The following is a 57,671-nucleotide window of genomic DNA, read 5'->3' on the forward strand; positions in this document are numbered from 1 at the left end:
CAGCCTCAACTGGAGAACACACGATGATGAAGTGGATGGGCACCGCGCTGGCCGCGGCACTGCTGGTGAGCGGTTGCGCCAAGGTGGAGGGCGAGAAGTTCGTCGGCCACTGGGTCAACGTGCAGACGCAGGAAGAGACGATGGACATCGAGCGCAATGGCGAGGCCTTCATGGTCCGCAGCACCACGCCGAAGTTCTTCAGCCGCACCCCCAAGACCGAGAGCTACCCGGCGGTCTACAAGGACGGGGCGCTGCAGGTCACCAACGATGGCGAGACGGTGAACTTCGCCATCGACGCGGCCAACGGCCACCTCAACACCGGTGGCGAGCAGTACCAGCGCGTGCCGGCCAAGTAAGCCCGCCGCTGTCGCCAGCGCCCGCGTGCCGACCTTCACCGTCGCGCGCGGGCGTTTTGCGTTTGTAGCCCTGCCGGTTTGTCAATATCTTTGCAAGCACGTCCGCGAACGCTCTCAACGCGTCATCGTTGGCCCAGGCGGAGTGACTGTCTGTTGCGATTGCTCAAGCGCTTGCTGCTGCTCTCGCACCTGCGATTGAGCTTGATTGATCGATTGCACGCGTTCGAACGATTGGTTTTCAGGTGTTTGCACCGCCTGCATCGTGGCCATGTCGGCACGAAGGTGCGCTGGGTCGCTCTGGATACCCTGGACCAGAAATACCTTTTCTCCGGCCGCAAGCTTGTCTGTTGGGCTATTGAGCAGCACATGGTCCACACGCGTCAGGCCTTCTTCCTTTGCGAGCACAAGCAGGCTGGCCGTCATGCGCTGACTTGATGCATCCCACTCCCGGCCATGCTGTGCATCGAGCTTTTCCACGCCACCTTTGATCTGTTGGTATAGCGCGTGATCTTCGTGATCCTGCTGCATTGGCAGAGATGGCCTTGCCGACAATGCCGCTTGTGAATCACGGCTCGGCAAGTCCTGTTTCACATCGTTGACGAGGCTATCGGTACCAGACCCTGGCTCCGGCCTACCGTGTTTGCGCTGCAGTGGTGCGATGTGCTTGTCGTAATAGTCCCCGTAATACTGCTCGTACGTCTTACTCGGCCCAACGGAAGGCTGCTCAGTCTTGAATACCTGGGCAATCTGATTCAATGCTGCATCACGCGTGATTTGGCCTGCCATTTGCTGATCAGCAATTTCTTCGTACTGCTTTGGTCTCGTACCGCTACCAGCGATACCGATATCGGGACCTTGATTATTCGCCGGACCAACGCATTACTCAGCGTTGCGGCAGCCTAGCCGCGCAGCATGTTGGTGACGTACGCATGTTTGGAGGACTGATCGGGCTGTTCGGTGAACCGATGGTGTCCAATTTCATGGGAGAGCGAACGGGCAATGCGCGCACCTTGCCCGATTGCATTTTCGTCAATGACCACTTGCGTGCGGGGAACCAGATAAGTTCCAGCACCAGCGGCTCCCCAAACAACACCGACATTATCCCGATTGAGCTGCGCAAGACCTGCTTGAAGTGTGGGCGACTGTTGCAGGAAAGGTGTCACCGTGGGATCTGATAGGGGCGAGGACGGCTTCCCGGCCGCGGTTGCTGGCGTGGATTGCTGTGGCTGGGGATATTTCGACTCGTCGGTGTTTTCCATCATGCACTCCTTTGCAGGGGTCCAGCTAAGCAACTTACTGCTTGCTGATTGTAATAAAGCTTAGGTTGGCCTGATCTTTAGTCAGCCCAAGGATGACGGTGACCTGTCCCCTCTGAAGTGACCAATAGGCGCTCGAACCCGGTGCGTCTGGCCGCGGCGGGTAGAGCAGCGCATCTGGCCAAGGCACATCCTCGAGCGCCGGGCCAGGCGCAGAAAAGTCGAGCACCAGCGTCGCATGCGAAGGGGCGTCCTGCGTGCTACGGAGCTCGATACGCTGCAAAGCCGCACCGGCCAGCGCACCACCCTGACCAACACGCACCACCATCGCTTCTTGCGATTGACGAGGGCCAAATTGTGTTTGAAGCTGGGCACTGAGTGCTGCGACATCTTGGAAATCGGTGTCGATCAAACGATCCACATCTTGCTTGAGGCGTTCCGTCACGTCTTTGCTCCTGGTTTCACTGGGGGGCTTGGTAGCAGCTACAGCTGAGTGACTGCGTGGAGTGCTAGAAGCACATCCCGAATGGAGGGTGCACGCAAGTAGCCCAAGCGGCAACAAGACTGCTCGCGGGAAGGCGGCATGTCCCAAGCCAAATGGCAGACCATGTGATCCTCGAATGCGAAGGGCCATTTCTCTATCCCGCGCTAGAACTGTCGTGGAAATCTAGCACGGCAATATCCACCTGGAATAACCAAAGCGCTGCCGCCAACGGCGACAGCATGTCGGGAGGTTCGAACTTTTTACGGTCTCCAGACGTTGCACGGTATTGTTTGTATCGGCGGCTCCAACGCCCAACGGCGAAATGATCCTCGCTTGCGCGAATCGCGTTACCGGCCGTCGATGGCGCTTGCACTCAGGCTTTATGGGGTGGAATGCGCCGGATCAGGCTGAGCATTCGTGCCGGATCAGCTCACTTTTGATCTGTCACCGATACGCCTTAACCCTTTCTACAGTCCCCACCCGCCATCCTCGCCGCAGCCTCAACTGGAGAACACACGATGATGAAGTGGATGGGCACCGCGCTGGCCGCGGCACTGCTGGTGAGCGGTTGCGCCAAGGTGGAGGGCGAGAAGTTCGTCGGCCACTGGGTCAACGTGCAGACGCAGGAAGAGACGATGGACATTGAGCGCAATGGCGAAACCTTCATGGTCCGCAGCACCACGCCGAAGTTCTTCAGCCGTAAACCCAAGACCGAGAGCTACCCGGCGGTCTACAAGGACGGGGCGCTGCAGGTCACCAACGATGGCGAGACGGTGAACTTCGCCATCGACACGGCCAACGGCCACCTCAACACCGGTGGCGAGCAGTACCAGCGCGTGCCGACCAAGTAAGGCCGCCGCTGTCGCCAGCGCCCGCGTGCCGACCTTCACTGTCGCACGCGGGCGTTTTGCGTTTGTGGCTCAGCCGGCGGCGCCGATCGGCCGGCGCCTGCCCCCAAAGAACGCCAAGCCTGAGGCACCGCCCGTCGCTCCGCCCGCTCTCCCCTGCCATCCAGCGCGCGCAAGCCTTACAGTGCGCAGGCACGCCAGGGTCATGGCGCTGCCCGACCGATCAATCCAGCAACTACGAGGGTGTCATGAGCAAGGGGATGGACCAGAAAAAGAGCCAGAAGAAAGAGCCAGCCAAGACGCTGAAGGAAAAGCGCGCGGCCAAGCAGGAAAAGAAGGCCAAGTAAGCCGCCCGGCCTGCCAGACGGCGAACGAGGTCAGGCGGATCGCCTGACCTCGCGGTGTGCCGCCGTGCCTGGCCTCAATGACCGCCCAGGCGTAATGGGTGCTCAGGGTTCTCACGGATGAAGCGATCGACCTCCGACAGCTTGGCTGGGAGAGCGGCGCAAGGTTGGCTGCGGTAACTGAAGAACCGAAAGCCAGCGCGATACAGGCGCTCGACCTTGCGCCATTGCGCCTGGTTGCGGGCCGGGGGTGCCTTGAACGAACACCCCATCATGCATAGCGCGTTACCGCAGCCAGGACAGGGGGCCACCTGCTCGCGCGGGGCGATCTTGAAACTTCTCCGGCATCCGAAGCAGGCGTGCGCTAGCCGATAGGCGGCGCCGGTGACGGGCGCCTTGGCGACACGCGGCTGACGGGCACCGACGGCGTAGCGCAATGCGGTGCGATGGGCTTTGTCGGCGGAACTCATTGGCGCGCCTGCGCGTCGACCCCAGCGGGCCGACGCTGCACCACGTGCCAGGTACTGCCGTCGCATGACGCGGTGCCTGCCCGATGCGTGTCGGGCAAGATTGCTGCAACCTCGTCAGGCAGAGCCTGCTGCCAATCCAGGTTGGGAAAGGTGGCCGGGAAGCTCGTGCCGTTCGGATTGGCAGAGTGCGCGTAGATGCCCGTATCCATCGTGTCCTCACTGAGGTCTGCCCACACTTGCACCGCTGCACCACGCTGCGCCAGACGTACTTCCAGGTAGCACGGCACACGCACTGCAACCGCGTTGACCATCTGCCGATGCTCAACACAGGAGCGGCCGCGGCCATTCCAGTCCACATGCGTGTGCCACAGATCGAACCAGCCCTCCGGATCCAAGCGGTCGACCGCTGCACGCGCCTTGGCTTCTGCCCGCGCCCAATAGTGCTCCATCCGTTTGCGGCGACGTCGGTCCATCGGTGCGGTCCTGTTTCGGGAGCGCAGTTTCCGTCAAAACACTGCACGGCGTCACCCGAGCTGGGGTCCCAAAGCTCTGCAATCGGTCAACCAGCCCAGATGCGCTAATGTGGGTTTGTATGGATTTAGGAGCGCGTCATGAGCCGTTTGACCATTGATCTAAGCGATCAGCAGCATCAGAGCCTGAAGGCGCTGGCGGCTCTGCAGGGCAAGACCATCAAGCAATACGCGCTTGAACGCCTGTTCCCTGGCGACCTAAACGCCGATCAGGCATGGCAGGAGTTGAAAACCCTCCTTGGGGGACGTGTCGAGGAAGGCCTTGCCGGCAACGTGTCTACCAGGAGCATCAGCACCATCCTGTATGAAGAATTGGCCGAGGGCCATCGCGGTTGATCACGGCTACGTCCTCACCGACGCAGCCGAAGCCGATCTGCGCGGGATCATCCGCTACACCTCGGCACGCTGGGGCCAGGCGCAGGTTCGCCGGTACATCGCAGACCTATCGAGGCGTGATCTCGATGATGTTGGATGTAGCAGTCTTCAGCGACGTCATATCGGCTGAGGTGGTTTTACTCTTTGATTCCTGCTGCTCCCGATAACGTATAAATGGGTGTACTCCGACCGAGTAATTGCGCCCAGGCATGATCTGGTAACTCAATGACAGATTGATCGTCCTGACGATTGACTGCCCCGGCTTCAAGACAAGAGATGGCGTGGAACCTCGGACGTTATGCACATAGATGCCGCGATAGTCGACAGGGCTGCCGTCCTCTTGCATGACCTTGAACAGATTGGTCTGCAACACCCCGCCTTTGTCTACGTCTGGAACATACGAGGCAGGTAGCTCGATGGGCTGGTCACCTGCGTTGGCCATCGTGACTGAGACGGATGCTCCAGCTGTCGCTGTATGCGCTGCCTGTCTGTTTTGGAGTCTGATCTCCAGCCTCCCAGCCGCAGTCGCGCTGGAGCAGGCTGACAGCGCGAGAATCCCAAGAACCCATATCGCCTTCATCATTCACCTCTTACGCGCAAGCGCTTCTTTGTCGTCAGTTCTCATGCCATCTCTCCGGCTTGGGGTACGAGCCCTGGACGGGCGGAACCACCGTGGCGGGCGACTCCTGGGCAGACGCTAGTCGCGATTCATCCTCGGAGCGATCTTTCAATCCAACGTGCACTATCGCGCGCGGTTGGGGACCTGACGCTTTGGCGCTTCCCACATCACCGTCTAGCGCAAGTCCTCGTCGGCACCGTCCACCCGGTCTACTGCATCAAGCTGCTGCAACACGCGATCGAAATCGCTCACGAACAGCTGGTCCTGCACGATGCGGTACTTTTCGAACTCGCTTTCCGCATGCGCTTTGGCGATCTCGGCGGTGACGCGCCCTGCGTCCTGCAACACCTGCCGGTCGGTTGCTTCGATGAAACGATTCAGACGTGTTTCCCAATCCTGCATGGTCATCGGAATCTGCCGCAGTGCCATGTCCTCGGCCAGGTCCAGATAGGCCGATACGAGGCGTTGCAACTGCGCCATCTCGCCGGTGGTCAGGTAGTTCTTGGCAACCGCCACGTCGAACTTCTGGATCTTCCCGCGCGGTGCATCGGCCCAGGTGGTCAGGCCCATGTGCTGCTTGCCGGCATCGGCTCGGTGGTAGACGACTTCTGCTGCGGTTTGCCCGTGGATGGCCCAGTGCAGCTTGTTCTGCACTGTGGCGAAGAACCGCTGGGTTGCCTGCGCGGTGGCATCGTAGTCCAGGGCGGTGGCGTAGATGTCGGTGATCTTCTGGTAGAACTTGCGCTCGGAGAGACGGATCTCGCGGATGCGCTGCAACTGCTCTTCGAAGTAGCGCTTGCCGAGCACCGTGCCGTCATTCTTCAGGCGCTCATCGTCCATCGCGAAGCCCTTGATCGTGAAGGACGCGATGATGGTGGTGGCCCACTTGCGGAACTGCACCGCGCGCTCGGAATTGACCTTGTAGCCCACGGCAATGATGGCCGCGAGGTTGTAGTGCTTGGTGTCGTAGCTCTTGCCGTCGGCGGCAGTTATTCGAAAATTTCGAATAACTGCATCTGGCTGTAACTCGTTGTCAGCGAACACCTTTTTCAGGTGGTAGTTGATGGTGTGGGTTTCGACATCGTAGAGCTGGGCCAGCATCTTCTGCGTCAGCCAGACGTTTTCGTCGGCATACGCCGCCTGCACGCCGCCCTCGCCTGCGGCGGCCACGAAGGTCAGGTATTCGGCCGCCGACGAGCGGACGAGCGAAATTTCATGCTTTTTCGCCATTGATGCCTCCCATGCTGGCGATACCACACAACCAGTTTTTCTTCGTCCATGATGCTATCCGGGCATGCCCGGTGATGGTGATAGGCGAACGTGCCGTTCTGCCGTAAGTGATGTTGCCATTGCGCCGGCTCGCGTCCATCAGAACAACGAACCCTGCACGGGCAACGCAGTAGCTGGTTCTGTTGCTGGCTTGGCGGGTGCCGCCTGCTGCTCCGCACCCAACCGCCACGCCAAACCCGAGATGCGTGCGGCGTGCCGGGCCAGTGCGCTGCGGATGACCGCTTCGCTGCCGGCCAGGTGCAGGGCGCGGCGGGCGCGGGTGATGCCGGTGTAGAGCAGTTCGCGGCTGAGCACGCGGGCGTCGCGGGTGGGCAGTTGCAGCCAGACGGTGTCGAATTCGCTGCCCTGGGCCTTGTGCACGGTCATGGCGAAGGCGCTTTCGTGCGCAGGCAGTGCGGCGGGGTGGAAGCCGCGCACCTGGCCGTCGCCGTCGCCTTCGAACCAGGCGACCAACGGGCCTTGGGCACGGCTGTCGGTGCCTGGGTCGCGGCGGCTGGCAGTGCCGCCTGGCTGGCCTGGCCCCGAAGAGGCGCCTTCGTCGCTGCGCCCCGAAAAGGGACTCGCGTCGCTTCGCAGGCAGATGCCGACGTCGCCGTTGAACAGGCCGTGGCGGTAGCTGTTTTCGGTGATCAGCAGCAGGCGGCCCTGGAACCAGGGCGAGGCGGCGCCGAGGCGGCGCGCGCCGGAGCCAGTTTCGGCCAGCAGTTGTTCGATACGGGCGTTGAGGCCGCGTGCGCCCTGCGGGCCGGCGCGCACGGCGGTAAGCAGGCGCAGGCGCGCGGCGTCGCGCAGGGCCGCGGCCGGGTCTTGCGCGTCGGCCAGTGCGCGCCAGTGCGCGAGCAGTGCGTCGCGGCCCAGGGTGAGCGGGTCCTCGCCGTCTTCGTGGAAGTGCACGCCGGCCAGCTCGCCGCTGCGCAGCAGGGCCAGGGCGGTGTCGGCGTCGCCGGCGCGCACGGCGTCGGCCAACGGGGCCAGTGCAAAGGCGTCCGCCTGCCGGTAGCCGCGCAGCAGGTGCACGCGGTGGCCGGCCAGGCCGCCGCCGTGGCTGGCGGCGGGCGTGGTGTCGGCGGGTGCGTTGCCGAGTAGCGCTTGCAGCGCCTGTGCGTCCTGCGGCTGCAGGGCATCGCCGGGGCCGGCGGCCTGCAGGATGGCGGCGAGCACGTCGCCGGCTTCCACCGAAGGCAGCTGGTCGGCGTCGCCGAGCAGGATCAGCTGGGTGCCATCGGCCACGGCTTCGACCAGCTTGCACATCAGCGGCAGGTCGACCATGGAGGCTTCGTCGACGACGATCAGGTCCAACGGCAGCGGGTTGTCGGCGTGATGGCGGAAGTGCGGGGAATCCGGGATGACGCCGAGCAGGCGATGCAGGGTGCTGGCGCCGCTGGGCAGGGCATCGGCCAGGGCCGGGTCGATGCCGCCAGCGATGGCGCGCGTGACCGCAAGGCGCAGGCTTTCGGCCATGCGCTCGGCGGCGCGGCCGGTGGGCGCAGCCAGGGCGATGCGCGGTGCCGGGGTGTTGGAGGCGTGTGCCTGGGCGATGCGCAGCAGCAGCAGGCGGGCGATAGTGGTGGTCTTGCCGGTGCCGGGGCCGCCGGTGACCATCAGCAGGGTGCGGCGCAGCGCCAGCGCGGCGGCCTGAGCCTGGCGGTCTGGGTGGTGGGATGGAGCCGGTGGGGCCGCACCTTCCTGGTCGACGGATGGCTCGGGCAGGCCCGTGCCCTCACCCGCCTTTCGGGCACCCTCTCCCGGGGGGAGAGGGGATGGGGCGGTGGCGTTCGGGAATAACTGGGCGAACAGCGGTGCCAGCGTGGCGGCGTCGAAGGGCGGCGGCGACTGGGCGGCGATGCGTTGCAGGCCCAGCGCCAGGCGGCGCTCGTACTCGCGGTAGCGCCGCAGGTAGAGCAGGCCGCGTTCCAGAACCAACGGGCAGTCGGCGGCGGCGGGGTCTTGCGGATTCGGTTGGTCGACCCAGCGCGAGGCGGCCAGGGTGCGTTGCCAGTCGCCTGGGTCCGGGAGTGCGGGCGCTGGGCCCTCGCGCATGTCCAGCAGCATGCCGGCGCGGCTGGGGTCCAGCCCTGCGTGGCCGCTGGTGACGGCCAGCGAGGCAAGTGCGGCGCCGGCCAACACCTGGGGGTCGGTGTCCGGGGCCAGGCGTTGCAGGCTCTGGGCGAAAGCCAGATCCAGCGGGCGCAGGGCGTCGGCCTTGATCAGGGCGTTGAAGAGGGTTGGGTGGTTCATGCGGTGGACGCCTCCCGGGCGCAGGCGCCCTCACCCCAACCTCCGCTGCGCGCGCCGGCCCGCGCGGCGTGGCGCAGACGCTGCCAGGCACGCGCGCCAGTGCGCGTAAGTGGTGTCTGCCCGCCCCGAGGGGAACTGGGCGTGCGCACAGCGCTGATCGGTGCGGTCTGTCGGGTCATGGCTTGGATGCTTCGGCGGCGGACGTACCCTCACCCCACCCCCCGCTCCGCGCCCCAGCCCGCGCCAGCGGCGCGGGCGCTCCAAGGCACGCGCGCCAGTGGCGCGCAACCAGTGCCTTATCGCCCCGGGGGGAGCGGGGCTTTGGTGCGTCGGCGGTAAGGGGCTGTGCGCTAGCGGGCATCGGGCGTGCCTGGGTTGCTGGATGTCGGCTCCGGGGCGCTGCCGGCGAACAGGGCGTCCAGGGCTTGGACCAGCGCCGGGTCGAAGCGCCAGGCGTGGATGCCGGGTGCGGGCGTGGCGCGGTTGACGGCGTCGAAGTCGGAGTCGGAGTCGAAACCCGAATCGGAGATGGAGCTGGCGCCATTGGCGGGGTCGGAACCGGAGACGGAGCTGGCGCCGTTGACGGAGTCGGAGTCGGAGTCGGAGTCGGAGTCGGAACCGGAACCGGAACCGGAACCAAGGATGGAGCTGGAGTCGGCTGCGGGGTTACGGGTGGCATCCAGGCCGCGGCAGAACAGGTAGCGCACACCGCCGAAGTCGCGGGCGTAATCGTAGGTCTCGCCCAGGCGGAAACGCAGCCAGCGGTGCAGGGCCACGGTGTAGATCAGCGCCTGCAGCTCGTACTCGCTGTGCGCCATGGCGCGGGCCAGGGCGTCGGCGTCGTAGCTGGGCAGGCGGTTGGACTTGTAGTCGAGCACGTACCAGCGGCCGTCCACGGTGTAGGTGAGGTCGATCAGGCCGGTCATCAGGCCTTCCAGCCGCTGGCGCACGCCGAAGGCCTGGCGGTCGCTTACCACGCCGAAGCGATGCAGCAATGCGAGCAATGCCTCCACGCGAGTGGGCCGCATGGCGAAGTGGAATTCCATCTCGTTGCGGCGCTGCGGCTCGGGCACGGCGGCCAGGGTGGTGCCTTCGGGCAGGGCGACGGTGAGGGTGTGGCCGATCAGGGCGGTGAGCATGGCCAGGCCGTCGTCCAGTTCGTCCTGGGTGTAGCCGCCGCGCTGCAGCGCCTCGAGGATGGCGGTGGCCTGGCCCTCGGGTGCGGGTTGGCCGGGTTGCCAGGCTTGCCAGGCGGCGAAGTCGCAGCGCTCGAACACGTCGTGCATCACCACGCCGAAGCGGTTGCCGGCAAAGCGCGGGTCGAAGGTGTCGACCTCGGCGGCGACTGCGATCGCCTCGCTGCCGGACGGCTCGTCGCTGCCGCCACTGCCGACCACCGTGGCGCTGGCCATCGGGTCGGTGGCGGCGCCGGCATCGGCGTTGGCCAGCTGGGTGAAGCTGTAGACCCACCACTCGGGTGCGATATGCCGCTGCGGGGTGCGCGCGGGCGGCACCTGCGCTTCGATCGGTGGCGGCAGGCGCGGCAGGTTGGCCGGCGGCGTAGACGTGTCCACCACCACTGCGCCGTCGCCGGCCGCGCCCTGCAACGCATCGAGCGCGCGCAGCATGCCGGACAGCGCGGTGCGCTCGTGCTGATGGAACGGGCCGCTGGCGATCCACAGCGCGTGCTCGGCGCGAGTCAGGCCGACGTACAGCAGGCGTGCGTCTTCGGCGCGTTGCTCCTGCTTCCAGGCCGCTTCGGCGGCGCTCCAGGTTGGATCTTCCTTGTCTGTCTTCCAGTGCAGCTGGCGGCCGAGCTCCGGCGCATGCACCACGCAATGGCGGCCGGCGCCCTTGTCGCTGCGGCCGATGCCGATGTACGGCAGGAACACCAGCGGATATTCCAGGCCCTTGCTCTTGTGCAGGGTGACGATCTGCACGCGGCGCGCGTCCGATTCCAGCCGCAGCTGCTGGGCTTCGTCGTTGTCGTCGGCATTGGCGATGCGGCGCGACAGCCAATCGACCAGGCCATGCGGGCCGAGTGCGCGGGCGTCGGCTTCCTGCAGCAGTTCGGCCAGCTGCAGGTAGTTGGTGAGGCGGCGCTCGCCATCGACCAGGGCGAGCAGGCGTTGCCCGTGCGCGGCACCCAGATCGCCGATCAGGGCGAGCGGGCCGCCGCGTTGCCAGCGCTCGCGCCAGTCCAGCGCCTGCTGCTGCCAGCGGCGGTGACGCTCGCCATCGTGTGCAAGCGCGGCGATGGCGGCGGCGTCCGCGCCGATCAGCACGGTGGCCAGCGCGGCGCGCAGGCGGCTGTCGTCGCCCGGGTCAAGCAAGGCCTGCAACAGGGCCAGCAGCTCCAGCGCCTCGTCGGTGGCGAACAGGCTCTGCTTGCCGGCCGCCACGGCGGGGATGCCCACCGCGCCCAGCGCCTGTTGCATGCGCGTGGCCTCGCCATGGCTGCGCACCAGCACGGCGATATCGCCGGCCTGCACCGGACGTGCGTTGATGGTGGCGGTGCCGTTGCGGCCACCGGCCAGCCAGCCGCGAATGGCGGCCACGCAGGCGGCGGTGGCCAGCTCGCGCGCGCGGCCGGCGCTCCAGGGTTTGGGCTTTCCTTTGGTTGGGGGCGGCGGCTCCGGCGCGCGCCACAGCGTCAACGCCGGGGCGGTGGCGCCATCGCGTTGCAGGTCGGCATCCACCCGCTTGGTACCGGGCTGCACCGGGTGGAAGGCGATGCCGTCGGTGAGGAAGGCCTCGGTGTAGCCGGCCTGCGCGTATAGCGCGTCGATCGCCGCCAGCACGCCGGGGCGCGAGCGGAAATTGTGGCTCAGCGGCGGGGCGAGTTCGGCAGTGATCGCGGCGGCCAGATAGGTGCGCACGTCGCCGCCGCGGAAGCCGTAGATGGCCTGCTTGGGGTCGCCGATCAGAAACAGCGCCGGCTCCAGGCCGGCCGCGCGTGCGAGCGGGCCTTCGCCGAACACGTTGGAGAAGATCGCCCACTGGCGGTCGTCGGTGTCCTGGAATTCGTCCACCAGCGCGATGGCGTATTGCGCGCGCAGCCGCGTGACCAGGGCGTCGGCCTGCGCGCCTTCCAGTGCGTGCGCAACGCCATCGACCAGGTCGTCGTAGGTCTGCACGCGGCGCTGGCGCTTGAGCAATGCTAATCGCGCGATGGCGTCGTCGCGCAATGCGTGCAGTAGACGGATGCGGCGGCGGGTGCGCCATTCTTCCAAGCGGGCCAGCGCAGTGAGATAGCCATCGATGTCGTGGCTCAGCGGCGAGGCCGGCGTGCGATCGACGAACTTCTTGTTGGTGCCGGCGGCCAGTTCCGCGGCGGTGAGTTTGATCATCTTGGGGTGCGGCGCGGTGTGCATCGATGGCGCGGCGGCGAAGCTGTCGAACCAATGCCACAACGCTGTTAGCCACTCGGGCTTGTAACTGACCTTGCTCAGGATGCCGCCGTCGATGGCGGACATGATGGTTTCGAAAAACGCGGTGCCGTGGGACTGGAATGCGGCGGCCAAGGCGGTGCTGGCGTCTTGCACGGCTTGCAGCAGCGCGGCGGAATCGTCGGTCGTCGTGGCTGCCGCCGGCAGCAGCGTTGGATGGCGCACCAGCGCGCGCAGATCGCTGGCCAATGCATCCGGGCCACCCGACCACAGCGCGATCAGGTCTTCGGCCATCGCCGCGTCGGCGGCGCGCTGGCGCCACAGATCGGCGGCGACTTCGCCGAGCAGTTCGCGGTCGTTGGCGAGCAGTTCCGGCGCGGCGAAGGCCTGGCCGCTTTCCAGCGCATGCTCGCGCAGCACGCGCGCGCAGAAACCGTGGATGGTGAAGACGGCGGCCAGGTCGATTTCTTCCACCGCCTGTTGCAGGCGGCGGCGCAGGGCGACAGGTGTTTCGGTGCCGGTGGCCAGGTGGGTGGCGAGGACGGCGCGGGTGAGCAGGACGTCAGGCGCGTCCTGTAGGAGCGGCCTTGGCCGCGACGGGTTGTCGGCGAGGTCGGTCGCGGCCGGGGCCGCTCCTACGAGGGCATCGGGGACCAGCGTTGCGGCCAGCACCAGGCGCTCGCGGATGCGGCGGCGCAGTTCCTGGGTGGCGGCCTCGGTGAAGGTCACCGCGAGGATCTGGCCGATACGCAGCCCGCGCTCGACCACCAGCCGGGTGAACAGCGTGGCCAGGGTGAAGGTCTTGCCGGTGCCGGCGCTGGCCTCGATCAGGCGTACGCCATGCAGCGGCAGGTGCAGATACGGGTCGGTGACCGGGCTGGCGCTCATTCGGCCTCTTCCTGCGCGCCGTGCCAGTGGCGCCAGCTCTCGATCAGACGCTCCGGATCCAGCGTGGCGTCGGCGTTGCCGCGCTCGAGCAGGTCGTACACACGATGGCTGGTGATGGCGAACTCGGCGAAGCGTTGCGCATCGGCGAACGGGTCGCGGCCGCGGTTGACCAGGCGCAGCTCCGGGCTATGCGATTCGCTCCAGCCGAAGCTGGATTGCCACTGCCCGGCGGCGTCCTTGATGGCCTTGTCCAGATCGTCGCTGCGCGCGGCCTGGTGATATTTCCAGCTGCTGTAGGGCGCGAACGCCAGCGGCGTCTGCAAGCCCTGCCGATACACCTGCAGCAGTACGGCCAACGCGCTCTGCGCCTGCGTTTGCGACAGCGGTTCGGCGTCGATGGGATGCGGGCCTAAACCGTCTTCGTCTTCGAAGAAGCGCACATACGGCGCGTGCTCGCCGGCGGCGCGCAGCAGCAGCCATTCCAGGCCGTGGCGGATCGCGCTGCGGCCACTGAGCGCACCGACCTGCACCCGCCCTACGCCGCTCGCGTACCAACCCGGCACACGTCCGTGCACCTCGGTCTCGCCGATCTGCACCTGCAAGCGGCGCGACTCGGCCGGCGCCTCGCCACGCCATTGCCGGAATGCCTCGGCATACGGGCGCAGTTGCATCACGCGCTCATCGAGTTGGCGACGCCCCAACGGGCCGGACGGCAGCAACGCACGTGCACGCAGACGCTCGTAAAGCCGGTCGGTGTCGCCGGCCAGCGCGGCGTCGAAGACATGCTGCTGCAGGCCGTATTGGTCCAAGCCGCGCGTGGGGGCGAGCAACGGTTCAAGATCGCTGTCTTCGCCGGCCGGATCCGGCAAGCGCATTCCCAGGCGGTGGCGCAGGAACTGCCCGGCCGGGTCGGCGAACAGGCGGCGCAGCGCGTCGATCGAGACGCTGGTCGGCACTGCGATGTCATCGGCCGGCAACGCACCGGCCACCCACGGCGCGAGCGGCTGCCGCTGGCCGACCAAGCTGTCCACAGCCGGCCGCCATTGGCGGCGATAACTGAAGCGACGCGGGTCGGCGCCGTGATCGCCCGGCGCACCGAAGGCGGCGGCGGCAAATGGCTGCAACGGGTGATGCACCACCAGCGTATCGATGGCTTTTGGGTCGGCGTGATATTGGGCGGCGCTGGCCAGCAATTCGCTGACCAACACCGACGGTTCGCGCGCGCTGCCATCGCGCGCATCGGCACCGAGATAGCTCAGGTAGAACACCTCCTGCGCGGAGGCGAACAACTGCAGAAACAGGAACCTGTCGTCCTCGCGCGTTGAACGATCGCCATGCCGGCGGCGCTCGGTGCTCAGCTCTGCAGTGAGGCGATTGAGTCCGGCAGCGGGGTCGCGACGCGGGAAGTCGCCGTCGTTCATGCCGAGCAAGCAGATCACGCGGAACGGCAGCAAGCGCATCGGCACCATACGACCGAAGCTGATGCCGCCGGTGAGCAATGGCGCGCGCGTGTCCGACTCGCCCAGCACCGCGGCAAAATGCGCACGCACCACTTCGGCGGGCACCTTACCCGCGTACTCGGCACGCACTGCGTCGCGGGCGAATTGGTCGATCAACGTGCGCAAGCGATCCAGCGCGCGCTGCGCACGCGGTGCCGAGGGCGTGGTCGGAATCAGCGCCTCCAGCAAGCCGAGCAGACGCTCGCGCCATTCGACCGGCGTCATCGCTTCGGCCAATACGGACTGGTTGCGTTCGAGCACGCGCAGCAGCTTCAACAAGATATCCAGTGCGGCCAGCGCGCTGCCTTCCAGCTGCGGCCAGGGCGCCACGCCCTCGATATCGTCGTCGGCGCCGCTGGCATGGCCGAGCAGCAGCCGGTCCAGCGCGAAGCGCCAGGTGTAGGCGTCGTCGCTCGGTGCCTGATGCTGGCGCCGGTGCGCCGCATCCAGCCCCCAGCGCGCGCCGGCCGCGTGCAGCCAGCCGCGCAGACCTTCCAGCCCGGCTTCGTCCAGGCCGGCGGCCTCGGCAATCGGTGCGCTGGCGAGCAGGTCGAGGATCTCGTGCAGGCCGAAGCGTGCGATCGGCAGGCCGAGCAAGCTCAGGAACACTTCGGCCAGCGGCTCGCTGGCCAATGGGCTGGCATCGGCCAGCGCGTACGGCAAGGCATCGTCGTTGCCGTGGCTGCCGAATACCGCGTCCAGATACGGCACGTACGGGTCGATGTCCGGCGACAGCACCGCGATCTCGCGTGGCTGCAACGGCGGGTCGAAGCGTGGGTCGTCGAGCAAGGCGCGCAGTTGATCGTGCAGCACCTGCAACTCGCGCAGCCGCGTATGGCAGGCGTGCACCTGCAGGCTGGGGTCGTGCAGATTGACCGCCGGCAACACTGCAGGCACGCTCGGTGCACGGCGATGGAACAGGTCGCTCTGCATGCGCCGCAGCAGGCTGTCGCCCAGGCCGCCATCGGCCAGTGCGCGGCGGCCGGACTCCAGCGGATCGGCGTAGGCGGCGATCTCGGCCAGCGGGTGCACCACCTCGTAGTCGCCGACCAACGCCATGAAATCGCGCCCGGCCGCGCCCCAGGCCTGCAGCAGCGGGTTTTCCTGCACTTGCTCGGCGAACAGCTGCACCGCGCCGTCTTCGCGCCGGCGTTGCCACAAGGTTTGCAGATCGCCCCAGTAACCTTGCGTCGGCGTGGGCAGATAGAAATGCAGCGTGCCCACGCGCGCCTGCGTGGCCAGCACGCGCAGCACGTCGGGCGAAATATTGAGGATGGCGAAGGCAAACAGACGCTTCGGCAAGCCTTGCGGCAGCGGACCATCCGGGCGCGCGTGGCGATCCAGATACTGGCCGATGCGGCGCGCGCGGTATTGGCGGCCGGACGCGATGCTGCGCCACAGCCGCGCTTGCGGATCATCGAGGTCGGCGCCGCCTTCCCAGCGCAGCAACCAGTCGCGTCGCCAGGCCTGGTACTTCTCGAACACGTTGCCCAGCTCGCCGGCCAGCGCCCAGGGCTTGAGCGCATCGCCATCGGACAGATAACCGGCCAGCGGCGCCAACGCCGCATCGCTGCCCAGATCGGCCTGCAAGGCGGTATAGAGGCGCCACTGCGTGGTGGCCATGTCCAGATCGTCGTCGGCCGGGCCGAGATTGCATTCCAGCCCGCGCGCGACGAACTCGCCGGGGGTGAGGAATTCCAGATTCGCCGCCACACCGTGCTCGGCCGCCAGCGTGGACTGCAACCAGCGCCGCATCGCCACCTGCGGAATCAGCACCACCTCCGGCTGCAACAACGGCTGCTCCGGCACCGGCCGGCGCAGCTCCTGTGCGAGCAAGGCGGCCAGCGTATCCAGCGCATTGGAAGGATAGAGACGAAAATCGGGCGCGGAAGTGGCGTGCATGCGTACGTGCATTGTGCCGGATGCAGGCGCACGGCGTTGTTTGCGCATGCGCTCGGCAACCGCACGATGGCGACCGGCGCGGCAGACAAACGCGATGGGCCGAGCGTTTCCGCCCGGCCCATCGCATTGCGTCATTGCATGACGCTTCCCGCGATCAGTATTTCTTTTCCAGATTGATCATCCAGGTCTGATCGTCGTTGTTGTCGCCATCGGTAATGCCGCGGTATTCCAGCCGCGTGGACAGCCCCTGCTCGGTCAACAACGCCGCACCGATGCCCACCATCAAACGGTTGCGATCGAACGCGTTTTGACCGGTGCGATAGAACGGCCCGCCGTTCAGATCTGCGTAACTCAGCGTGGCATCGCCACGGCCCTGGAAGTCGCGCTGATATTCCACGCGCAACTGCGGGGTCAGCCGGCCCCAGGCCACGTCGCGGCGCCATTCCAGGCGCAGGCCCAGGTTGCCGGTGGTGGTGGCCACGTCCATGTCGTCATAGCGCAGTGCGAACGGCGCCACGCCGTCTTCGACATAGCCATCCAGCGTGGCACGTGCCACATCCACACGCGCATACGGAGTGATCTGCAGATCGCCACGCTGCAGGTCCGCACCGGTGGAGACCGACGCGATCCACTGCTTGCCGTCGCGGTTGCCCTCGGCCATCGAGCTATCGTCGGTGACGAAGCGACGCAGGTCGTAGGACAGCAGCTGGTAGCCCACCAAGGTGTCGAAGAAGAACGCCTTGCCCGGATGGAAGCTGGCATACAGCGCCATGGTGTAGGCGGTGGCCTTGGAGTGGCTGCCGTTCCTGCCTACATCGCTGTCGTCGCGGCCCCAACCCAGGCCCGCACCGATCGCCAGCGACTGCGCCACCCGGTAATCGGCGCCCACGCTCAGGCCGTCGGTCTGGAAGTCCACCCCGGTGCTGTTGGACTGCTTGTCCAGGCTGCCCGAGCGGATCGCACCGCCTACCCACAGACCCAGGTCGCCCTGACCCTGCGCAGTGCTGTTGCCGCTGCTCGCCACTGCCGGCGCATCGCGGAAGTCGTTGTCGGCCTCCTGCGTGTCCGGGCTGCACGGCTGCGCACTGATGCCGCGATCGGCCTGGCGGCAATGCGAGGTCGGCTGGAAGCTCACCGCGTTGCTGAAGGTGCTGCCGCCGCGATGGGTGGCTTCCAGACGGCGCTGGAAGTTGTCGATCTGCGCCCGCGCAAAGCGCCGCGTGGACTCGGACTGCGCATCGATCAGGCCACGCACTTCCGCATCCACGCTCGGGTCGCGGCGCGGCGCGATGGTGAACACCACGCTGGCCGGCACCGACGTGGCGAACGCATTGGACAAGGTGAACTGCACCGTGGCCTGGCCGACGAACGCCGGGTTCGGGGTGAAGGTCAGCATGAACGTGGGCGTCTCGGCCATCGCAGCCGCCGCCGGCGATGGGCCGGAGGCACGCGCCGCCGCCGCAGTGGCGGTACCGCCAGTCCGGGTGATGGTGGCGGTACCGGCCGAGGCCGGCAGCACCGCGACCACGGCCGCAGCCACGAACGGCCCGCCGGTGGCATTGCGGGTCAGATCGACCTGCTGCGCCTCGCCCGGCACTGCTGCGGCAGTCACCGACACCGCCACCGGCCGCGCGTTGACCGTAATGGTCAACGTGACCGGGGCCGAGGTGCCGCCGCTACCGGTGACCGTGTAGCTCACCACATCGGTGCCGACGAAACCGGCGGCCGGCGTGTAGACCAGCTCCAGCCCGTTGACCACGGCGGTGCCGTTGGTCGGCGCAATGGCAATGGCGATCGATGCGATGTTGCCGGTGTCGTTGGCGGTCACCGCCACCGTCACCGCAGCATCGGTCATGGTGGCCGCCACATCGGCCACGGCCACCGGCGCCGCATCGCTCACCGTGAAGCTGTAGGCCTGCGTGGCGCTGGCATTGCCGGCATCGGCCACCGCGATGGTGAAGGACGAGGTGCCCTGCGTGGTTGGCGTGCCCGACAGCGTGCCGTCGCTGGCCAGCGTCAGGCCGGCCGGCAACGTGCCGCTGGCGATGCTGTAGCGATAGGGCGCAATGCCGCCACTGGCCGTGAGCACCTGGTTGTACGCGCTGCCGCGCACTGCCGGTGGCAGCGTCGGCTGCGCCAGCACCAGCGTTGCCGCCGCGATCGTGACCGAGTAGTTCTGGCTGGCCTGCACAGCCGGGCTCGGCGTGCTGTCGGTCGCGGTCACGGTGAAGTTGAAGGTGCCCGACAAAGTCGGCGTGCCGCTGAGGCCGCCGGTTGATGCATCGAGGACAACCCCCGTCGGCAATGCGCCAGCGCTCAGTGCATAGCTGTAGGGCGCGGTGCCGCCGGTGGCCGGAGCAATCGTCGCCGCATACGCCTGCCCGGCCGTGCCTGCCGGCAAGGTGCTTGCGGGCAACGTCAGGTTCGGTCCGGCCACCGTCAGCGCATAGGCCTGCGCAGCGGTGAAATTATTCGCGTCGGTCGCCGTCACGGTGAAGTTGAAGCTGCCTTCCACCGTGGCGGTACCGGACAGCGTGCCGTTGCTGGCCAGGGTCAAGCCAGCCGGCACGTTGCCCGCGCTGATTGCATACGTGTAAGGCGCGCTGCCGCCGCTGGCGGTCAGCACCTGGCTGTAGGCCGTGCCGCGAGTCGCAGCTGGTAGCGCGGTGGGCGCGACCACGATGACAGGTGCTGCGATGGTCAGCGTGTAGCTGCGGCTGGCCTGCGCCGCCGGGCTGGGCGTGCTGTCGGACACGGTCAGGGTGAAGTTGAACGTGCCCGCCACGGTCGGCGTGCCGCTGAGTCCACCGGTCGCCACGTCGACGACCACACCCGTCGGCAACGCGCCAGCGGTCACTGCATAGCTGTAGGGTGCGGTGCCGCCGGTGGCGGGCGTGATCGACGCGGAGTACGCCTGCCCGGCTGTGCCTGCGGGCAAGGTGCTTGCCGGCAGGACCAGATTCGGGCCGGCCACGGTCAGGCTGTAGGCCTGGTTGCCGGTGAAGCTCCCCGCATCGGTCGCGGTCACGGTGAAGTTGAAGCTGCCTTCCACCGTTGCGGTACCCGACAGCGTGCCATTGCTGGCCAGGGTGATGCCCGCCGGCAATGTGCCGCTTGCTAGCGCGTAGGTGTACGGCGCGGTGCCGCCACTGGCGCTCAAGACCTGGCTGTAGGCAGTGCCACGCGTGGCCGCCGGCAGCGTGGACGGCGCAACGACGATCGGCGGCGCGGCGATGTTCAAGGTGTAACCGCGTGTGCCCTGCGATGGCGTGCCGCTGGTGCTGTCGGTGGCGGTCACGCTGAAGGCAAAGCTGCCCACGCTGCCGGGGGTGCCGGTCAAGGCGCCGCTGCTGCCATTGAGCGTGATGCCCGCCGGCAAGGCACCGGCGGTGACGGCGTAGGTATACGGCGCAATGCCACCCGTGGCCGGATTGAGCGCGCTCGAATAGGCCTGGCCTGCAGTGCCGGCCGGCAAGCTGGTCGCCGGCAAGGTCACCGTCGCGCCGGCCACGGTCAGGGTATAGGCACGGTTGCCGCTGGTGGGGCTGCCGCCGCTATCGGTGGCGGTCGCAGTGAAGTTGAAGCTGCCGGTGGCCGTGGGCGTGCCGGACAGCACGCCGGCAGCGCTCAGGGTCAGCCCGGCCGGCAACGCACCGGCAGTGACGGCGAAGCTGTACGGCGCGGTGCCGCCGCTGGCGCTCAGGTTCTGGCTGTAGGCGCTGCCCGCAGTGGCCGCCGGCAGCGAGGCCGGCCCGACCGTCACCACCACGTCGTCGTTGAGGATGGTACCGGCGCCGGTGGCGCGCGCGATGCTGGCGTTGCTGGCACCGGACAGGCCGACGCTGAAGGTCTCGTTGGGTTCGACCGCGGTGTCGCCATTGACGGTGATCGCCACGCCCTGCGCGGTGGTGCCCGGCGCGAACGTCAGCGTGCCCGAGCGCGCGACGTAGTCGCTACCTGCAGTGGCAGTGCCGTCGGCAGTGGCGTAATTGACCGACACGGTCTGGCCGCTAGCCGCGCTCAGGCTCACCGTGAAGGTCGCCGTGGTGGTGCCGCTGTTGCCTTCGTTGACGCTGACGTCGTCGATCGACAGTGCAGGCAGCGTATCGTCGTTGACGATCGTGCCCTGGCCCTGAACGTCGCCGGCGCTGGCGCCGCTGATGTTGCTGACGTTGACGAAGAAGGTCTCGTTGGGTTCGCTAAGGGTGTCGCCGTTGACCAGCACGGTGAAGGTGGCGCTGCTGCTGCCGGCGGGGATGGTCTGCCCGGTCAGGCTGGAGGCGACGTAGTCCACGCCCGCGGTAGCGGTGCCATCGGCGGTGGCGATATCGAAGCTGACGCCGCCGGTGCCGGCCGGCTGGCTCAGCGAGACGGTGAAGGTGGCATTGCTGGTACCGGCATTGCCCTCATTCACCGACACGTCGTTGATCGACAGCGTCGGCTGGTCGTCGTTGAGGATGGTGCCGGTGGCGCTATTGGGCGAACCCACGTTGTAGCCGGTGCCGCTCGCAAGGGTCAGCACCACGGTCTCGTCCGGTTCGATGGTGGCATCGGCGGTCGGATTGATGGTGATGGTGCCGGTGGTCTGGCCGGCGTTGATCACCAGCGGCGAACTCACGGCCGCGTAGTCGGTGCCCGAGGTTGCCGTGCCACCAACGCTGAAGGCGACCGACACCGCGCTCGGCGCGGCCTGGTCGAGCGTGACGGTGTAGATCAGATTGGTCGCACCGTCCTCGGCCACGCTGGACGGAGCTACTGCGATCGATGCGTTCGGAAAGTCGTCGTTGACGATGGTGGCGGTGGCGCTGGATGGACTGCCGATGCCATAGCCGCTACCGCTTGCCACGCTGATCACCACCGTCTCGTCGGCCTCCACCGTGGTGTCGGCGACCGGGGTGACGGAGAAGGTGGCCGTGGTGGCGTTGGCGGGCACCACCACGCTGCTCGGCGCACCCGTGTAGTCGGTGCCGCTGGTGGCGGTGCCGCTGCGGCTGAGGTTCACCGTGGTCGCCGAACTGCTGCTCTGGCTCAGCGTCACCGTGTAGGTGAAGGCGGCGCCGCTGTCTTCGTTGCGGCTGGCCGGGCTCACCGCGATGCTGGCCGACAGCGACGGGGTGATGGTGATGTTGACGGTAATGGTGTCGCCCCGGCCATCTTCCAGGGGGAACGTATCGCTGGTGGCGCTGTCACCGTTGTGGGTGTAGGTGACGATCTGCGTGCCCTGCGCCCCGCTCGGATTGGGCACCACGATCGTGCCGTGCGCGGGTTGCACACCGTTCCAGCCAACGCCGATATCGTCTGCTCCCGTGCCATCGCAGGTCGTCACGTCGATCTGTACCGAGCCGCCCTGCACCACGGTGGCGTTCAGCGTCGGGCAGTAGGTCGAGGCTTGCGCCATCGCCCAACCTGGCGCCAAGAGCATCATCGCGAACAGGACAAACATCACGGCCAAACGTGCGCGGCCGCCGGTGGCGTCCGCTGGAAACCTACGTTGCTTATTCACTGTCCACACCCCTGGAGCGCGCCATCCCCGGCGCCGGCAACGATCCTCGTGCCTGAAGACAACGTCGCCCTAGTGGGATTGCTCCCTTCGACATTGCGAGGGTATTTGAACAGGAACTGACTAACGAATAAAGAACAAAAACTTAATACTTCATTCCAATTCTGAATAGTTGAGACTTGCTCTATTCAAAAATGACATGTATCTGTGCAAATTATTCCGACACGCAGTCGGCGTTGCACTTACGGGAAGGAAGTCCGCATGAGTGAGTTCTTCTTGGGTCAGATCATGATGACCGGCTTTGTGTTTGCGCCCAAGTATTTTGCGCAGTGCAATGGCCAACTGCTGCCGATCAATCAGAACCAGGCACTCTTCAGCTTGCTTGGTACGCGTTTCGGCGGCAATGGCAGTACCACTTTCGCGTTGCCGGAGATGCGCGGGCGCACGCCGCTCGGCTTTTCGCCTTCGGCTGATCCAAACTGGCAGCCCGCACCGCTGCCGATCGGCCAAAGCTCCGGTGCGGAGAACGTGTCGCTGCTGCCCAGCAACCTCCCGGCGCACAATCATTTGCTGGAGTGTTCCAGCACTACCGGCAACAACCGGGGTCCCAGCGGTCGCTCTTTCGGCACCAATGCCAGCACGAGCGGTCCGGCCACCGCACTGTATGCGGCGCCGGGAACACTGGTGGCGATGAATCCGGCAACCGTGGCTCAGGCCGGTGGCAGCCAGCCGCATCCGAATCTGCAGCCGTACACCACGCTCAATTTCTGCATCGCGCTGTCCGGCATCTTTCCTTCGCGCAGCTAAGGCGGCAAAAAAGCCGCGTGCCACCGGCGGCGCGCAGCGCACCCATCGACCAGATAAGGACACCATGGCCACTCCATTCATCGGTGAGATCCGCATGTTCGGCTTCGGCCGTACTCCGCAAGGCTGGCAGGCCTGCGACGGCAGCCTGTTATCGATCTCCGAATACGAAGTGCTGTTCATGCTGATCGGCACCACCTACGGCGGCGATGGGCAGAGCACCTTCGCGGTACCGGATCTGCGCGGGCGCGTACCGCTGCATCAGGGCCAGGGCCCGGGCCTGAGCAACTACGTGATCGCCCAGAAGGCTGGCGCCGAGACGGTTACCCTGACCGGGCTGCAGTTGCCGGTGCACACGCATACGCTGGTCGCTACAACCGCCACCGCGACGGCCACCGCGCCATCCGGACTGTTGCCTGGCACGGTCGTCGGCGACGTGTTCTACGCGACCGACACCACCGGCGCCACGGCGACGCCGATGGCCACCGAGTCCACCACGATCACCGGCGGTGGCCAGCCGCACGAGAACACAATGCCGACCTTGACGGTGCAGTACTGCATCTCCACTGCCGGTATTTTTCCGCAGCAGAGCTGAGCCCATTCGCCGCGCCGCGCTTGGTGCGGTGCCTGCACGTTCTACAGAAGGACCGCGTTCATGACCGAACCCTATATCGGCGAAATCCAGCTATTCGGCTTTGATTTCAATCCATTCGGCTGGGCGCTGTGCAACGGCGCCACGCTGCCGCTGCAGCAGAACACCACGCTTTACTCGCTGCTCGGCATCGCCTACGGCGGTAACGGCACGACCACGTTTCAACTGCCGAACTTCTGCGGACGCGCCGGCTGCGAGCAGGGGCCGGGCCCGGGATTGACCAGCCGGCAGTTGGGCAGTAGCTTCGGCTCGGCCACAGTGAGCCTGTTGCCCACGCAGATCCCGCCGCACCAGCACGGCATCAACGCCTTCACGCAACCGGATTCGACCAAGAAAAGCGGCACACCCGCCAACGGCGCAGCGCTTTCAGCGCTAGGCAGCAGCACGGCACGACCGTTCGTGACAGTGGCGCAACCCGACACCCAGTTCTCGCCCACGGCGCTGCTGCCGACCGGCAACGGCTTGGCACACGAGAACCAGCAACCGTATCTGGCAGTGAATTTCTGCATTGCGTTGTCCGGCACCTATCCACAGTTCGATTGACACCATGCAACACGATGCCTGCGTTGCGCTGGCGAGCGAGCAGCCCAGCGTCGTGCGTCCGCGTGCGCTGATCGGACGCGGCATCTCGTTGCGACCTGAGCGTGACGACGATCTGCCCTGGTTGCGGGATCTCTATGCCGACACACGCAGCGACGAACTGGCGCACGTGCCCTGGCCGGAGACGACCAAGCGCGCGTTTGTGGATCAGCAGTTCACCCTGCAGCGCACGCATTATCGGCAGCATTATCCGGACGCCGACTTTCTGATCGTACAGACGCCGGACGAACGCATCGGCCGGCTGTATCTTCAGCGCGCAGCGCTGCAGCACGTGCTGGTCGATATCAGTCTGTTACGGGGTTGGCGCGGCAAGGGCGTGGGCACCGCATTGATCGTGCATGCGCAAACCCTGGCGCAGGCCGCAGGCTGTGGCGTGGCGTTGCACGTCTTGCATGCCAATCCTGCAGCGCGCCGGCTTTATGCGCGCCTGGGCTTTCTCGCGGGCGAGGCCAGCAGTACCCACCTTGCGATGCACTGGCAGCCCGCCGAGATGGCGGCCACGCCGCTCAGTTGAAGATCGCCTGATACAGAAAGCCATCGCGCTCGCGTGCCACCGGCACCAGAAACACCCCGACCTCGCCCAGCCGCGTGTGGCGCAACTGATAGATCTGCTGCGGAAACAGGAATGCCGAGCTGTTGCGAAACAGCAGCGAGAATGGCGCGCGATCGACTGCGTGCTTGGTGGGCAACGGCCGTGCCTCCACCAGCACGAATGGAACCTCGCCTTCGTTCAATGCGGCAGAGAACGTTTCGTTGACGCTGCCTGCGAAGTGCTCCAGGGTCAGTAAGTCCATTTTGTGCTCATGGTCGGCAGAGAGTTCGATCATCCACATCGGGCATACCTGCCACAACAGTTGTGCGCTCGAACGCTGCATTGGGTCATGCATGAGACGGCTTGTTGCATTCGCATCGGCCGCAATCCGTCTGCTGCGGTACAGGCGTCATGCGACAATACTGCACGCGCCGGTTCGGTTATGTTCAGCCGTGTGACGGTTACTCTATCGCGTTGGAATTCTGTTAAAGGCTTCGATGACGGCGTCCGCATCTCCTGTCGTGCAGTTGTCCGGTGTCCGCATCGATCGCGGCGGTCGCACGATCCTGCGCGACGTCTCGCTCGACGTGCCACGCGGCAGCATCACTGCCGTGCTCGGTCCCTCCGGTAGCGGCAAGTCCACCTTGCTGGCCGCGCTGACTGGCGAGCTGCGTCCGGTCGCCGGCACCGTCACCCTGTTCGGCGAAGAGATCCCGCGCGGCAACCGTGCGTTGCTGGAGATGCGCCGCAATGTCGGCGTGCTGCTGCAGGGCAATGGCTTGCTGACCGACCTGAGCGTAGCCGACAACGTCGCGCTGCCGCTACGCACGCATACCCGCCTGCCGGCACCGGTGCTGCAACGCCTGGTGCAGATGAAGCTGCACGCGGTCGGCCTGCTCGCCGCTGCCGATGCCTGGCCGCGCGAGCTGTCCGGCGGCATGGCGCGGCGGGTGGCGCTGGCGCGTGCGCTGGCACTGGACCCGCCGCTGATGATCTACGACGAACCGCTGACCGGCCTGGACCCGATCGCCTCGGGAGTGATCATGAGCTTGATCCAGCGCCTCAACGACAGCCTGGGCCTGACCAGCATCATCGTCAGCCACCACGTGCACGAAACCCTGCCGATCAGCGATCAGGCCGTGGTCATCGCCAATGGCGGCATCGTGTTCGCCGGCACGCCCGCGCAATTGCAGGACAGCAACGACCCGCTGGTGCAGCAGTTCCTGCATGGCCAGCCGGACGGCCCGATCGCCTTCGATGCCGCGCCGCGGCGCGACCGGAGTGCTGCCTGATGGCCTTCGTCGAATCGATCCGCGCCTTCGGTCGCGCCGGGCTCTTCTCGCTGACCGTGCTGCGCGGCTCGGTGCCTACGCGCGACTTCATCGCCGAGCTGGTGCGCGAGATCTACAAGGTCGGCGCGCGCTCGCTGCCGATCATCGCCGTCGGCGGCGCCTTCGTCGGCCTGGTGCTGACCCTGCAGGGCTACCGCACGCTGACCACCTATGGTGCCTCCGATGCGCTGTCCACCCTGCTCGGCCTGTCGCTGTACCGCGAGCTGGCGCCGGTGCTGACCGCGCTGCTGTTCATCGGCCGCGCCGGCAGCTCGATTGCCGCCGAGCTCGGCCTGATGCGCGCTACCGACCAGATCAAGGCGCTTGAGCTGATGGCCATCGACCCGATTGCCAAGGCCGTGGCGCCGCGCTTCTGGGCGGCGGTGCTGACGGTGCCGTTGCTGACCGGCGTGTTCTGCTCGCTGGCGATCACCGGCGGCTACTTCGAGGCCGTACACGTGTTGGGCATCGACAACGGCACATTCTGGTCGGGGTTGAGCAACAGCGTGGACTTCTGGGATGACTTTGGCGTGGCAATGCTCAAATCGGCGATCTTCGGCGGCACTGCCGCACTGGTTGCCGCCTACGTGGGCTTCCATGCCGAGCCGACCATCGAAGGCACCTCGATCGCCACCACCCGTGCGGTGGTGAACGCCTCGCTGCTGGTGCTGATGTTCAACTTCGTCCTTTCTGCAATGTTGTTTAGGTGAGTGGAATAACTATGGCCATGCGTGGACCACGACTCGAATTCGCCGTCGGCGCCTTTTTGCTGCTGACCCTGGCCTCGCTGCTGGTGCTGGCGGTGGCCTCGACCAATCAGCGCTGGGGCTTCGGGTCCAGCCAGTACACGCTAACCGCGCGCTTCAGCCAGATTGGCCAGCTGCGTGCGCAGGCGCCGGTGAAGATCGGCGGCGTGACCATCGGCAAGGTCTCCGACATCAGCCTGGATCCGACCAAGTTCGATTCGGTGGTGACCTTGTCGCTGGACAACAAATACAAGGATCTGCCCGCCGACACCTCGGCCGGCATTTTCACCAGCGGCCTGCTGGGCGAGAGCTACATCGGGCTGCAGCCGGGCGGCGACCCGGAAACGCTCAAGCCGGGCGAAGAAATCGGCTTCACCCAGCCGGCGGTGGATCTGCTGCAGCTGGTCGGCAAGTACATGTTCAGTGGTGGCGGTAGTGGTGGCAGCAATGCCCCGGCCGCCACCGATGGCCAGGCCCCGCCGCCTGCCCCGCCCGCTTCTCCCTCTACGGAACCTCACCACCAATGAAAACCACCCTGCTCTCCGCCATCCTGGCCTCGACCCTGCTGGTGTGCGCACCGGCCACCGTGCTGGCCCAGCCGGCTGCCGCCAGCGCGCCCGCACAGGGCGCGGCAACCAAGACCGTCATCGACAGCAGCACGCGCATCCTGAGCACGCTGGACCAGCGCCGCGCCGAGTTCCGTGGCAACCCGGCCGCGCTGCGTCAGTACATCGATGGCGAATTGAACAAGGCCTTCGACCGCGACTACTCGGCACGTCTGGTGCTGGGCGTGAACGGCCGTGGCGCCTCCGATGCGGACGTCAAGCTGTTTGCCGATGCGCTGGCCGACAACCTGATGCAGCGTTACGGCACCGCGTTGCTGAACTTCGAAGGCAAGCCGACCTTCCGCGCCAAGTCCGAGAGCGCGCTGCCGGGCAACCGCGGCGTCAAGGTCTCCACCGACCTGCTGCGCGCCGGCAACGACCCGACCCCGGTCGATTACATGATGCGTAACGTCGGCGGCCAGTGGAAAATCTTCGACGTGATGATCGAAGGCATCTCCTACGTGCAGACCTTCAAGACCCAGTTCGACGGCCCGTTGCGCGAGAAGGGCATCGCCAAGGTCGCTGCAGAATTGCGCAGCGGCAATCTGCAGGTCGGTGCGGCACCGGCCAATGGCAAGTAACAGCTCCGTGCAACGCAACGGCGACACGCTGGCACTCACCGGCGTGCTCGACCGGGCGGCGGTCACTGCGGCCTGGCCGCAGGCGATCGCGCAGCTGGACGGCATTCGCACGCTCGACCTGTCCGGTGTACAACGCCTGGACAGTGCCGGCGTGGCGATGCTGGCCGAACTGGCTGCACGCGTGCGCAGCACTGGTACCGTTACGGTGGTGGGTGAGGCGTCCGGTCTGGACGAATTGCGCGCCGCTTATCGCTTGTCCCCTACTTTCGATTTTCAGGCGTGAGCGCCACCCCATGACCCAGTTACGCCCCCTCTCTTTGTTGGCCGCCTGCCTGCTGCTTGGTGCATGCGCCAGCCAGACGCCGAAGTCCGCCCCGCCCGCAACTGCGGCCAGCATCGCGCCAAGCGCTGAAACATCGGTCCGCGACGATGCCGGAGTGACCGCGCAGCCGGCCGCTGCCGGAGTCGCTGCACCGGACGCGTTGCCGGCCACTGCCGCTGCGCCCAGCGACCAGGCCAGCGCTGATGCCAGCGGCGGCAGCTCAGGGGCGCCGACCGCCGCTGAAGACGACTTCGACGCGCTGTATGGCCCCACCACGCCGCAAGCCGGCGGTAATGGTGCCCCGGCACAGCCTGGCGCACCGGCCTACGACCCGTGGGAGCGCTACAACCGCGGCATGCACCGCTTCAACCTGGCGGTGGACCGCGGCGTGGCGCGTCCCTTGGCCACCGGCTACACCAAGGTGGTGCCGCGTCCGGCCCGCCTGGGCGTGACCAACTTCTTCGACAATCTCGGCACGCCGCTGACCATGGTCAATCAGCTGCTGCAGGGCCACCCGGTGTATGCGGTGCAGTCGCTGGGCCGCTTCGTGATGAATTCCACACTGGGCGTGGCCGGTCTGTTCGACCCGGCCTCCGCGGCGGGCATCCCGCGCCGCAGCGAGGACTTCGGCCAGACCCTGGGCGTGTGGGGCTGGCGCAATTCGCGCTACTTCGAGTTGCCGCTGTTCGGCCCGCGCACCGTGCGCGATACCTTCGGCCTGGGCGGCGACATTCCGCTGTCGCCGTTGCGCCAGGTCGACGACAGCGGTGCGCGCTTCGCCCTGCAGGGTTTGCAGCTGGTGGATACGCGCTCGCAACTGATGTCGCTGGATTCGCTGCGCGACCAGGCACCGGACGAGTACGCCTTGACCCGCGATGCCTGGATGCAACGCCGCAACTACCAGATCGTGCGCGATCTGCGCAGCCATCGCGAAAAGAACACCGAGCTGCCCGACTATCTGCGCGAAGACAAGGACAGCACCGTGCCGGTGGACGCGATGCCGATTCCGCAATGGATTCGTTGATCGGTTGAGTTGGCGGTATGGTGTTGATGCAGAAGCCCGGGAGCGATCCCGGGCTTTTTTGTGGCTGCGATACTGTGGCCTTCAGTCCATCAGACGATGGCGTTGATTATTTGCCAGGGCGCAGCACCGGCTCGGGCCTGATAGGCGCAGTGCGATCTGCATAGGTGAGATAGCTCTTCCATAGATCGTGCGCGCGCTGATCGTTGAGGTCGACAACGCAACTCGCCGCTTTCGCCGCTGCAACCGTTGCACTGCCCCAGCGCCGACGCACGTTACTGCAGTGAAGCTCCTTGTACTTCGTCCAAGCCGCCTGTGCATTATCGAAGGCGTCGGCTGGAATACCCGATGTGGAAACAGCCCTTTCACGCGCGGCGCCCAGATACTCGTCCAGACGCTGCTGCGAGGTGCCGACCTCCTGATGCCAGCATGCGTTGCTTTCAGAGGTTGTTTCCAGGTCGCGGCATAGGTCAGCGGCGTGCAATGACGAACTGCCAAGTAGCGTCAGGATGACAGTGATAGGGCGCATCGGCGTGTGTCCTTGTTATGGAGCCCTCGTGTTGATGGACTTGCAAGATTCGGCTTGCGCGCAAATCAGGGCTGCGGATGACTCGAATCGAGGACTGCAACTGCACACTCTTGGCAGCGACCATTCGCGTCGACTGCCAGTGTCTGCGTCATGGCAGCGAAGCGGACCCGAACCGATGGAGCTTGCGGGAATTCAACCTGCAGAATTCCCGGCTTTAGCCCAGGCCGGTTGCACATAGTGCACTTGTTGAGCAAGCGCAATGGAATGCGATCGTCGTTCGAACGGTACTTCATGCGGTACGCATGACGGCGTCAGGCAGCGGCGGCCAGCGCCGCATCCACTGCCTGACGCAAGCGTGCGTCGTCTGCGGGGACATCGGGGGCGAAGCGGGCGATGACCTGGCCATCGCGGGCGATCAGGAATTTTTCGAAGTTCCACAGCACGCCGGGTGCCGGGTTGGGTTCGATGCCATAGCCGGCCAGTTTTTCGCGCATCGGGCCGTCGCCGGTGGCGTGTGGACGTGCGCTGGTCAGCTGCTGATAGAGCGGATGGGTGTCGGTGCCGGTGACCGCGATCTTGGAGAACATCGGAAAGGTCACGTCGTAGGTGAGCTGGCAGAACTGCGCGATCTCCGCCTCGCTACCAGGCTCCTGGCCCTTGAAGTCGTTGGCTGGGAAACCCAGCACTTCCAGGCCTGCTGCCTGCTTGTCGCGATACAGCGCTTCCAGGCCTTCGTACTGCGGGGTCAGGCCGCACTTGGAGGCGACGTTGACCACCAGCAGCACCTTGCCGCGATAGTCGGCCAGCGTGGCGGGCTCACCGTCGATACGGGCCACAGGGATGTCGTAAAGCGTCTGGCTCATCGGTACGTCCTGGACAAGTAGAGCCGAGAGCATAAACCGCTGAAGCCGAGCGAGCGATGCGGGTGTCTGACGGTGCTTGCGGTTGGCTGTTGCTTACAACTTTCTGTTGCTGCAGTTGGCTTTGCTGCGGCCGGCTATTGCGACAGCTGGCGACCACTGCGTGCACTGGCGGATCAGCCGATCTGCCAGTGCCAGCGCTTAAGCACATGCAATGCCATCAATCGATGCACAACGCGGCCTGGCCCATGCCGCCGACCACTTCCTGGCGGCAACCGAAGCGGTCGCTGTCGCGCTGGCAGGTACCCGAGGTGGCGGTGCCGGTGGGCACGATGCTGGTGGCCAGACAATCGCCACTGCAGTCGGAGTTGTCAGTGCAGGTCTTGCCGGCATCGGCGTATGGCACCACGCAGCGCACCGTCTGCATGCGACCGACCGGACGTAGCTGCCCGCCCTTTGCCGTGCATTCGGCAGCATCAGCAGCGACTGCGCGCGGTGGTGGTTGGGCGCTCGCTGCAGCGCCCGGCTTGGCAGCCGGAGTATTGCTGCATGCGGTCAGCAGCAGGGCGCAGACCACTGCATAGATCCATCGACGCGACATGGCACTCTCTTCTTGAACAAGGTGCGTGCAAGCATCGCGGTGGCGATGTCTGCGTGGTGTGCTTGGCGTCGGGCACAGGAAGACACACGGTGTAGACCGGCCGTTGTAGGAGCGGCCTGGCCGCGATGAGGCGTTATCGGTAACGCCTCGTCGCGCCCGGGTGCGCTCCTACGTTGTCCCCGCTCTTGCGGTGCCATTGGCAGGTTGGGAGTGGCAGTGCCGTATTTCGGCACGTAGCCGGATTACTCCTGCTCGTCGTTGTTGTCGTCTTCGCTACTGCTTCCGGCGTCGTCGCTACCGGCATCGTCCAGCAGCGCCTGCGAGTGCTCGTTGGACAGCGTTTCCACACCGCGCAGGCGACGTTCGATGGTACGGGTCTTGCGGCCTGCATCGCCCAGGGTCTTGCCGACGGTGTTGATCTGGCGTTCGGCCTTTTCCAGGATGCCGGCGAACTTGCCGAACTCGCTCTTGACCGCGCCGAGCAGGCCCCACACTTCGCTGGAGCGCTTTTCAATGGCCAGGGTGCGAAAGCCCATCTGCAGACTGTTGAGCAACGCGGTGAACGTGGTGGGGCCGGCGATCACCACGCGGTGCTCGCGCTGCAACACATCGACCAGGCCGGGGCGGCGGATGGTTTCGGCGTACAGGCCTTCGGTGGGCAGGAACATCACGGCAAAATCGGTGGTGTGCGGCGGGCAGATGTATTTGTCGCTGATCGATTTGGCCTGGATGCGGATCGCGCGCTCGAGCTGATTGCCGAGCTGGCGGATCTGCTCGATGTCGCCGGCTTCCTGCGCGTCGAGCAGGCGCTCGTAATCTTCGCGCGGGAATTTGGAATCGATCGGCAGCCACACCGGGGTGTCTTCGTGCCCACGACCGGGCAGGCGCACGGCGAAATCCACTGCTTCGCTGGTGTCCGGGCGCACGCGCACGCTGCGCGAATACTGCTCGGCGGTGAGCGTCTGCTCGAGGATGTTCTCCAGCTGCACTTCGCCCCAGCCGCCGCGGTTCTTGACGTTGGTGAGCACGCGCTTGAGATCACCCACCCCGGTAGCCAGCTGCTGCATTTCGCCCAGGCCGCGCTGCACCTGTTCCAGCCGCTCGGAGACGATCTTGAAGGAGGCATCCAGGCGCGTGTTGAGCGTGGTCTGCAGTTTTTCGTCGACGGTGGCGCGCATCTGTTCGAGCTTGCTGGCGTTGTCGTTCTGCAGATTGGCCAGCTGCTGTTCCAGCGTGGCACGCATCTCGCCGATGCGCAGCTCGTTGCGTTGGGTGAGCTCGTTCAAGCGCTGGCTCAGGGCCTCGGTGAAGCGCTGCTGCGACTCGCCGGCTTCTTGCCTTCCCTTGCGGGCGTCTTCGGCCAGCGCCTCGCGCAAGCTGGCCATGTGCGTGTCGGTGCGTGCGATCAATTCGGTCAGCTGCTGGCCGAACACCTGGATGCGGGTTTCCTGCTGCTGGCCGAAGCCTTCCAGCTGGGTGCGCAGTTCGGTGAGCCGTAGGGTGAGCAGTTCGCCGGTGCGTTGCTGCGCCTGGCCGCTTTCTTCGCGCGCCTTGCGGGCGTCTTCGCCGAGTGCGTCGCGCAGCAGGTCCAGGCGCTGATCGGTGCGCGTGGAGAGCTCGGTGAGATTGCGCGCGAAGGTTTCCAGGCGGCCGTCCTGCTGCCGCGCCAGGCCTTCGAGTTGCTCGCGCAATTCGCCGCGGCCGTCGCGTTGCTCGGCGCGCAGCGCCAGTTCCAGGCCGCTGGTGGAGGGACGCCGCAGCAGCGCGAGCAGCTGCAACACGAGGACTACGACGAGCAGTCCGAGAAGGATCAGGGATTCGGATGACATGCGCGCAGTGTAACGGGCACTGTCGCAAGGGCTGCGTCGGGAGTGGACGCAGTGCACAGGATGACGGTGGGTCGGGTTGCGCCGTGGTGCGCAGTTCTCATCTCGATTGACTGCCTGTGTCGCTTGGCATGCCAGCGCAGAATGCGTTGAAGCGCCTATCACCGACGTGGTTCCAACCTGCATGCAGGGCACCACGCAGCTCCCCGTAGAGGCAACGCTACGGCAGGGGCGACGACCACTCGGGCGTGGTGGCATGTACGTTGGCAGGCATGGATGCAGAATCGCAGCGTCTGCTTCCACACGGTGCGCGCATTGCCCGCCGTCATCGCCCTATGTCGCCATTGGTTATTGAGGATCACATGCTGAAACTCTACGGAAAGCCGACCTCCATCAACGTGCGCAAGGTGCTGTGGCTGTGCGAGGAATTGGCGCTGGACTACACGCTGCATGCATATGGCAGCGGGTTTGCACCGGTGGACACGCCGGCGTTTCGCGCGCTCAATCCCAACGCGCTGGTGCCGGTGCTGCGCGATGGCGATCTGGTGCTGTGGGAATCGAACACGATCTGCCGGTATCTGGCCGCGCGCAGCCACCGCGACGATCTGCTGCCGAGTGCGCCCGCTGCACGTGCGCTGGTCGAGCAATGGATGGATTGGCAGGCCACCGAGCTCAACAACGCTTGGCGTTACGCGTTCATAGCGACGGTGCGTGGCAGTGCGGCGCATACCGATGTGCAGGCGATTGCAGCCAGCGTGCGCGAGTGGAATCGGCACATGGCCATCCTCGACGCACAGCTGCAGCGCGGCGGTCCGTTTGTGCTTGGCGCAGACTTCACCTTGGCCGATATCGTGTTGGGCTTATCGACGCAGCGCTGGTTTGCCAGCCCGATCGATCGGCCGGTGTTGCCTGCGGTGGCCGCGTATTACACGCAGCTCGGAATGCGCGCCGGCTTTCAGCGGTATGGGTGTAATGGGGTGGCTTAGGGGTGCTGGACCTGGCCGGATCGCATCATGTTGTGGGTGGGGAATACGCATCGATCAGGCAGCGATCGAGCTGATGCTGCGTCGCCTGTCCGTACCCTCACCCCAACCCCTCTCCCGATGGGAGAAGGAATCAAACGCCCCCCTCCCATCGGGAGAGGGGTTGGGGTGAGGGTACGGCTTCACGGAATCCTTTCAGAGGCCGTCAAACCCCGTCCATAAAGTTAGCAACCGCTCCGCGCCACTCCAAACAACATCACCACCGATAGCATTGCTGCGGCGCGTTGGGCGACACTCGCGCATTCTTTTGGTTCCTTCGAGGTCCGCATGTCGTCTTGGCTCAGGCGCAAATCCATCGATCAGGTCACCGTGCACGAGGCTGGCCGGCAACTGGTCCGCAGCCTGAGTTGGCCGCATCTGATCGCACTCGGCATCGGCGCGATCGTGGGCACCGGCATCTATACGCTGATCGGCGTGGGTGCGGACAAGGCCGGCCCTGCGGTGCTGTTGTCGTTCGTGGCCGCCGGCATCGTGTGCGCCTGCGCGGCGCTGGCGTATGCGGAAATGGCCACGATGATGCCGGCCGCCGGCAGCGCCTACACCTACAGCTACACCGCGCTCGGCGAAAGCATCGCCTGGGTGGTGGGCTGGAGCCTGGTGCTGGAGTACTCGCTGGTGGTGAGCACGGTGGCGGTGGGGTGGTCGGGCTATTTCGTCGGCTTCCTGCAATGGTTGGGGGTGGAGTTGCCGCACGCACTGGTGGCCGGGCCGCACGCCGGCGGCATCGTCAACCTGCCGGCGGTGGTGATCACCTTCCTGGTGGCCGGCATGCTGATGGCCGGCACCAAGGAAAGCGCCACGCTCAACGCAGTGCTGGTGGTGTTGAAGATCATCGCGCTGGGCGTGTTCGTGGCGATCGCGCTGCCGGCCTTCAATAGCGCCAACCTGCAGCCGTTCATGCCCTACGGCTTCTCCAAGGCGATGGGGCCCGATGGCGTGGAGCGCGGGGTGATGGCGGCGGCGGCGATCATCTTCTTCGCGTTCTATGGCTTCGATGCGATTTCCACTGCGGCCGAAGAGACCAAGAACCCGGGGCGCGATCTGTCGATCGGCATCGTCGGCTCGATGATCGGCTGCACGCTGATCTACGTGCTGGTGGCGCTGTCGGCGGTGGGTGCGATGAGCTTCACCGTGTTCGGCAAGAGCCCGGAGCCGTTGGCGCTGATCCTGCGCGAACTCGGCCACGGCAAGGCGGCGCTGGTGATCGGTGCGGTGGCGATCATCGCGCTGCCGACGGTGCTGCTGGCGTTTTTGTACGGGCAGAGCCGCATCTTCTTTGTGATGTCGCGCGATGGCCTGCTGCCGCGTGGCTTGTCCAAGGTCAGCGCGCGCACTGGTACGCCGGTGGCGACGACGTTGTTTACGGCAGTGCTGGTGGCGGCGTTGGCGGGTGTGGCGCGGCTGGATGAGATTGCCGCGCTGGCCAATGCCGGGACCTTGGCGGCGTTTACCGCGGTGGCGGCATGTCTGCTGGTGTTGCGTGTGCGTGAGCCGACCCGTGCGCGTGCGTTCCGCACCCCGTTGGCATGGGTGGTGGGGCCGGTGGCGATTTTGGGGTGTCTGTATCTGTTCTGGAGTCTGCCGAGCACGACGCAGCTGTGGTTCCTGGTCTGGAACGTGCTGGGTGTGGTGGTGTATGTGGCGTATGGGCGGCGGAATAGTCGCTTGGGGAAGGCGGGTTAGTCCCTTCTCCCGCCGGGAGAAGGTGCCCGTAGGGCGGATGAGGGGCCGGGCGAAGCCTCATGTCATTCAACTTGGTAAGTGGCTTTGCCCCGCACCCTCACCCCAACCCCTCTCCCGCAGGGAGAGGGGCTTTTATCCGTCGGCTTGATGCTTGCGGTTACTGCGCGGCTGCAGGCGTGGCACAGAACGAGATTGGTAATGCGTCCGCTTGCGTGCCCCAGCCTTGGGTCGGCGCCTGCTTGGTGAGCGCAAACGACAGCGTACCGCCTTGCTGCAACTGAGCCCAATCCAGGAACACCTGGCGCTGCGGTGTGCCGTTGAAACGCACGCCCTCCACATATTGCAGCGCGCGGCCGTCCGCGCCGGGGGCGTCGATGCGCAGGCGCTTGCCGTTACCCAGGTCCAGCGTCGCGCGCTTGAAGCGCGGGGCATGCAGCAGGAACTGCCCGCTGCCCGGCACCGCCGGATACAGGCCCAGGGCGCTGAACAGATACCAGGCCGACATCGTGCCTAGATCGTCGTTGCCGGTGACGCCGTTGGGGGCGTTGGTGAACAACTGCTGCGCGGCACGCACCACGGTGGCGGTCTTCCACGGCTGGCCGATCAACGTGTACATCCACGGGGCGTGCAGGTCGGGTTCGTTGTTGGGGTTATAGCGGTACTGGTTGTAGTAGCTGTAGGGGCCGACCACCCAGTGCGTACGCGCGCCGTTGAGCGGGTCTTTGAGCAAGTCGTCGTAGGCGAAGAAGGCGTCCAGGCGTTTGCCGGCTTGTTCGCTGCCGTGCATCGCCTGCAGCATGCCGGGGATGTCCTGCTGCAACAGCCACTGGTATTGCCAGGCGGTGCCTTCGTGGAAGCCGTGCTGCGAGCGCGGGCTGTAGTGATCGTCCGAGGGCGCGTACCAGCTGCCGTCTTCCAGGCGGGGGCGCGGAAACCCGCTGAAGCCGGTGTCGGCATCGCGCACGCTGGCGTCCCAGACGCGGTGCCAGTTGCCGCCGCGTTGGCGTAGTTGCGCGCTGTCCTCACTGTGGCCGAGCGCGTGTGCCATCTGCGCCAGCGCGCAGTCGGCCAGTGCGTATTCCAGCGTGGCCGAGCCGCCGTGGTGCGGGTCCACGTCCATGCCCTTGGAGGGGAAGGCGCGGTCGTATTGCACGAAGCCGTTGGCCAGGTAACTGGCATTGCCGGAGCGGCCGGAGTGGCGCGAGTTGATCGGCGGTTGTTCGAAGGCGTTCTGGCGCAGCGCTGCGTAGGCCTCGGCCTCGTTGCCCTGCAGCGCGCCGAAGCGCCACAGGTCGACCAGGAACGGGGTGACCGGGTCGCCGGTCATGATGTTGGTGTCGTAATTGGCGTAGCCCCAGCGCGGTAACCAGCCGCCTTGCTGATGGATGGCCAGCAGCGAGCGGCCGATATCGCGCGCACGCGCCGGTTGCAGCAGGGCCAGCAGCTGGTTCTGCGAGCGGTAGGTGTCCCACAGCGAGAAATATTCGTAGTAGGTCCAGCCATCGGCGCGGTGGATGGCATCGTCATAACCACGATAACGGCCATCGGCGTCACTGCCGGTCAGCGGCTGCAGCAGGGCGTGATACAGCGCGGTGTAGGCCACGGTGCGGTCGTCGGCGCTGGCGCCGTCCAGCTGCAGGCTGGCCAGTTGCTTGCGCCAGGCCTGTTGCGCGCGTTGGCGCATCTGCTCCAGGCCCAGCAGCTTGCCGCCCTGCCTGCCGTCGGCGCGCAGGTTGTTGCGTGCACCTTCGGCGTCCACGTGCGAGATGGCGCTGACCACGGTCACCGCACGTGCGTCCTTGCCCTTGCCCAGCGGGAAGCTGAGCCAGGCGCCGTTGGGTTTGAGTTCGCCGCCCATGCTGTGGCGCGCATCGGGCACGCCGCCGTCTTCGCCCCAGACCCCGTGGGCAGTAAACGGGCGGTCGAATTCCAGCCGGAACCAGGTGGTGTATTCGTGGCCGCCGCAGAAGCTTTGCGTGGTCAGTTTGCCTTCGACCACGCGGTCGCCGACCACTTGCACCTGGCTGCCGATCACCACATGGCGGTCGTTGGCCTGGCCCAGGTTGACCAGCACATGGCCGGTGTCGGCGCCGGGGGCGAAGGTATAGCGCTCGGCGGCGGCGCGGGTGAGCGCGGTGGCTTCGGCGTCGATGCCGCCGTAGTCGGTCAGGCGCACCTTGTAGTAGCCGGCCTGGCCGATCTCGCCATCATGCGTGTAGCGGGCGGCGTAGCGGGTCTGGTCGAAGGCCTTGGCGTCGCCGGTATCGAAGTCGCCACCCGGGCCGATGCGGCCGGTGACCGGCAGCACCGAGACCTGCCCGCCCTGCTCCCAGCAACCGGCCCCGGACAGGAACGAATGGCCGAAGCCGCGGATGCTGGGGTCGTCGTAGCGCCAGCCGGCGTAGTGCGCGCCGATCGGGCTGACCTGGACCAGGCCGAACGGGGCCGAGGCGCCCGGGTAGGTGTTGCCGTCGTCCTTGCTGCCGATGAAGGTGTTGACCTGCGCCGGGTCCTGCGCGGCCAGCGGTGTGGACACCACCATGCCGAGCAGACATAGGCCGGCGGCGGCGCGGCGCCAGAATGGCGCCGGAGCACCCTGCGAGACGGAACGACTGGACGGGACTGCGGAGAGCATGCAAGACACCTCGGGGGAGAGGGCGACCGAAGCCGCAGATGGAGGATCCCTGCCGACCGCTGCACCACGCAGCGATCGACGCACAACGACTGCGTTCGAGCAACGACCTTCAGCGTAATCGCGATTTCGCGCCCGACTGGCTTACTTGGATCGATCTAAATTCGATGCGGTCACAGCCATGTGTTGGCAAAGATTAAGCATTCTCAGCCATCTGCCGCATACCGCAGCGCAGCAAAGTGTGCGGGCTCTTGCAGTTTTGCGGGTGTTTTAGACGTGTTGAAGCGGTCTGTTGCGCGCGCTCGGGGGCTGCCGTTCTGAGACGTGCCAGCTGTGCTGAAGGGTAAGCCCGGCTTGGGGGTCGATTTGGCTGCGCTGTGAACGTGTGGTTGAGGCGCCCTTTGGGCGTGTTGCGCGTCGGGGGCCGGACCCTCACCCCAACCCCTCTCCCGGGGGGAGAGGGGCTTGGTTCCTGCAGGGGTTCGGTTCCTGAGGAGGCCTGGTGCCTGGGGCTTGGTCGCTGGGAGGGCTATGTCTCTGGGAGCGGCTCGGTTTCTGGGTGAGCGCACGGCGTAGCCGCGTGCGCTCCAGCTTGCCCATAAAAAAAGCCCGGTCAGTGACCGGGCCGGGCGACGCTGGCGTGGCGGCGGGAGGGGCCGACGCGCCGGTGACGCAGTTGCTCAGATCCAGCGCATGCCTTCGAACGGGTTCCAGCTGGTGCTGCCTTTGACCTTGTCCAGGTAATAGGCGTAGTTGGCGATCATGCCGGTCAACAACGACAGCGGCAGCCACAGCACATTCTGAAACGCGGCCGGCAGGAACGAGGCCACGATGCTGACCACGATGCTGATGCCGATCAGGCTCAACGCCTTGCGCCACAGGCCGATGATGAAGAAATAGATGACGCCGAAGAAGAAGGCATAGAAGTTCATGCCGACCTTGACCTTTTCGCCAAACGGCAGGGTCTTCAGCGCTTCCTTGTAGGCCGGCTCCTTGGGGCCGCCGTGACGGTCGAAGAAATCGAAACGGAACTGCCACTTGGGACTGAGCTGGGTGCGATCGAAGGTGTCCATTCCAAACCATGTAGTTGAAAACGGTTACATGATAGGCGATCGCGTATTCATCGGCACGCGTTTCAGCCCTCCAGGCCTTGATCTGGTGGCGGATCAGTCAGCTTGGCAGCGCGGGCCAGTGCTGCCGGTGATCGACGCTAGCGCTGGTCGCTCAGGCCGCTGCCACGGCGTGACCGGCGCAGCGCATACAGCGAGCGGTCGGCGCGATCGACCACCGCCGCCAGCGCCTCGCCGTCATGCCGCAAGGCGGTGCCCAGGGTGAACTGGATCGGTGCGTCGGCGCTGGCCCCAACGTAGTCGCGCGCCAGGGCGTCCAGTTGCGGCTGGGTGGGCTGGTGCAGCAGCACCAGAAATTCATCGCCGCCCAGCCGGACCAGACGGTCCTGGGTGCGTAACGGCTGGTTGAGGAACCACGCCATCTGCACCAGCACCTCGTCGCCGCGCTGGTGGCCATGGGTGTCGTTGACCAGTTTGAACTTGTCCAGATCCACCACGATGCAGCCCCAGCGCACGCTGGGGTCGCGCTTGTCCAGTTCGTCCAGGAAGCGCCGGTTGTAGCAGTTGGTGAGCGGGTCGGTGAACGACCATTCCAGCAGCTGTTTTTCCTGCTGGTACTGGTTGGTGATGTCCTGGGCATGCGCCAGCACGATGGTGGCCTCGGAGTCGATATCCAGCACGTTGCGGTACTGCCAGTGGCGCAGGCTGCCGTCGCTGGCGACCAGCTCGATCACCCCGGCATCCTGGCCGTCGAGCACCATGCGCGACAGATAGCCCTGCAGGGCGGCATGCTGCTCGGGGCGCACGAACTCCTGCAGCACGCGGCCTTCCATGCCCTCCACCTGGCGACCGAGCGAGCGCGCCGCAGCCGGGTTGATGCTGATCAGGCGGCCGTCCATGTCGTGGGTGCAGATCAGGCCCAGGCTGTACTGGAACATGTTGCGGAACTTGCGCTCGCTGGCGGCCAGCGCATCCACTGCGCGATGGCGGTCGGTCACGTCCTGCACTGCGCCGATCAGGCGGGTGCGTCCGTCCACATGCTCCACCGAGCCGGTGCTGTGCACCCACAGGCGCCGGCCGGTGGCGCTGATCAGCGGCAGCTCCAGATCCCAGGGCGTGCCGTCGCGCACGCAGGCCTCGACCGCCTCGGTGATCACCGCGCGTGCCTCCAGCGGGTAGAAGCCGATCCCCTCGTTCAAGGTCGGTTTGTAGCCCGGAGGCAGATCGTGCAGGCGGCAGGTCTGATCCGACCAGGTCAGGGTGCCGCTGGCCACATCCACTTCCCAGCCACCCACCCCGGCGACCCGGCCGGTACGTTCCAGAAACGCCTCGCTCTCGCGCACACGCTGTTGCAGTTGTTCGTTGGCGGCCTGGCGTTCCAGCATCACGCGGCGCTGCTCCAGGCCTTCGGCGGCGACTCTGGCCAACTGCTGCAAGGCCTGCAGCTGCGCCGGCTCCAGCGCGCGCGGGCGCTGGTCGATCACGCACACGGTGCCCATGCGCAAGCCGTCGGGCAGCACGATCGGTGCGCCGGCGTAGTAGCGGATGGCGGGCGATTCGGTGACCAGAGCGTTGTCGCAGAAGCGCGGGTCGGCCGGCGCATCGCGCACTTCCATCACCGCATCGCCCTGGATGGTGTAGGCGCAAAACGCCAGTTCGCGTGGGGTTTCGGAGACGCCGGGCAGACCGATGTTGGCCTTCCACCATTGCCGGCGCTCGTCCACCAGCGACACCAGCGCGATCGGGGTGCCGGCGATCGCCTGCGCGGCGGCGGCCAGCGCATCGAAGAACGGTTCGGCGTCGGTGTCGACCACCTGCAACAACGCCAGACGCGCAAGGCGCTCGGCCTCGCTGGCGGTAGATGACACGGCGGTGTCGCACTGATTCAACGGAAAGCTCGCTCGTGCCCCGGGCAATGTGTTGAGTCTAGCGGAGTGGGCATACCTGGCAGGGACTGGCGATGCGAGGTTCCGTGCGCTATCGCACACAGACGCGCGTGCGCGCCGACGCTGCGGCCGTTGCGCCACCTCAGTCGGTGGCGCTGGCGTCCGTCTTCGCCTCGGTGGCGGCGCGGTCGTCGCGCATCTGCAAGGCCAGATACAGGCGCATGCAATCATCGGTATTGCTCAGGTCCACTGCGCACAGTTGCTGGATGCGCTGCATGCGGTAATCCAGCGTGTTGCGATGGATGCCCAGCACCTTGGCGGTGGGCGCCATGCGCATGCCGGCGCCGAACCAGGCCGACAAGGTCTTCAACAACTGGCTGCGACGTTCCTGTGCCAGCAGGGCTTGCAGCGGCTTGCGCAATTCATCGGCCTGCCAGGCCTGGCGCAGGTCGTCCACCAGCACCGGCAGGCGATAGTCGTCGTAGAAAAACGCATCGGCCTGCGGCGCACGCGCCTTGCCGATGCGCATGGTGGTGCGCGCGACCTGGTGCGACAACGCCAACCCGTTGGGCTGCGCAAAATACTGGCCCAGTGCAAGACGGATCCGCAGCGGGCTGCTGGCGCGCATGCGCTCGAGCAAGGTGTGCGCGCGACGGCGTTGTTCGCCCACGTCCCAGTGCCCGCGGCGGTCCAGTGCGGGCTTGAGCACCACCAGTTCGTTGAGCGCGGTGGCGGCGATCAGGTTGCCGCGTTCGGGCGTGGACAGCAGCGTGTGCAGGCGCTGCAGCTCCACCAGCATGGCGTCCAGATCCAGGGTGTCGCTTTCCACTTCGATCACGGCGGCCACGCGCGGCAGGTCGAGCGCGATGCCGAGCCGCTCGGCCCAGCCGGCCAATGCCGGGGTCGGGCCGTCGGCGCGGATCAGGCCAAGCGTGACTTCTTCGCGCAGGCGCGCATCGCGGGCCAGCAGGCGCAGCAGGCCGGCCTGTTCCAGCATGGCCTCGGCAGCCATGCGCACCAGTTCGGCCTGTTGCCCGATCCGCTGCGGGTCGCCGGTGAGCCCGACGCAGCCGACGATGCGGCCATCCACGATCAGCGGCAGATTCACGCCCGGCCGCACTGCATCCAGTTGCTGCGCCAGCGCCGCATCGATCTCCACCCGGCCCTGTCGGGACAGCACCAGCAGCGCGCCTTCGTGCAGCTGGCCGATGCGCGCCGGCTCGCCGCTGGCGATGATGACGCCGGTGTGGTCCATCACATTGACGTTGCCGTCGATGATGGTCATCGCGCGGTCGACGATGGACTGCGCCAGGGTGCGGTCGAGCGTAAGCATGGGCTGGGGTCTGTTGACGCGGTCGAGGGAGGTCACGGTGCCATGGTCGGCGCGTGCATGTTCGACACGGGTGTGACTGTGCAGGGTGGGCGGCAGCAACGACGGGTGCTTCTACCGCGGTTGCTGACAGCCTGCCGCACGGGGTTCGATTCGGATGCGTCAGGCGAAGATGCGGCGCGCTGCGCACCCGTCGTGAGTGAGCAGCCGACTTCCCGGAATCGGTGGCAGTCACGCCGGCAATGCGCCGCATCGCGGCGTCACCCTGCAGGCGCCAGGCATGTCCTGCGCGCCGATGGGCTGCAGTGGGGCAGGCACGAGGAGGGCCGGGGTGAGGCATCCGTGCGCTGCCGTCAGCGGCCTTCTCCGACTGCAGGCACCTGCGCCAACGCCCTGCCCACCTGCAACGCCGCCGCCACATTGCGCGCGGCGATACGCACGTTGCTGGCGGCTTCGGCCAGCGCCTGTTCCACCGTGCAGGCGCGATGCACCACTGCGAACATCGCATCGATGCCGTGGCCATGCAGCAGCGCGGCGCCATTGCCCAGGCAGCCGGCAATGGCGATCACCGGTTTGCCGTGCCGCTTCGCCACCCGCGCCACGCCCACCGGGGTCTTGCCGTGCAGGCTCTGGCTGTCCAGACGGCCCTCGCCGGTGATGACCAGATCGGCCTGGGCGACCAGCGCATCCAGCCCGAGCGCCTGCGCCACGATCTCCACGCCGGGCCGCAACTGCGCGCCCAGATACGCCACCAGCGCCGCGCCCAGACCGCCTGCCGCGCCGCCGCCGGGCAGGTCGTGCAGCTGCACGCCAAGGTCGCGCTGCAACAGGTTGGCGTAGTGCTGCAGGTTGCTATCGAGCTGACGCACCATGCCGGGGGTGGCGCCCTTCTGCGGGCCGAACACCGCCGAGGCGCCGGTGGGGCCGATCAGCGGGTTGTCGACATCGCAGGCCACTTCGAACCGGCAGTCCCGCAGGCGCACGTCCAGACCTTCGGTGTCGATGCGCGCCAAGGCGGCCAGCGCGCCGCCACCCGGGCCGATCGGCGCGCCTTGCGCATCCAGCAGCCGCACGCCCAAGGCCTGCGCCAGGCCGGCGCCGCCGTCGTTGGTGGCACTGCCGCCGATGCCGATGATGAAGCGCCGCGCGCCGGCATCCAGCGCAGCCAGGATCAACTCGCCCACGCCTGCGGTGCTGGTGCGCAGCGGCGCGCGCTCGGCTGGCGGCAGCAGCGCCAGGCCACTGGCGGCAGCCATTTCGATCACGGCGGTGCGGCCGTCGCCGGTCAGGCCGAAGAACGCCGGCACCGGGGTGCCGAGCGGGCCGCTGACGGTGCAGGCGATCACCCGCCCGCCGGTGGCGGCCACCAGGGCGTCGACCGTGCCTTCGCCGCCATCGGCCACCGGCACCTTGGTGTAGTGCCAGTTAGGGAACACCTCGCGGAAGCCGGCCTCGATCTGGGTGGCCACCTCCAGCGCGGACAGGCTTTCCTTGTACGAATCCGGGGCGATGACGATCTTCATGGGGACACTCGCTTGAATGGACGCATCACTGGTTCACCGCGCGCGCCGGCACCCGCAGCACCAGCGCGGCGCCCAGCAGCATGGCGCCGGCCAGCACGTACAGCGCCAGCTCGGTGCTGTGGGTGGTGTCCTTGATCCAGCCCACCAGATAGGGGCTGACGAAGCCGGCGACCTGGCCGGTGGAATTGATCAGCGCCAGCCCGCCGGCCGCAGCGGCGGCAGTGAGAAAGCCATTGGTCAGCGGCCAGAACAGCGGCAGCCCGCTGACCGCGCCCATCGTGGCCAGCGTCATGCCGAACAAGGCCAGCGCCAGGTTGTCGGTGACGCTGGCGGCGATGCACAGCCCGGCTGCGCCCATCAGCAACGGGATCACCAGATGCCAACGGCGCTCGCCGCGGCGGTCGGCCGAGCGGCCCATCAGCACCATGAACACCGCTGCGGCCAGATACGGGATGGCGCTCATCAGGCCGATCCGGGTCGGGTCGGTGACGCCGCTGCCCTGGATGATCGAGGGCAGCCAGAAGTTGATCGCATACACCCCGCTCTGGATGCAGAAGTACACCGTGCCCAGCATCCACACCGCCGGGTTGCGCAGCACCGCGCCCAGCGAGGTGGAGGCACCGGCAGGCTTGCGTGCTTCGTCGTCTGCCAGCGCGCGGGTCAGTGCCTGTTTCTCCTGCGCATCCAGCCAGGTCGCCTGCTGCACGCCGTCGCTGAGCAGGAACCACACCCCGATGCCCAGCAGCACCGTGGGCAGGCCTTGCAGCAGGAACATCCATTGCCAGCCAGCCAAACCGCCCTGCCCGGCCGAAAAGTGGCTGAGGATCCAGCCCGACAACGGCCCGCCCAGCACGCCGGAGATGGGGATGGCCGACATGAAGACGGTCATGACCCGGCCATGCTGGGCGCGCGGAAACCAGCGCGTCAGATACAGCACGATGCCCGGGAAGAAACCGGCCTCGGCAGCGCCGGTCAGCAGGCGCAGCGTGTAAAAACCGGCCGGGGTGCGCACGAACATCAGGCAGGTGGAGAGCAGGCCCCAGCTGACCATCATGATCGCCACCCAGCGGCGCGCGCCGATGCGCTGCAGGATCAGATTGCTCGGCACCCCGCAGGCCAGATAGCCGATGAAGAAGATGCCTGCGCCCAGCCCGTAGACCGTTTCGCTCATGCCCAGATCGCCCAGCATCTGCAATTTGGCGAAGCCCACGTTGACCCGGTCCAGGTAATTGAACAGGTAGCAGACGAACAGGAACGGGATCAGCCGCCACAGGATCTTGCGGTAGGTCGGGCCCATACCGTCGGGGGGCGGCAGGGGCCGGGTGGCTTGGGTCATCGCACGCTCCAGCAGTCGGTGGGCCAACCAGTGCGCGGCGCAGCGGTGCCGGCACCACACAGGGGGTCGGCGCATTCTAGTTGGAGCTTTTTCCCGGAAGCATCGTCAGGATGCTGCCTGTTTATGGGCAGCTGGGCGCTGATTTTTGTGCAAATGCCCAAATCCGCATCAAGCATCTCGTGCCGGGCTCGCAGCGCCACGCCGACCATGCTGCTGGTGCAGGGCTGGCCGTCCCGATACGGGCGCGGCCAGCCGCTTATGCGAGTACCTGCCTGACAGCTAGCGCTGACGGACTTCGCGCGCCCCGATCAGCCAATCCGGCGGGAAAGCCGCAGCAGCAACGCGTCTTTACCCCAGCGCTGCACCACGGCCAAGCCGGCGCCCCATCGCCAGGCCCGACGCAGCACCCAGCCCTCCGCACGATGGACCGCCTTGGCTCTGCGAATCCCGAATCCCGCCTGCCGAATCCCGGCACCAGGTGCCCTACCGATTCCCGACTCCCGATTCCCCGCCGCATACGCCTGCGCCTGGCCCATCACCCGCAACAGGTTGCCGCCCCAGATGCCGGCGATCTGCTGTTCGGTGTAGCCCTTGCGCAGCAGCCAGGCGGTGATGCGCGGGAGCTTGGAGACGTCTTCCAGCCCGACCACCCCACCGCCGCCGTCCCAATCCATGCCGATGCCGACGTGCTCCGGCCCGACCAGCTTGAGCACATGCTCCAGATGGGCGAAAAAATCCTCTTCGGTCGCCCGCTTGATCGGGTAGCGCGCATCCAGTTCCTTGAGTGCGGCGCTCAGAGCGGTGCCGTCGGCGATCTTGACGTGTTCCCAACCGCCGTACTGGCCGGTCAACGCCTTTTCGGCGGCCTTGCGCTCGGGGCTGGCGCCGCTGTCGACCAGATAACCGCCATAGGAATTCACCTGGATCACGCCGCCATGCGCGGCCAGCACCTTCAAGCGTGCGTCGTCGATATTGCGCGGGTGGTTGAAGACCGCACGCGCACCGCTGTGCGAGAGCACGATCGGCACCGGCGATAGCGCAATCAACTGGTCGAACACCGCATCGGAGGCGTGCGATTGATCGATCACGATGCCCAGCGCCTGCGCCTGCTGCACCAGTTGCTTGCCGGCCGGGCTCAAGCCCTTCCACTCCGGCCCCTTGGGATCGGTGGCCGAGTCGGCGAACTCGTTGTTGAGAAAATGCACGGTGCTCATCAGGCGCAGGCCTTGCGCGTAATAGAAGCTCAGCAGCGTGGGGGCGGCCACCAGCGGGCTGGCGTTTTCCATGCTGATGTACACCACGCGCTTGCCATCGGCCTTGATGCGCGCGGCATCGGCGGGCGTGGTGGCGAAGGCGAAGCGCTGTGGTTGCGCGGCCAGCAGCGTGTGGATCTTCAACAGCCGCTGCAGACCGGCATCGCGATCGTCCAGATGCGCGGCCGCACTGCGATTGCCCTGCGCGGTATAGACCGCCCAGAAGCCGCCATCCAGCGCGCCTTCGACCATGCGCGGGTAATCCACCTGCGACAGCCGGTTGCCGGCATGCGCCTGCAACACGTCGAAGTCGGGGCGCTCCAGATTGGCCGGGGTATCCAGATGCGAATCCAGCGTGACCAGACGCTGTTGCAAGGCGGTGGCGCGCGCCAGCTCGGCCTTGGAAAACTCCAGCGCGTAGCTGGGTGCGGCCACGGCCAGACTCAGGAAGATGGCGGTGCACAGGCGGTGCAGGGTCATGGCAGCTCGCAGAAGGTGGGGGTGGATCGATCATAGCCGCGCAGGGATCGGCCGATCTCTGCGCAGAACGCGGGGCGCGGGCCGCTGCGATGCGCAGTCGCAGACATCACCGCCTGCAACCACGCACCAACGCGTCACTTGCGCTCGAAGAACTCGTGATAAGCCTTGGATTTGCCTTCCGGCGACTTGCCCACGCCATTGCGGATCAGCGTCTTGCCGTCGGCAGAAAACGTCCAGAACTCGCCGACGATCACGTCGTCGTCCTTCATCTTGAGGATCTGGTAGGTATCGGCGCCGGTCTTGCTCACCGCGATCTGGTTGAAGCGCGCCTGCTCGTTGAGCGGGCTGGGTTTGCCATCGAGCGTGGTGACGTAATCGACCTTGTACGGTGTGGCCGGGCGGGTGGTGTTGATGGAGTGGTATTCGATGCGGTTGTCGGAGAACTGCACGTTGATGGTCAGGCGCATGCCCTTGGGGAACTTGCCGTCGCTCCAATTGGATTTGGATTCCACCAACGTCCAGGCGCCATCGTGCGGATCGGCCGCGAATGCGGTGGAGGTGGCGGTCAGCGTTGCGATGGCGAACAAGGCGGTGGTCAGAAAGGTGCGCATGGGCAGTGTCCTTGGATGCTGGGATGTCAGGCGGTGATGCCGGGTGGCGGCTTCAGGTGGGGCCATCGTCGGAAGGTGATGGTCAGAAGTCGGTACGCGATTCCAGGTGTTGTTCGACCTGTTCGCGGGTGGTCCACAAGGTGCGGAACTCCCCCCTGGACAGCAGCTGCAGCTGGTCGCTGATGTGCGCAGAGCCGGGCTGGCTGGCATTGCCGTAACTCATCAAGCCTTTGGCCTTGATGGGCGTGGAAAACTCCACCAGCGACACCCAGGTTTCGCCGTGCTGCGGCAGGCGTTGGCCGGCGGCGTTGGGCGGGTTCCAGGTGATCACATCGAACGCGCCGAGATTGCCGAAACCGCCGCGGCCAGGCACATCCACCTCGCCCAGATGGAAGCGCGAGACCTCGCCGTACGGCCGGTCGATGGCGCCATAGGTTTGTTTGGTGCTGGCGACGGCCTGCTTGAGTTGACGCAGCGCCAGCGCCGGGTCCTTCAAGCCGCTGGGTGTGGTCAATGGCGCGGCCAACGACCACGGCGTGGCGTAGCCGGCTTGCGAAAGGTAACGCGCATCGCCAGTGAACAAGCGCGCCCATTCCTCGAACAACAACGCGCCACGGCTATCGGTTTCGAAGTGGCGGTCCCAGGCCTTGAGCACGGCGATCGCAGCGGCGATGTCCGGATCGGTGCTGTCTGCGGCCGCGGCATACAGCTGCGGCAATGTGCGATCGGCCGCCAACGCCTGCGCGGTGCGCTTGAGCGCGACGAACTGGTCGAAGTCGATGTTGTCGTGCTCGGCCAGCATCTTTACCGAGTTCTGCGCACGCAACGACATCGGCCCGACCGGTGCGACATACGCGGGAAATGCGCTCGGTTCCAGCACGCGCGGCCAGCTCGACAGCCACGGCGGGTCGTTGGTGTTCTGCACGAAACCGCCGGCCGGATTGATCACCTTGGGCAACTCGTCGTAGCCGTGCACCTCGCGCCACAACGTGGCTGCGGTATCGCCCGGCACCAGCCCGCTCCAGTACTTCAGATCGCCTTGCGCGTGTTTGGGCAGGATGCCGTTGTCCAGAAACAGCACGTTGCCGGCTTTGTCCGCGTAGACGATGTTGAACATCGGCACCTGCAGCTGTTTCAGCGCGCGCTGGAACTGCGCAAAGTCCTGCGCCTTGCCCATGTCCCAGTACTGCTTGAGCATATCGGGGCGATCCAGCCCTGCCACGCGCAGCGCCACGGTGCTGCCGTCGTAACGCTCGAACACCGGGCCGTGCACGCTTTGGCGAACTTGCAGCACCTCTTCCTTCAGCGCGCCATCGGCCTGACGGATCTTCAAGGTCCTGGTCTCACGCTTGAACGGCAGCACCTTGCCGTCCAGCAGATAGCCCTCGCCCGACAAGCTGAGTTTGTAGGTGGTCTGGCCCAGCAGCGTGTTCACCGTATTGGTGAAACCCAGTTGCTTGTTGAAACCGAAACGCAGGATCGGTAGGCCCACCTGGGTGGCGCCGTACAGATCCACGCCGGGCCCGTTGAGATGCGCTTCGTAATAGGTGAAAAAGCCGCTGCCCCACGGCAGATGCGGATTGGCCAGCAGCATGGCGTGGCCGTCGCGGGTCTTCTTGGGCATCAGCGCCCAGGCATTGGAACCATCGCGGGCCTGGCCGTCCTTGGGCGGCTCGCCCAGCACTTTCGCAGGCGAGGCGATGTAGACGTAATTCATCAGCCGGTGCGCGTGCGCCACCACGTCCACGCCGGTGATCGGCAGCACCACTTTGACCTCGGCATCCAGCGCTTCCGGGTGTGCGGCGGCGTAGTCGTTGATGCCTTGCGCGAATGCATCCAGATCGGCGCGAAAGCCCGGATCCTGCTGCCGATACCACTGCTGCGCGCGCGCGTAGACATCGTTGGTGGCCAGCCAGCGATCCTGTTCGATGTAGGTGTCGCCCCAGTATTCGGCGGCGCGGCCGCGCGCTTCGCCGTAGAGATGCAGCAGCAGATTGCCGTGGCTGTGCGTTTGTGCCCAGCCGAAGCCGTAGAAGGTGCCGGCCTCGGTCCTGGCGTAGACATGCGGCACGCCGTAGCGGTCCCACAGGATCTCGCCTGTGTGTTTACCACTGCTGGCGAGTACCGCCATCGGGGCGCATGCCAGCGCGATCAACAGCAACCCTGCGTAGGTGAAAGCGCTGCGCGAACGCGCCCGCATCAAAGACAATTGCGGCACTGGATCACTCCTCAAAAGGTGTACGTCAACTTGGTGTAGTAGGACCCGCCGGTGAAGCCATACGGCACGCTGGTGACGTAGAAACCGCTGCCGGTACTGGCGACTACGCCGATGTTTTTGGGGTATTGGTTGAACAGGTTGTTGGCGCCGAGCGTCCAGGTGATGCGATCGGAAAGTGCGTAGGACGCCTCCAGATCGGTGATCCATTTGGCCGGCACGTGCTCGTCGTTGGCCGGGTTGTTTTCCAGCACATCGAAGCTGCCGAAGCGGTTGACGCGCACGTTGAGCGCGAAGTCGCCGATCACCCAGTTGCCGCCCAGCAGCAGCTTGCTGCGCGGGGTACGCGACAGATAGCCGCGCGAGGCGCGGTCGAACAATTCGTAGCCGGCGCCCAGCGAGTCCAGTGCGGCCGGGTTGTCGGCGATGCGGGTGATCTCGGTTTTGTTGTAGTTGTAGCCCAGGTTCCAGTTGACCCGGCCCCAGTCGCCGGCCTCCATGCGCCAGGTGGCCACCACGTCCACGCCTTCGGTGCGGGTGTCGATGGCGTTGGTGAAGTACTGCGCGCTGTCGACCCCGGACACACCGGCGCGGGTGAGCAGGTCGGTGATCGCCGCACCGGTGATGTAGCCGGTCATGCCGATGCGGTCGTCCAGATCGATGCGGTAGGCATCCACGGTGAGGCTGAGCGCGCGCGAGGGGTTGTAGGTGAAGCCGATACTGGCGTTGGTGGATTCTTCCGGCTTCAGCGGTTCGGCGCCGAGTGCGAGCGCGGCGGGGGAATCCACCGGCAGCGTCTTGGCCAGGAACAGCTCGCGATCGCCATTGTCCAGCGTGCGCCAGCTGCTGTTGGTGGCCGCGTACAAGGCCTGCGCCAATGCCGGCGCGCGGAAGCCGGTGCTGGCCGCGCCACGCAGCGCGAAGGTGGGGGTGATGGCCCAGCGCGCGGTTAACTTGCCCACCGCGGTATCGCCGGCCGAATCGTCGAAGCGCTCGTAACGCCCGGCCAGACCCAGCGACACGCTGTCGGCCACGTCCCAGGTCAGGTCGACATAGGCCGCGCCGCTGTTGCGATGCAGGCTGCCGGCTTCGTCGGGCTGGAAGGTGATCGCGCCCTGCGCGCCAGGGGGCGGCGCCTGCCCGGCACGCGGATGGCCGGCCGGAAACACGTAGCTGCCGGCCGCATACGCCGCCTGCTCGCCGGCCTGGATCTCGTATTTTTCGTAGCGGTGCTGCACGCCCAGCGACACCTGCAACGGACGCTCGGCCAGCTGCAGGCCGCGGGTGATGTCCAGGCTGGTGGTCCAGTCGGTGGAGGTCAGCTGGCCTAGATAGAACTCGGTGGGGCTGGTTGGCCCCAGGCTGGCATTGAGCGTGTGCAGCCCGTCGCGTTCGGAGGCGTTGCTGCCGTAGCTGGTGGCCAGGTCCCAATCCCACTCGCCCCACAGGCCCTTGATGCCGGCGGTGAACTCGTAATCGGTCTCGTCGATGCGCAGGCGCGGGCTGTACCCGTCCGGGTAGATCTCTTGCAGCGTGTTGTTGGCATTGGGATTGCGGAACGACCATTCCAGGTCGCTCAGGCGGCGGCTATAGGTGGCATAGGAATAACCGCGCAGGTCGCCGCCCAGGCCGAGTTCGGCGTTGTAGGACAGGTTGGCGCCCTTCTGCCAGGGCTGGCCGAAGTTGCGCGTGATCAACCGGTCGGCGCTGGCCTCGCGCGGGTCCGGCTGGCCGTTGACCGGGTAGTACAGCCGGTAATCGTCGGCCACCGGCACCGCGCGATTGGAGGTTTGCTGATACCTGGCGTCGGCGGCCAGATAGACGAAGCCGTCGCTGCCCAGCGCCAGGCCCTTGCCGATGCTGGCGCTGCTGCTGTCGCCATCGGCGCGGTCGATGTTCTGGCCCCACAGGATGTCGGCCTTGCCGCCGTCGGCATCGGATTTGAGAAGGATGTTGATGACGCCGGCGATCGCATCCGAGCCGTATTGCGCGGCGGCGCCGTCGCGCAGCACTTCGATATGGTCCACCGCCGAGACCGGGATCAGGCTCATGTCCACCGGCACCGAACCACGGCCGACGATGCCGGCGATGTTGATGCTGGCGGTGCGATGGCGGCGCTTGCCGTTGACCAGCACCAGGGTGTGATCCGGGTTGAGCCCGCGCAGCCCGCCGGTGGCGATCACATACGAGGTGCCGTTGCCGGATTTGGCCGGCGCATTGAACGAGGGCACCAGATCGTTGAGCGCCGAGAGCAAGCCCGGGCGGCCGGTCTTTTCCAGTTCCGCCGCGCCGATCACATCGATCGGGGTGGGACTTTCGGTGACGGTGCGCTGCACGCCGCGCGCGCCGGTGACCACCACCGCGTCCAGATTGCCGACTGCGGCGTCTGCGGGCGGCGCGGCGGCGGGTGCGTCCACTTGTGCATAGCCCACGCCGGGATGGCCGTGCAAGGCGGCGGTCATCGGCTGCGCCGAGGCCAGCGTGATGCGTTCGCCGTCGTCTTCGACCACGCTCAATCCGGTGCCGGTCAGTAATTGCCGTAGTGCCACTCGCGATTCCAGCGTGCCCTGCACGGCCGGCGTGCGCACCTGCTGCAGGTATTCGCCCGGTGCCACGATCTGCACGCCCGCTTGCCGCGCGAATTCGGGCAATGCCACCACCGCGTTGCTCTCCGGTAGCGAGAACGTGCGCCCCTGCGGTGACGCTGCCAACGCATGCCCCGCTGCCATCATTGCGGTTGCCGCCGCGATTGCCTTGCTCAAACGCCTGGTTGCTGCCTGCATCACTGTTCTCCGCGGGCGCGCGGGCGCCGCTGTTTGATCGCTGTCACCGTTGCTGTCTGGCTCCCCTGTGTGTTCGATGCGTCGCCGCCGCTTTTCCGCCATGGACATCGCATGAGGTGACGCACGGCCATGCACATCACTGCGCGATTGCCCCGCGCAGATGGATGCCGCCACGGGTGTGTTCGATCTGCAGGCCCATGCTCAGTGCGACAGAACGTGCGAAGCCTTCCGGATCGTTGGCCGAGTACAGGCCGACCACGGTGCGTCGCGCCACGGCGGGGTCGTCGATCAGGATGCGCATGTCGTTGTAGCGGGCGAATTCGGCAGCGGCCTGCGCCAGCGTGTCGCCATCGAAGGCGATCATGCCGTCGCGCCAGACCAACAGCTGCTGCACGCGTTGCGCGTCCAGCGGCTGCAGCTGCACTGCCCGCGTCGGGCTGACCATCGCCAACATGTTGGCTGCCACCCGTTGCGGTGCGCGCTGCTCGGCATCCACTTCGACGGTGCCTTCGCGCACGAGGACCTTGACTGCATCGTCCTGCCGGCGGCGCACGCTGAAGCTGGTGCCGACCGCACGCACTTCCGAGCCGGCCGCCATCACCACGAACGGGCGATGGCGATCCTTGGCCACATCGAACAAGGCCTCGCCACGCAGCAGCTGGATCTGACGCCGGTCGGCGCGGTATTCCACCACCACTTCCGAGCCGGAGTTGAGCGTCACCGCCGAGCCGTCAGCCAGTGGCAGGCGCAGCACCTCGCCAATGCGGGTGAGGTGATGGCCGCTGCCGGGCGTGCCGCTGCCCGCCACGGCCTCACTGGGCATGCGATTCATGCGCATGGGTTGCTGCAGCGCCAGCATGCCGCTGGCTGCGGCGACCACGCTGGCCGCAAGCGCGGCCAACCAGGCACCGCGTCGGCGCGCACGCGCGTGCCTGGCCTGGGTCTGTACTGCGAAGCCCTGCCCCAACGCACGCGCGCGATCGAAATGCAGATGCACCGCGTGCGCACGCGCATACGCCCCGCGATGGCGCACGTCTGCGGCCAGCCAACGGTCGCGCTGCGCGCACTCGGCCGGCGTGAGCCGGTCGCCGTCCTCGCGTCCCACCCAGGCGGCGGCAATGTCGTCGATGGTGCGCATGCTCAGGTGCCACGCTGCGGGTCGGCCAGGCGAGTGGCCTGCGCGTCGTGAACGGCGGCCGGTGCGGAGACGCGGGTGCGGCCCATGCGGGCCATCAGCAAACGCAATCCCTTCACGATGTGTTTTTCCACGGTGTTCTCGCTGATTCCGAGCCGCGCGGCGATCTCGCGCTGCGACAGTCCATCGACCTTGCGCAGCAGAAATACCTGGCGGCATTTGTCCGGCAGTGCGGACAGCGCTTCGCCGATGCGGCGCAGCTCCTGACCGGCAATGGCGTGGCGCTCGGGTGAGCGCTCGTCCTGTGTGATGTCCAGGCGCTCGATTTCCGCCACGCTTTCGATCGAAACGATCCTGGCGCGCCGCACCTGCTGCAACAGCACCGACTGCGCGGCGGTGAACAGATAGGCGCGCGGGTTGGCGATATGACCGACCTCGCCCAGCCCGGCCAGGATGGCGTAGGTCTCCTGGATCACATCGTCGCAATCGACGGTGCCAGGGGCGTGCTTGCGCAGCCAGCGCCGCAGCGCCGGCTCATGCGGCAGGATCTGCGTCGCCAGCCAGGCGGCGCGCTGGGAATCGATGGCCGGCATCTAGGGCGCGGCCGCTGACGTGCCCGCACGTCGAAGTGAGGAAGTCATTGCGTTCTCCGGGGGATTCGAGCGAATGACCTGCTCTTGAAGTCACGATGCGTCAGCGACGCACCTCCGCCATGCCCTCCGACGGGTGGTTCGCTGCGATGGCACTACCCGCGCAGATCGCGCCAGAAATCGACAATGTCCGGTGGGATGCGGCCAACGAAATGGCCGTTGGCAATGACCTGACTGCTTTGGGTTATGCAGGCGCGCCATGCACCAGAGCGCGCTGCCACGCGACTGCCCACACCACGGTGATGGGCGGCGCCGTGCAGGGCAATGCGGTACTTGGCGGTCTGACCGTGTGGCATCCGGGCGCGACGATCGGCACCAATGCGCAAGCGAGTACGGTGTTTGTGGGCCGGGCGTGTTCTACGGCTATGTCGATCCGGAGACCATGACAAATCCCGAATTCGGGGCCGATCTGCGCCAGGCGGTGCCGGAAATCACCGCGCGGCCGGCGGGTTGGTGATCGGTTACCTCTGCAGCTGCAACCAACCGCAGGTCATCGCCTGATGTGACCGATACGCGCAGGCCGGAATGGCCTGCGACACGCGGTTTTAGTCGCCCAGCTCGGCCAAACGCGCGCGCACGCTCTCGACATCGATGTGCTCGCGCACATGCGGCCACTGCCGCGCCCACACCGAGCGGAACACGATCCACGCACCGAACACGCCCAGACAGGTCGAGCCCAGCGCCAGCAGCAACGGATGCAACGGCGAGCCGCTGCCGGTCTGGAACAGATACATGAAGGCCCCGGAAAACAGCAGCCACACGCCGAATACCGGCCAGTTGCTGGCCAGCAGACTCGCGTTAGGCCGCTCGATCTCACGCAGCAACCGGGTCAGCGCCTTGCGTTCGTCATCGTCCGGTGTCATCGACTGGCCGCTCCACGGGTTGATCGCCGTCTTGATCGCCGCGCTAGATCACGCGGCAGAATACTGCCTTCAGATAGCGCGATTCCTGCACGTGCGCCATGAACGGATGGTCCGGACCGGCACCGGCCACCTTCAGGATCTGGATGGTGCGCCCGGAGAAATACGAGGCGCGGCGCAGCATGTCCAGAAACTCCTGCTCGGCCACCAGCCCGGTGCACGAGAACGTGGCGAACAGGCCACCGGGCTTGACCACGCCCAACGCCAGCTTGTTCATGTCCAGGTATTTCTTCAACGCCGGAATCACCTGCTCGCGGTCGCGCGTCATCTTGGCCGGGTCCAGAATCACCACATCAAACTGGTCGCCGCGATTGGACGCATCGCGCAGCCACGGAAAGATGTCGGCCTGCACGAACTTGGGGCGCACGTTGTTGAGCTTCGCATTGCCCTTGGCCAACGCGATCACATCCTCGTCGATGTCCACGCCCAGCACCTCCGAGGCGCCGCGCGCGGCCGCATACACCGCAAATCCGCCGGTGTTGCAGCACAGGTCCAGCACGCTCTTGCCTTCAACCTGCTCGCTCAACCACTGGCGGTTTTCGCGCTGATCGGCAAAAAACCCGGTCTTGTGCGCCCCCGCCGGGTCGGCGCGGAACTTGATGCCGTACTCGGTGATCACCGCCGCTTCGGTGGTGGTGTTGCTGTGGAAATCGAAGCTTTCCTGCTTTTGCACGTGCTCGTCGGCAAAACTGTGGAAGCGGCAGCCGGGGAACTGCTCGCGCAGCGCCTCGTAGATCCATTCGCGATGGCGGAACATGCCGGCGGCGAAGAACTCCACCACCACCAGGTCGCCGTAGCGGTCCACCACCAGGCCGGACAGGCCGTCGCCTTCGCTGTGCACCACGCGCCAGGCGTCGGACACGCCATCGAGCTTGAGCCAGTCGCGGCGCAGGCTTACCGCGGCGGCGATCTTGCGCGAGAACCAGCCCGCATCCACCGGCACCGACTGGTCGGTTTCCAGGATGCGCACGGCAATGCGCGAATGGCCGTTGTAGAAGCCGCGGCCGATCCACTCCCCATCCACGCCGACCACATCGACGATGGTGCCGGGTTTGGGCTTGGCGGCGGGCTTTTCCACCAGCTTCTGGAAGATCCACGGGTGGCTGGAGCGCCACGCATTCTTGAGTCGGACGACGGGGACAGGAGTATTCATCCGTCCATTGTATCCGGCTGGATTGACGTGCCTGAGCCCGCAACGCAGAATCGGGCTCAGAAGGGGAGTAGCTCCCAGGAACGGCCAACAGAACGTCGCAGCGGTCATGCCATCGTTCGGGAAGTCGCTCCAGCGTTGTCGCCGTCATTACGAGCCCTGTCATCAGGCGCTCCGGTGCAACGGCAACCGGCCCACACCGGTTGCGAGCGAGACCTTCGCCGCGCAGGCGAAGGTCCGTCACCCGGAATCCACGATTTCCGTGTCACAAGGCCTCAGCCCACCGGCTGTCCAGGTCGTTCCACTTTTCGGGATTCTTTTATGCAAACCATTGGCAATGTCTGGTTATGGGGTGGCTTCGCGATCGTGGTGATCGTGGCGCTGATGGTCGATCTGGTGCTGATGCGCCATGGCGGCGCGCACAAGGTGACCTTCAAGGAAGCCACCTGGTGGAGCATCGGCTGGGTGCTGCTGGCACTGGCCTTCAACGCCGGGCTGTGGTGGTACCTGCAGGGCAGCATGGGCGACGCGGCGGCCGACCGGATCGGGCTGGAGTTCCTGACCGGCTATCTGGTCGAGAAATCGCTGGCGGTCGACAACATCTTCGTGTTCCTGATGGTCATGACCTACTTCGGCGTGCCCGAAGAACAGCGCCAGCGCGTGCTGATCATCGGCGTGCTGGGCGCCATCGTGCTGCGCGCGATCATGATCTTTGCAGGCTCGGTATTGCTGACCAAGTTCCATTGGCTGCTGTACGTGTTCGGCGCGTTCCTGCTGCTGACCGGTATCAAGATGTGGTTCTCCGCCGGCAAGGAGCCGGATCTGGAAGCCAACCCTGTGCTGCGCTGGATGCGTGGCCATCTGCGGCTCAGCCCGCAGTACGACGGCAACGCGCTGAGCGTGATCAAGGACGGCAAGCGCTGGTTCACCCCGTTGTTCGTGGTGCTGATCCTGATTGCGGTGATCGATGTGA

The 57,671-nt window shown here is 66.3% G+C and carries 46 protein-coding genes and 1 pseudogene (1 of these 47 running past the window's edge); 17 read left to right on the forward strand and 30 right to left on the reverse strand.

What is annotated here, in order from left to right:
* Positions 1 to 23: 23 nt before the first annotated feature.
* The gene (locus ABS769_RS07225; protein ID WP_317060514.1) at positions 24 to 356 is read left to right on the forward strand and encodes a hypothetical protein; all 333 of its coding nucleotides are present in this window, start codon (positions 24 to 26) and stop codon (positions 354 to 356) included.
* Positions 357 to 470: 114 nt separating this feature from the next.
* Here ABS769_RS07225 and ABS769_RS07230 read toward each other — a convergent pair whose 3' ends face one another.
* The 3 genes from ABS769_RS07230 to ABS769_RS07240 all read right to left on the reverse strand — a co-directional run bounded on the left by ABS769_RS07230 (position 471) and on the right by ABS769_RS07240 (position 2,057).
* Positions 471 to 1,142, reverse strand: a complete 672-nt coding sequence (locus tag ABS769_RS07230; protein ID WP_317060414.1) for an XVIPCD domain-containing protein — start codon at positions 1,140 to 1,142, stop codon at positions 471 to 473.
* 113 nt (positions 1,143 to 1,255) lie between these two features.
* Positions 1,256 to 1,615, reverse strand: a complete 360-nt coding sequence (locus tag ABS769_RS07235; protein WP_317060415.1) for a hypothetical protein — start codon at positions 1,613 to 1,615, stop codon at positions 1,256 to 1,258.
* 34 nt (positions 1,616 to 1,649) lie between these two features.
* Positions 1,650 to 2,057: a hypothetical protein gene (locus ABS769_RS07240; RefSeq protein WP_317060416.1), complete on the reverse strand. Its 408-nt coding sequence runs from the start codon at positions 2,055 to 2,057 to the stop codon at positions 1,650 to 1,652.
* Between the two features lie 557 nt (positions 2,058 to 2,614).
* Here ABS769_RS07240 and ABS769_RS07245 point away from each other — a divergent pair.
* Positions 2,615 to 2,947: a hypothetical protein gene (locus tag ABS769_RS07245; RefSeq protein WP_317060417.1), complete on the forward strand. Its 333-nt coding sequence runs from the start codon at positions 2,615 to 2,617 to the stop codon at positions 2,945 to 2,947.
* A gap of 418 nt (positions 2,948 to 3,365) precedes the next feature.
* Here ABS769_RS07245 and ABS769_RS07250 read toward each other — a convergent pair whose 3' ends face one another.
* Together ABS769_RS07250 and ABS769_RS07255 are read right to left on the reverse strand one after the other, a co-directional pair.
* Positions 3,366 to 3,758 carry a hypothetical protein gene (locus ABS769_RS07250; RefSeq protein WP_317060420.1) on the reverse strand — a complete coding sequence of 131 codons (393 nt, stop codon included), beginning with the start codon at positions 3,756 to 3,758 and terminating at the stop codon, positions 3,366 to 3,368.
* Positions 3,755 to 4,231, reverse strand: coding sequence for a hypothetical protein (locus ABS769_RS07255; RefSeq protein ID WP_317060422.1), 477 nt, complete (start codon positions 4,229 to 4,231; stop codon positions 3,755 to 3,757). The genes ABS769_RS07250 and ABS769_RS07255 overlap by 4 nt, the downstream gene beginning before the upstream one ends.
* 138 nt (positions 4,232 to 4,369) lie before the next feature.
* On the opposite strand from ABS769_RS07255, the gene ABS769_RS07260 reads away from it, so the two are divergent.
* Positions 4,370 to 4,624, forward strand: a complete 255-nt coding sequence (locus ABS769_RS07260) for an antitoxin (RefSeq protein WP_317060424.1) — start codon at positions 4,370 to 4,372, stop codon at positions 4,622 to 4,624.
* A gap of 106 nt (positions 4,625 to 4,730) precedes the next feature.
* Here ABS769_RS07260 and ABS769_RS07270 read toward each other — a convergent pair whose 3' ends face one another.
* The 6 genes from ABS769_RS07270 to ABS769_RS07295 form a co-directional block, all read right to left on the reverse strand.
* Complete coding sequence (locus ABS769_RS07270) at positions 4,731 to 5,105, reverse strand: hypothetical protein (RefSeq protein ID WP_232099354.1); 375 nt, start codon at positions 5,103 to 5,105, stop codon at positions 4,731 to 4,733.
* 351 nt (positions 5,106 to 5,456) lie between these two features.
* Entirely contained in the window at positions 5,457 to 6,512 is a 1,056-nt protein-coding gene (locus ABS769_RS07275; RefSeq protein WP_317060425.1) for a virulence RhuM family protein, read from the reverse strand.
* A 138-nt stretch (positions 6,513 to 6,650) separates the two neighbouring features.
* A complete protein-coding gene (gene recD, locus ABS769_RS07280) occupies positions 6,651 to 8,810 on the reverse strand; it encodes an exodeoxyribonuclease V subunit alpha (protein ID WP_317060426.1) in 2,160 nt (719 codons plus the stop codon).
* A gap of 350 nt (positions 8,811 to 9,160) precedes the next feature.
* Positions 9,161 to 13,087: an exodeoxyribonuclease V subunit beta gene (gene recB, locus ABS769_RS07285; protein WP_317060427.1), complete on the reverse strand. Its 3,927-nt coding sequence runs from the start codon at positions 13,085 to 13,087 to the stop codon at positions 9,161 to 9,163.
* Entirely contained in the window at positions 13,084 to 16,488 is a 3,405-nt protein-coding gene (gene recC / locus ABS769_RS07290; protein ID WP_317060428.1) for an exodeoxyribonuclease V subunit gamma, read from the reverse strand. Before recC ends, recB begins: the two co-directional genes overlap by 4 nt.
* Before the next feature lie 154 nt (positions 16,489 to 16,642).
* Complete coding sequence (locus tag ABS769_RS07295; protein ID WP_317060429.1) at positions 16,643 to 21,931, reverse strand: putative Ig domain-containing protein; 5,289 nt, start codon at positions 21,929 to 21,931, stop codon at positions 16,643 to 16,645.
* A 318-nt stretch (positions 21,932 to 22,249) separates the two neighbouring features.
* Here ABS769_RS07295 and ABS769_RS07300 point away from each other — a divergent pair, with 318 nt between their 5' ends.
* The 4 genes from ABS769_RS07300 (at position 22,250) to ABS769_RS07315 (ending at position 24,558) form a co-directional block, all read left to right on the forward strand.
* Positions 22,250 to 22,795 carry a phage tail protein gene (locus ABS769_RS07300; protein WP_317060430.1) on the forward strand — a complete coding sequence of 182 codons (546 nt, stop codon included), beginning with the start codon at positions 22,250 to 22,252 and terminating at the stop codon, positions 22,793 to 22,795.
* 64 nt (positions 22,796 to 22,859) lie between these two features.
* Positions 22,860 to 23,387 (forward strand): phage tail protein, encoded by a 528-nt coding sequence (locus ABS769_RS07305; RefSeq protein ID WP_317060431.1) that lies wholly within the window; start codon positions 22,860 to 22,862, stop codon positions 23,385 to 23,387.
* A gap of 60 nt (positions 23,388 to 23,447) precedes the next feature.
* Positions 23,448 to 23,987 carry a phage tail protein gene (locus ABS769_RS07310; protein WP_317060433.1) on the forward strand — a complete coding sequence of 180 codons (540 nt, stop codon included), beginning with the start codon at positions 23,448 to 23,450 and terminating at the stop codon, positions 23,985 to 23,987.
* Positions 23,988 to 23,991: 4 nt separating this feature from the next.
* Positions 23,992 to 24,558 carry a GNAT family N-acetyltransferase gene (locus ABS769_RS07315; RefSeq protein WP_317060434.1) on the forward strand — a complete coding sequence of 189 codons (567 nt, stop codon included), beginning with the start codon at positions 23,992 to 23,994 and terminating at the stop codon, positions 24,556 to 24,558.
* On the opposite strand, the gene ABS769_RS07320 is transcribed toward ABS769_RS07315, so the two are convergent.
* Positions 24,551 to 24,838 carry a DUF6916 family protein gene (locus ABS769_RS07320; protein WP_317060436.1) on the reverse strand — a complete coding sequence of 96 codons (288 nt, stop codon included), beginning with the start codon at positions 24,836 to 24,838 and terminating at the stop codon, positions 24,551 to 24,553. The two genes, ABS769_RS07315 and ABS769_RS07320, sit on opposite strands and share 8 nt — an antisense overlap.
* Before the next feature lie 235 nt (positions 24,839 to 25,073).
* Here ABS769_RS07320 and ABS769_RS07325 point away from each other — a divergent pair, with 235 nt between their 5' ends.
* From ABS769_RS07325 to ABS769_RS07350, 6 genes are read left to right on the forward strand one after another with little or no spacing between them, the layout of a single operon-like run.
* Positions 25,074 to 25,868, forward strand: a complete 795-nt coding sequence (locus tag ABS769_RS07325; protein ID WP_317060438.1) for an ABC transporter ATP-binding protein — start codon at positions 25,074 to 25,076, stop codon at positions 25,866 to 25,868.
* On the forward strand, positions 25,868 to 26,617 hold the full coding sequence (locus ABS769_RS07330) for an MlaE family lipid ABC transporter permease subunit (protein WP_115041056.1): 750 nt from the start codon (positions 25,868 to 25,870) through the stop codon (positions 26,615 to 26,617). The genes ABS769_RS07325 and ABS769_RS07330 overlap by 1 nt, the downstream gene beginning before the upstream one ends.
* 11 nt (positions 26,618 to 26,628) lie before the next feature.
* The gene (gene mlaD / locus ABS769_RS07335) at positions 26,629 to 27,180 is read left to right on the forward strand and encodes an outer membrane lipid asymmetry maintenance protein MlaD (RefSeq protein WP_023905821.1); all 552 of its coding nucleotides are present in this window, start codon (positions 26,629 to 26,631) and stop codon (positions 27,178 to 27,180) included.
* Positions 27,177 to 27,839: an MlaC/ttg2D family ABC transporter substrate-binding protein gene (locus ABS769_RS07340; RefSeq protein WP_006451567.1), complete on the forward strand. Its 663-nt coding sequence runs from the start codon at positions 27,177 to 27,179 to the stop codon at positions 27,837 to 27,839. The genes mlaD and ABS769_RS07340 overlap by 4 nt, the downstream gene beginning before the upstream one ends.
* On the forward strand, positions 27,829 to 28,122 hold the full coding sequence (locus ABS769_RS07345; RefSeq protein ID WP_170118607.1) for an STAS domain-containing protein: 294 nt from the start codon (positions 27,829 to 27,831) through the stop codon (positions 28,120 to 28,122). The genes ABS769_RS07340 and ABS769_RS07345 overlap by 11 nt, the downstream gene beginning before the upstream one ends.
* A 10-nt stretch (positions 28,123 to 28,132) precedes the next feature.
* Positions 28,133 to 29,185, forward strand: coding sequence for an MlaA family lipoprotein (locus tag ABS769_RS07350; RefSeq protein WP_317060441.1), 1,053 nt, complete (start codon positions 28,133 to 28,135; stop codon positions 29,183 to 29,185).
* A gap of 106 nt (positions 29,186 to 29,291) precedes the next feature.
* Here ABS769_RS07350 and ABS769_RS07355 read toward each other — a convergent pair whose 3' ends face one another.
* From ABS769_RS07355 to rmuC, 4 genes are all read right to left on the reverse strand, one after another.
* Positions 29,292 to 29,711: a lysozyme inhibitor LprI family protein gene (locus ABS769_RS07355; protein WP_317060442.1), complete on the reverse strand. Its 420-nt coding sequence runs from the start codon at positions 29,709 to 29,711 to the stop codon at positions 29,292 to 29,294.
* Between the two features lie 311 nt (positions 29,712 to 30,022).
* The gene (locus ABS769_RS07360; protein WP_317060443.1) at positions 30,023 to 30,574 is read right to left on the reverse strand and encodes a glutathione peroxidase; all 552 of its coding nucleotides are present in this window, start codon (positions 30,572 to 30,574) and stop codon (positions 30,023 to 30,025) included.
* 217 nt (positions 30,575 to 30,791) lie between these two features.
* Entirely contained in the window at positions 30,792 to 31,172 is a 381-nt protein-coding gene (locus tag ABS769_RS07365; protein ID WP_317060444.1) for a hypothetical protein, read from the reverse strand.
* Positions 31,173 to 31,414: 242 nt separating this feature from the next.
* Entirely contained in the window at positions 31,415 to 33,001 is a 1,587-nt protein-coding gene (rmuC, locus tag ABS769_RS07370; protein ID WP_317060446.1) for a DNA recombination protein RmuC, read from the reverse strand.
* Positions 33,002 to 33,360: 359 nt separating this feature from the next.
* Here rmuC and ABS769_RS07375 point away from each other — a divergent pair, with 359 nt between their 5' ends.
* The gene (locus ABS769_RS07375; RefSeq protein ID WP_317060447.1) at positions 33,361 to 33,984 is read left to right on the forward strand and encodes a glutathione S-transferase family protein; all 624 of its coding nucleotides are present in this window, start codon (positions 33,361 to 33,363) and stop codon (positions 33,982 to 33,984) included.
* Between the two features lie 324 nt (positions 33,985 to 34,308).
* Positions 34,309 to 35,724, forward strand: a complete 1,416-nt coding sequence (locus tag ABS769_RS07380) for an amino acid permease (RefSeq protein ID WP_074056183.1) — start codon at positions 34,309 to 34,311, stop codon at positions 35,722 to 35,724.
* 157 nt (positions 35,725 to 35,881) lie between these two features.
* On the opposite strand, the gene ABS769_RS07385 is transcribed toward ABS769_RS07380, so the two are convergent.
* The 12 genes and pseudogenes from ABS769_RS07385 to ABS769_RS07440 all read right to left on the reverse strand — a co-directional run bounded on the left by ABS769_RS07385 (position 35,882) and on the right by ABS769_RS07440 (position 54,571).
* Positions 35,882 to 38,359 (reverse strand): GH92 family glycosyl hydrolase, encoded by a 2,478-nt coding sequence (locus tag ABS769_RS07385; RefSeq protein ID WP_317060450.1) that lies wholly within the window; start codon positions 38,357 to 38,359, stop codon positions 35,882 to 35,884.
* 677 nt (positions 38,360 to 39,036) lie between these two features.
* Positions 39,037 to 39,429 (reverse strand): DUF2628 domain-containing protein, encoded by a 393-nt coding sequence (locus ABS769_RS07390; RefSeq protein WP_317060451.1) that lies wholly within the window; start codon positions 39,427 to 39,429, stop codon positions 39,037 to 39,039.
* Positions 39,430 to 39,566: 137 nt separating this feature from the next.
* Positions 39,567 to 41,315: a sensor domain-containing diguanylate cyclase gene (locus tag ABS769_RS07395; protein WP_317060452.1), complete on the reverse strand. Its 1,749-nt coding sequence runs from the start codon at positions 41,313 to 41,315 to the stop codon at positions 39,567 to 39,569.
* A 139-nt stretch (positions 41,316 to 41,454) separates the two neighbouring features.
* The gene (locus ABS769_RS07400; RefSeq protein ID WP_317060454.1) at positions 41,455 to 42,645 is read right to left on the reverse strand and encodes a sugar diacid recognition domain-containing protein; all 1,191 of its coding nucleotides are present in this window, start codon (positions 42,643 to 42,645) and stop codon (positions 41,455 to 41,457) included.
* 350 nt (positions 42,646 to 42,995) lie between these two features.
* A complete protein-coding gene (locus ABS769_RS07405) occupies positions 42,996 to 44,165 on the reverse strand; it encodes a glycerate kinase (RefSeq protein WP_317060455.1) in 1,170 nt (389 codons plus the stop codon).
* Positions 44,166 to 44,190: 25 nt separating this feature from the next.
* Complete coding sequence (locus tag ABS769_RS07410) at positions 44,191 to 45,501, reverse strand: MFS transporter (protein ID WP_317060456.1); 1,311 nt, start codon at positions 45,499 to 45,501, stop codon at positions 44,191 to 44,193.
* 485 nt (positions 45,502 to 45,986) lie between these two features.
* Positions 45,987 to 47,234, reverse strand: a pseudogene (locus ABS769_RS07415) (dipeptidase); the annotation flags it as partial.
* A 134-nt stretch (positions 47,235 to 47,368) separates the two neighbouring features.
* A complete protein-coding gene (locus tag ABS769_RS07420; RefSeq protein ID WP_023905845.1) occupies positions 47,369 to 47,845 on the reverse strand; it encodes a hypothetical protein in 477 nt (158 codons plus the stop codon).
* A gap of 82 nt (positions 47,846 to 47,927) precedes the next feature.
* The gene (locus tag ABS769_RS07425) at positions 47,928 to 50,063 is read right to left on the reverse strand and encodes an acylase (protein ID WP_317060459.1); all 2,136 of its coding nucleotides are present in this window, start codon (positions 50,061 to 50,063) and stop codon (positions 47,928 to 47,930) included.
* Positions 50,064 to 50,074: 11 nt separating this feature from the next.
* Positions 50,075 to 52,822, reverse strand: coding sequence for a TonB-dependent receptor (locus ABS769_RS07430; RefSeq protein ID WP_317060460.1), 2,748 nt, complete (start codon positions 52,820 to 52,822; stop codon positions 50,075 to 50,077).
* Positions 52,823 to 52,979: 157 nt separating this feature from the next.
* Positions 52,980 to 53,981 (reverse strand): FecR family protein, encoded by a 1,002-nt coding sequence (locus tag ABS769_RS07435; RefSeq protein WP_317060461.1) that lies wholly within the window; start codon positions 53,979 to 53,981, stop codon positions 52,980 to 52,982.
* A 2-nt stretch (positions 53,982 to 53,983) separates the two neighbouring features.
* Entirely contained in the window at positions 53,984 to 54,571 is a 588-nt protein-coding gene (locus ABS769_RS07440) for an RNA polymerase sigma factor (RefSeq protein ID WP_104551247.1), read from the reverse strand.
* A gap of 95 nt (positions 54,572 to 54,666) precedes the next feature.
* On the opposite strand from ABS769_RS07440, the gene ABS769_RS07445 reads away from it, so the two are divergent.
* A complete protein-coding gene (locus ABS769_RS07445; protein ID WP_350498128.1) occupies positions 54,667 to 55,014 on the forward strand; it encodes a hypothetical protein in 348 nt (115 codons plus the stop codon).
* Between the two features lie 159 nt (positions 55,015 to 55,173).
* Here ABS769_RS07445 and ABS769_RS07450 read toward each other — a convergent pair whose 3' ends face one another.
* A complete protein-coding gene (locus ABS769_RS07450; protein ID WP_115041082.1) occupies positions 55,174 to 55,491 on the reverse strand; it encodes a hypothetical protein in 318 nt (105 codons plus the stop codon).
* A 43-nt stretch (positions 55,492 to 55,534) separates the two neighbouring features.
* Positions 55,535 to 56,701 carry a class I SAM-dependent rRNA methyltransferase gene (locus tag ABS769_RS07455; protein WP_104551249.1) on the reverse strand — a complete coding sequence of 389 codons (1,167 nt, stop codon included), beginning with the start codon at positions 56,699 to 56,701 and terminating at the stop codon, positions 55,535 to 55,537.
* 318 nt (positions 56,702 to 57,019) lie between these two features.
* On the opposite strand from ABS769_RS07455, the gene ABS769_RS07460 reads away from it, so the two are divergent.
* Positions 57,020 to 57,671, forward strand: partial view of a TerC family protein gene (locus tag ABS769_RS07460; protein ID WP_074056205.1) — the 5' portion only. 305 nt of this gene lie beyond the right edge of the window; 652 of the gene's 957 nt are visible here — the first part of the coding sequence; the start codon lies at positions 57,020 to 57,022; the stop codon falls past the right edge of the window.

It is taken from the genome of Xanthomonas hortorum (assembly GCF_040279205.1).
Taxonomy (GTDB): Bacteria; Pseudomonadota; Gammaproteobacteria; order Xanthomonadales; family Xanthomonadaceae; genus Xanthomonas; species Xanthomonas hortorum_F.

Bases quoted from the DNA above. Each gene is read 5' to 3' on its own strand.
- ABS769_RS07225 (WP_317060514.1), top strand. From the start codon at position 24: ATGATGAAGTGGATGGGCACCGCGCTGGCCGCGGCACTGCTGGTGAGC.
- ABS769_RS07230 (WP_317060414.1), bottom strand. From the start codon at position 1,142: ATGGCAGGCCAAATCACGCGTGATGCAGCATTGAATCAGATTGCCCAG.
- ABS769_RS07235 (WP_317060415.1), bottom strand. From the start codon at position 1,615: ATGGAAAACACCGACGAGTCGAAATATCCCCAGCCACAGCAATCCACG.
- ABS769_RS07245 (WP_317060417.1), top strand. From the start codon at position 2,615: ATGATGAAGTGGATGGGCACCGCGCTGGCCGCGGCACTGCTGGTGAGC.
- ABS769_RS07250 (WP_317060420.1), bottom strand. From the start codon at position 3,758: ATGAGTTCCGCCGACAAAGCCCATCGCACCGCATTGCGCTACGCCGTC.
- ABS769_RS07255 (WP_317060422.1), bottom strand. From the start codon at position 4,231: ATGGACCGACGTCGCCGCAAACGGATGGAGCACTATTGGGCGCGGGCA.
- ABS769_RS07260 (WP_317060424.1), top strand. From the start codon at position 4,370: ATGAGCCGTTTGACCATTGATCTAAGCGATCAGCAGCATCAGAGCCTG.
- ABS769_RS07270 (WP_232099354.1), bottom strand. From the start codon at position 5,105: ATGGCCAACGCAGGTGACCAGCCCATCGAGCTACCTGCCTCGTATGTT.
- ABS769_RS07275 (WP_317060425.1), bottom strand. From the start codon at position 6,512: ATGGCGAAAAAGCATGAAATTTCGCTCGTCCGCTCGTCGGCGGCCGAA.
- recD (WP_317060426.1), bottom strand. From the start codon at position 8,810: ATGAACCACCCAACCCTCTTCAACGCCCTGATCAAGGCCGACGCCCTG.
- recB (WP_317060427.1), bottom strand. From the start codon at position 13,087: ATGAGCGCCAGCCCGGTCACCGACCCGTATCTGCACCTGCCGCTGCAT.
- recC (WP_317060428.1), bottom strand. From the start codon at position 16,488: ATGCACGCCACTTCCGCGCCCGATTTTCGTCTCTATCCTTCCAATGCG.
- ABS769_RS07295 (WP_317060429.1), bottom strand. From the start codon at position 21,931: ATGTTTGTCCTGTTCGCGATGATGCTCTTGGCGCCAGGTTGGGCGATG.
- ABS769_RS07300 (WP_317060430.1), top strand. From the start codon at position 22,250: ATGAGTGAGTTCTTCTTGGGTCAGATCATGATGACCGGCTTTGTGTTT.
- ABS769_RS07305 (WP_317060431.1), top strand. From the start codon at position 22,860: ATGGCCACTCCATTCATCGGTGAGATCCGCATGTTCGGCTTCGGCCGT.
- ABS769_RS07310 (WP_317060433.1), top strand. From the start codon at position 23,448: ATGACCGAACCCTATATCGGCGAAATCCAGCTATTCGGCTTTGATTTC.
- ABS769_RS07315 (WP_317060434.1), top strand. From the start codon at position 23,992: ATGCAACACGATGCCTGCGTTGCGCTGGCGAGCGAGCAGCCCAGCGTC.
- ABS769_RS07320 (WP_317060436.1), bottom strand. From the start codon at position 24,838: ATGGACTTACTGACCCTGGAGCACTTCGCAGGCAGCGTCAACGAAACG.
- ABS769_RS07325 (WP_317060438.1), top strand. From the start codon at position 25,074: ATGACGGCGTCCGCATCTCCTGTCGTGCAGTTGTCCGGTGTCCGCATC.
- ABS769_RS07330 (WP_115041056.1), top strand. From the start codon at position 25,868: ATGGCCTTCGTCGAATCGATCCGCGCCTTCGGTCGCGCCGGGCTCTTC.
- mlaD (WP_023905821.1), top strand. From the start codon at position 26,629: ATGGCCATGCGTGGACCACGACTCGAATTCGCCGTCGGCGCCTTTTTG.
- ABS769_RS07340 (WP_006451567.1), top strand. From the start codon at position 27,177: ATGAAAACCACCCTGCTCTCCGCCATCCTGGCCTCGACCCTGCTGGTG.
- ABS769_RS07345 (WP_170118607.1), top strand. From the start codon at position 27,829: ATGGCAAGTAACAGCTCCGTGCAACGCAACGGCGACACGCTGGCACTC.
- ABS769_RS07350 (WP_317060441.1), top strand. From the start codon at position 28,133: ATGACCCAGTTACGCCCCCTCTCTTTGTTGGCCGCCTGCCTGCTGCTT.
- ABS769_RS07355 (WP_317060442.1), bottom strand. From the start codon at position 29,711: ATGCGCCCTATCACTGTCATCCTGACGCTACTTGGCAGTTCGTCATTG.
- ABS769_RS07360 (WP_317060443.1), bottom strand. From the start codon at position 30,574: ATGAGCCAGACGCTTTACGACATCCCTGTGGCCCGTATCGACGGTGAG.
- ABS769_RS07365 (WP_317060444.1), bottom strand. From the start codon at position 31,172: ATGTCGCGTCGATGGATCTATGCAGTGGTCTGCGCCCTGCTGCTGACC.
- rmuC (WP_317060446.1), bottom strand. From the start codon at position 33,001: ATGTCATCCGAATCCCTGATCCTTCTCGGACTGCTCGTCGTAGTCCTC.
- ABS769_RS07375 (WP_317060447.1), top strand. From the start codon at position 33,361: ATGCTGAAACTCTACGGAAAGCCGACCTCCATCAACGTGCGCAAGGTG.
- ABS769_RS07380 (WP_074056183.1), top strand. From the start codon at position 34,309: ATGTCGTCTTGGCTCAGGCGCAAATCCATCGATCAGGTCACCGTGCAC.
- ABS769_RS07385 (WP_317060450.1), bottom strand. From the start codon at position 38,359: ATGCTCTCCGCAGTCCCGTCCAGTCGTTCCGTCTCGCAGGGTGCTCCG.
- ABS769_RS07390 (WP_317060451.1), bottom strand. From the start codon at position 39,429: ATGGACACCTTCGATCGCACCCAGCTCAGTCCCAAGTGGCAGTTCCGT.
- ABS769_RS07400 (WP_317060454.1), bottom strand. From the start codon at position 42,645: ATGCTTACGCTCGACCGCACCCTGGCGCAGTCCATCGTCGACCGCGCG.
- ABS769_RS07405 (WP_317060455.1), bottom strand. From the start codon at position 44,165: ATGAAGATCGTCATCGCCCCGGATTCGTACAAGGAAAGCCTGTCCGCG.
- ABS769_RS07410 (WP_317060456.1), bottom strand. From the start codon at position 45,501: ATGACCCAAGCCACCCGGCCCCTGCCGCCCCCCGACGGTATGGGCCCG.
- ABS769_RS07420 (WP_023905845.1), bottom strand. From the start codon at position 47,845: ATGCGCACCTTTCTGACCACCGCCTTGTTCGCCATCGCAACGCTGACC.
- ABS769_RS07435 (WP_317060461.1), bottom strand. From the start codon at position 53,981: ATGCGCACCATCGACGACATTGCCGCCGCCTGGGTGGGACGCGAGGAC.
- ABS769_RS07440 (WP_104551247.1), bottom strand. From the start codon at position 54,571: ATGCCGGCCATCGATTCCCAGCGCGCCGCCTGGCTGGCGACGCAGATC.
- ABS769_RS07445 (WP_350498128.1), top strand. From the start codon at position 54,667: ATGCGTCAGCGACGCACCTCCGCCATGCCCTCCGACGGGTGGTTCGCT.
- ABS769_RS07450 (WP_115041082.1), bottom strand. From the start codon at position 55,491: ATGACACCGGACGATGACGAACGCAAGGCGCTGACCCGGTTGCTGCGT.
- ABS769_RS07455 (WP_104551249.1), bottom strand. From the start codon at position 56,701: ATGAATACTCCTGTCCCCGTCGTCCGACTCAAGAATGCGTGGCGCTCC.